A 42,583-nucleotide genomic window follows, 5' to 3' on the forward strand; every position below is an offset into this window, starting at 1 on the left:
CTTGTTGCCTTTTTGGTGCTGCCGGCTTTTGGGCCGTTGGCGTACGTACGTTTAACTATGAAGGGCATGGTAAAGGCAAGAATCTGCAAGTTATCGGCGTAGACTTTAACACAAAAGATCAATCTATAAACCAGGTTTGGCCTGGTATCGTTGCAGGCGAATGGCATAATAACCACCATTTGTACCCCAAGAGTGCACGTAGCGGTTTTAAGCCTTACCAGGTTGACTTAGCATGGTACTATATCAAATTTATGTATATGATTGGCGCAGTTACCAGCTACAAGGATTCAAAGCAGGATTTTTTAAAGCGATACCATACGCCATATTTGCAAAATCAAAAGGTTTAACTTGCTCCGCATAGCATTAATGCGTTGCTTATATACATCTGAGCTCAATTCAACTGAATTTATGGTAGGATTAGAACAGTAAGACTACAGTTGACATTTCAAACAACGTTTGTTAATGTGAATCAGCAAATCTATTCTTAGTATCACATGAATAATTGATTTTTCAATATCGGGGAAGCGATTGCCGATATCGGGGAAGTCAAAAATTTTAAATTTATATATATTTTATCTTTCCAGAATACTTAGGATACGTATAAGTGTTAGGTAATCCAAATTAGGCACGGTTTTTATGTATGGCGTTGACTTTCAAAAACTTATCGTACACTAAACTCCGCTGTTTATGATTTTAAAAATGGACAGGTTGCCCATCGAGCTACCAACACCCAACAATCCATCACCCAATGATGCCGCCGCTCTTCAGGAATTGCTAGGAGGCAAGTTTGGAGAAATGTCTACTTTGATGAACTACACTTTTCAGTCGTTCAATTTCAGGGGAAAGAAACGTTTAAAGCCTTTTTACGACGTTACAGCCAGTATTGCAGGTGAAGAGTATAGCCACATTGAAGTCGTTTCCTATGCAATCAATCTGCTTCTGACGGGAACAACCAAAAGAGGTTTTGACCCTGAGCCTGGCCCATTGAATGAGAGCGTCAATGCGCGCATTTCCCGCCATTTCTTATCCAGCGGACAAGCGTCGCTGCCGATGGACTCTATGGGTGACTGGTGGACCGGACAAAATGTGTTTAGTAGTGGTAACCTTAAGCTAGATTTACTTCACAATTTCTTCCTGGAATGTGGTGCCCGTGCCAACAAAATGCGCGTTTACGAAATGGTCACCGATCCTACGGCACGAGAAATGGTCGGTTTTTTACTGGTTCGTGGCGGGCTACACGTAGTGGCATATGCCAGGGCACTGGAAGTGCTTACGGGTGTAGCAGTAACGAAACTTGTTCCTGTTCCCGATTTAAGCAACAAGGCATTTAAGGAAACCAGGAAATACGAAGAGAATGGTGTACACCGCAAACTATATACGTTTAGCAAAGAAGACTATCAGACTGCTGGCTTAATTTTTAACGGGCCGCATCCGGAAGATGGTCAGCCATTAGAGGTGATTTTTGGTTCCCCCGAAGGATACCTAATGCCAGACCTAGAGGAGGAGCCACAACTTAATTCACCTGGTGAAGACGGCATTGATCCTGAAATGTTTGCCGATATTGCCAAAAAGCTAGGTATAAAAGTCTAAATGGTGCCAGATCCGAGAATAAATAAAAGGGGTCTAGTTATAACGAGGTTGCAAAAAGTAACCTCGTTATTTTTTGAAAAATATACAAAGCTCTTTTACTAATGAATATTTATAAAGAAGTCTAAGTGTACTTTGTTAAAACTTCGGTTTTTAAGACGGCCAAGTCATCAAGACGTGCGCTACCGGTATTGTTGTAAATTGCTTAAGCGGGTTATTTTACAAAAGACTTGCTGGATAGACAAAGCCAAGTTTTTTGGGTATTGCAATCAGAAGTTATTTGGGGCTGCACACCTTTTCCAGTAGTCGATCATCACTTTAATTGTTTCTTTAATTTCACCAAATTTACCGGGCTTAACAAAAAAGCCTTGTGCAGATGTGCTATATGCGTCGATAACTACCTGCTGGTTAATCGCAGTGGTAAAGTAAACGTAGGGAATGCATTTAAGGCTAAGTTCTGCATCGGTCTGCAGCTTTCTTCTAAGCTCCAGTCCATTTAGCTGTGGTAGGTTGATATCTGAAATAATAATGAAAGGTCGCTCTTGGCTTGAATAAAGGTAATCCAATGCGGACTGGCCATCTGAAAAATATATCCTTTGGTTAGGGTACCCGAGCTCATTGAAAACTTCTTCTAATACATACTGGTCATCTGCACCATCTTCTATGATGATAATTGGGCCATTTTTATCCATTTGGTAGTATCAGAAATTAAGGCTTAAAGTAGATGCAAACATATATACGCAGCTTGTCATTTTTAGATCACACTTACAAAAAGTAACATTTAAATAGGCGAGTGGTAAGTCACCGCTTGATTCCTTTAATGTTAAATACTGTGCTACCCTCAATAACTTTCTTTAAATTAAGCAACAATTATTTGGAAATGGGGCACTTACAGCCCGCATCCTGTACCTTACCTAACCTTTTTAATGAATTCAATTGAACCACATCATATTGTTGCCATCGGCGCATCGGCCGGGGGCCTTGATGAGCTGGTTGCCTTTTTTGAAAATACACCCCTGGATGGCGTCGCCTATGTTGTAGTCCAGCATTTATCTGCTGATTATGAAAGCAGGTTGGCAGAAGTCTTGTCCCGGTACAGCAAGCTGGCCATGGTTCAGGCGGTAGAAGGCATGGACTTGCGCTCTAATTTTGTCTATGTGATCCCCGGAGATAAATTTATGACCATTGAAAGGGGGCATTTACATTTAAATGATAAATCCAGTGTGCGTAGCCCGCACATGACCATCAACACCTTCTTATCTTCCCTTGCTTCTGACTTTGGTCCCAAAGCGATTGGCGTTATCCTGTCGGGCCTAGGCTCTGATGGCAGCGATGGCGTGAAAGCCATCAAAAAGGCAGGCGGGATAGTAATCGCCCGAAATCCGGATACCACTGAATTCAACAGCATGCCTTCCAATGCGGTTGCAACGGGAATGGTAGATTTTATTGTCGAGCCCCAAGCCATGCCTGCTACCATTCAAGATTACGTCCAGCGGGAAATTGATTTACTGGCGGCCAATATTTCGGATGAAGAGAACATGGCCAGTTTGATTGAGCTTATTAGCCAGCAGCTTCCACTGGATTTCTCAGATTACAAGCAGTCTACTATTCTGCGCCGGATCAAAAGAAGGGCTGCCTATAATAACTTTGAGCAGCTCGAAAACTACCTGGAATTCGCCAAAGGTTCCCCCAATGAAATAGACGCGCTTGCCAAAGATTTCCTTATCAGCGTGACCGCTTTTTTCAGGGACACCGAAGCATTTGATGCGCTGGAAAAACGCATTCTACCCTCCATCATTAAAAGTCTTTCCACTGGCCAGGAAATCCGAATATGGGTTACGGGCTGTGCTACTGGCGAAGAAGCCTATTCGATGGCAATCCTTTTGCGCGAGCTTTTGGGAGACAAGATCCAGGACCATGAAGTAAAAATCTTCGCTACCGATATTGACAGCGCTGCCCTCACGCATGGTGGTAAAGGCATCTACACTGCTGCCGTGGTTTCCAAGATGCCACAACCTTACCTGGAAAGGTACTTTGTGCAGCAAGGGGAAGATTACAAGGTAAGTGCTGCCTTACGGAAGATGGTCATCTTTTCCAGGCACGATCTGGTAAAAAACCCGCCTTACTGTAATATGCACCTGATCAGCTGCCGCAATTTGCTGATCTATATGACGCCGACGCTGCAACAGAAAATTTATCACATGCTCCTTTTTGGGCTTAAATCCGAAGGCTGTTTGTTTTTAGGGTCCAGTGAGAACCCCTCGCCCATATTGAAAAGCCTTAAAGTCATTGATAAAAATGCAAAGATCTATAAGAAACTGGATGCAGTCCCTTCGGTAAACTTTGAAACGTTTACCGTGCCGGAATATACATACCATAAGCCGGCCAGCTTAGCGGTTTCTCAGCCGGAAACAAATAAAACCCCCGACCGTACCCTGGATGGCGCAATCCATGAAACGGTACTTAATGAAGACCAGCGCCTGCTTATTTGTGTTGATGAAAACAATAAGGTGCTTAAATCTTATGGTCCTACCGATAGGTTCCTTACCCAAAAGATTTTGACCTCGGATCTGACAGAACTTCTGCCGGGCCCATTAAACATTGCCTTCAAGACAGCTCGCAAAAAGGTTAGTGAAACCCATAAAAATCAGTGGTAACAGGGGTGGTGATCCAGCAAGGACAGCAGACAATCCAAGTAAACCTTTCAGTTAGCCCGATGGTCTTCAAAGGTCGGCCAAATGGGTTCTTTATTGTACAGTTCACCGAGGATGAAGTTGCCGGCTTGCCGACAGGTGCCATGCAGTTTGACGAGAAGCTATATCTGGACGATTATACCAGGTTTTTAGAGCAAGAAAACAAAGACCAGAAAGAGCAACTGGCCGCATCCAGCGAAAAGTTGTTTGCACTCAACGAGAATATGCAGTCCTTTAATGAAGAGCTGCTCTCAGCCAACGAGGAGATGCAGAGTACCAACGAGGAGATGCAGTCCATCAATGAAGAGCTGCATACAATCAATGCGGATTACAAGTTAAAAAACCAGGAGCTAATAGAGCTTAACGATGATCTGAACAATTACTTCAAAAGCAATATCAATGGCCAGCTCTTTATCAGCTCGGACCTTCGCCTACTGCGGTTTTCCCCAGGGACGGACAGGCACATTAACTTGCTGGAAAGCGACATAGGGAGGCCTATCAGTAATATTTCCACTAATTTCAGGTTTGAAACCCTCTCTGAGGACATTAATCATGTCCTGGAAAACGGTTATTCCATTACCCGTGAAATCCAGGCCAATGACGGTAAGTGGTATCAGGTCATGACTATGGCCTATATCCAGCAGGTCAGCAATAAAAGGACCGGCGCAATCATTACTTTCAATGATATTACCGGCCTAAAAGAGATACAACACCAGCTGGACAAGAAGAATGAAATCCTGACCCGCATAAACGGCGACCTGGACAATTTTGTACATACTGCATCTCATGACTTACTTGGACCACTGAGTAATATAGGTGTAAGTGTCGGGTTATTAACTGAAATGCGGGCAGATGATCAAGAGCTGAGACCGATTCTAGATATTATTGGCTATTCAGTCAATAAGTTCCAGGGCCTGGTCAAGGACATCGGCAGAGTTGCCAGAATTGAAGACGAAGCCATTTTGACCGAGATGGTAGAGCTGAATGAAATCCTGGACAGTATACTATGGAGCCTGGGGGACAAGATTAGGCAGACCGGAGCGGTAATTACAAGCGATTTTAAAGTAGGTCAAATACTCTTTTCTAAAAAGAATTTGCGAAGCATCTTATTCAACCTGGTGTCAAACGCGATCAAGTACCGATCAGAACATACACCTGTTGTCACCATCCAGACTGCTACGGTAGGCGAATTCACTGCGCTGACAGTCCAGGATAATGGGAGTGGGATGGCCGAAAATGATATTGATAAAATCTTTCATAAGTATCATAGGCTCCAAACTGACCATGAAGGCCAGGGGATCGGGCTTTATCTAGCTAGAAAAATAATCGATGCTTCCGGTGGCAGTGTCCGCGTTGAAAGCACGCCTGGCAAGGGAAGCAAATTTATGATCTATTTTCCGATAGCCGGGCTACAATAATAGATAGCCAATGCGTGCTACTGTTAAGTGGCTTACCCAGATTGTCCACGTTCCATCACCAAATTACTATGGCAAAAAACAAAAAAGCCTTACCTGGAAAGGTTGTCGTCATTGGCACGTCTTCCGGTGGCCTGAATGCACTGAAAACATTGATCAACCAGCTGCAAGAAAACTTTCTAGCGCCTATCCTGGTTGTCCAGCATATTTCAGCTGATGCTACGGGCAGCGTTCTTTTGGACGTGCTTAACAAGCAAACCAATATTCATTGTCAGCATGCAATAAATGGGGATATCCTTAAAAATGGCCATTTATACCTGGCACCTTCTGATCACCATCTAATGATTGGTGATGACCAAAAGATCCTGGTTACCAAGGGCGCGCAGGAAAACCGCTCCCGGCCTGCGATTGATCCATTGTTCCGCTCTGCTGCTGTTGTTTTCGGCAGCAATGTGATTGGAATCTTGCTCACGGGTTACCTGGATGATGGAACGGCCGGGATGATTGCTATCAAGCGGTGCGGCGGAACATGTATAGTTCAAGACCCCTCAGATGCAGAATACCCCGATATGCCTGCCAATGCGATCAAACAAGTTGACGTTGATTTTTGTTTGCCCCTTATGGAAATGGGCGGGTTGCTGTATCAGCTCCTGGCAACAAAACCGGAAACAAGCGGGCCCATCCCAAAGGATATATTGACCGAAGCAAAAATTGCCAAACGCGTACTCAGCGATTTGCCGGCCGTCAATTCGCTGGGGGATCAGGTGCCTTTCAATTGCCCAGGCTGTGGCGGTGTTTTATGGAAAGTGGACAAAGGCCCCCTGACACGCTACCGCTGTCATACCGGTCATGCCTATACCGCGCAGGCCTTGATTGCTGAGCAAACTTTGAAGATTGAAGAGACGATGTGGACAGCCCTTCGGATGTTTGAAGAAAGAAGAAACCTTTTAACAACGTTTGCAAAAGAGCAAACCGGGGCAATCAAAAAATCAGCTCTCGAAAGGGCACAGCTTTCCCAAGTACACATTGACAGGATCAAGGCTATCCTGCTTGCAGATGACAAAGGGACTGCTCAGGATACACCCAATTGATGCTCACTTTTTTTCAGTATCTTATCAAACATAAAAACAGTAATGGTTATGAATAAAAAGGGACCCATAGTAATCATAGAAGACGACATGGACGATCAGGATATCCTGTCTGAAATTTTCAAAGAACTTAATTATGAGAATGAGCTGGTTTTCTTTGCAGATGGCGTGCAAGCTTTGGAGTACTTGACACACATAAATATTGAACCCTTTCTTGTTCTTTCTGACATCAACATGCCAAAATTAAATGGGATGGAGTTGTATGAAAAAATTCATAATAACGAGGATTTAAGACTCAAATCAATCCCATATCTTTTCTTTTCTACAAGTGCCGAACAAAAGCATGTCATCGAGGCGTATTCAAGGTCGATCCAGGGATTTTTTATCAAACCAGGTAATTATGATAGATTAAAAAAAATGATAGTAAAAATTGTAGAGTACTGGCAAGAATGTGAATCACCTAACTATATTAAAAATGCTCAGTAATAATGTGATAAGGTATATAGCACGTCAAGATCCTGCCCTGGCGGTAGCTACGCTAATTGATAGTTTAAGAAACCGGGAGTAGAGAAGTGGGTATTTGAAAAATAAATACCCACTTTAAAGTTCAGTGAAAGGCAACTACTCCCTGGTTGGTCCGGGCATCACTCCTAATTGTTGTAACAATCCAACAGTATCCATAATGATCCGGCTTTCAGAAAACAAGTTATTGCTGACAACATCAATTACTACGCCCCAAACTTCAACTTGCTTATTGGTTGAGGGGATGCCCATAAAGTCCCCTTGATGCGTTCCTGTCCAGGTAAACCTGGTTACAACCTTTTCGCCTTCTGCGATTTGTTCATTTACGCTCCAATGCATATCCGGGAATCCGGTAAACATCGAATTGAGTGCGAACTTTAATCCTTCTCTGCCTGGTCCTTGCCCTGGAAACGGAAGATGTTCGATAAAATCTTCAAATACAAGATCATTGGTGGAATCCAGATTTTTGTTATTTATGACTTCCTCTATGAAGCCAGTCATAAATTTTTTGTTTTCTTCCAAGCTCATGGGTTGCTGTTTGGTTACGTAAAAGGGTTCAGTATATGCTTGCAAAAATTACGAATATGATTTAGCAGTAAAGAAACGAAATAGTGATAGCCGCATCACTTGATTCAAATCAATAAATACTCAACAATGAATATTTCTTTTTCTGATCCGGCTCAGCGTTTCAGGGGCAATTCCCAGATATATAGCAATATGAAAGAGTGGGACTCTTTGCAACAGGGCCGGAATTTCCCTAACTAACTTTTTGTACTTTTCATCAGGTGTTTCTTTACCGGCACTTGCGATTTTATGTTTCAGATCAAAAATAAACCGGGCATGCAACTTCAACTGATGTAAGGCCAATGCCGGGATCGTCGTAAAGGCAAGTTCCCATCTTTGCCGGTCTAAAGCAAATATGACTGAATCTTCCAGGGCCTGAAAGTGAAATTCGGATGGGGTTTGATAAAGGAAACTCATGACTTCTCCCGCAAAATTACCCTCTTGGACAAAGTAAACAGTCCTCTCTTTGTTTTCTGGTGTAATGAAGTACTGGCGTAGGATACCTTTTTGGACAAAAAAAGTACTGTCGACTACATCGCCTGCCTGAAATATCAGTTCATTTTTTTTACAATTCTTTCTTCAAAGTAAGGCACTAATTTTTGTAGGTCTGATTCTGGAAAATTCTGAATTTCGAGAAATTTGCTGACTAGCAGTGAGGTATCCATTAAAAACTATAAGCGTGATTTGAATTCAAAAGTAATGCATGCTTACGGTAAGACGATTTATTCGGATACTAGATTTAATGGTAAATGAAAAAGACAGAAGCATGATGAAATGCAATTCAGTCAAGTACCGTTTCGGTGGGTAACTAGTGTTTCGCCGGTCGTGCGGGGTTGAGAGCGACAAGATTGTGTGGGTTAAATTCGAGGCGCTGTAAAACAATCATCAAATGATCAATCGCGTAAGATAGATTTCATCTATATCCAACCTTCGTGCAATTATCCGGTGGTTTTTCTGTACTCTCAACACCATTTGATTTTCTTACTATTTTGTGAATTTTAGAATTGTTTTGCGCTGTTTTAACAAAGATATTTTGCACATCCGGGTTCATTCAAACAGTCGTTAAAAGGGAGGATATATCTGAGAGTAATTGCCTCCCATATATGGCACAGGCACAAAAAGCTGTCTCATTAACGTCATTCGATAATAATTGATCAAGAAACTTTACTAAAAAGTAATTTCCCAGAAAAATATTTAGATATTTGTCTAAATATCTAAATATGAATGAGCTTTTTAAGGCACTGAATGATGAAACCCGTCGTGAGATTCTAAATAACCTCAAAAGGCAGGACATGTCAGCTGGGGATATTGCAGAACTTTTCAACATATCTAAGCCCAGTATTTCTCACCATTTGGACATTCTTAAAAAGGCAGATTTAGTGAGAAGTGAAAAGAAAGGTCAATTTGTAGTTTACTCCCTTAACACCACTATCATGGATGATCTTTTGCAATGGATTTTAACCTTTAAATGATAAAATATGAAGATCACGATTAAAAGAGAAATCTGGAACGTCCTTATTGTTGCCCTGCCTTTCATTTATCTCATGATGATCTGGGAAAATCTCCCTCAAGTCGTTCCAATGCACTGGAATATAGATGGCAAAGCTGACCGATTCGGAAATAAGGCAGGATTATGGATGATCCCTCTCGCATTACCTTTTTTAACTTATGTCATATTTCTGGTTGCGCCTGTGTTTACGGGCAAAGGGCAGCTAAACAAGATGGGACTAAAATATGACAGATTAAAGTTTTCGATAGTCCTAATGACCTCTGTACTTGCTAGTTACATTTTATTTGTTGTGAAGGAGCAGACCATTTATTTGCCATCTATATTACCTGGTTTAGTAGGGCTATTATTCGCTGTTTTCGGAAATTACTTCCCGGTTCTGAAACGCAACCTTTACATTGGCATTAAAACACCATGGACACTAAAAAGTGATATTGTGTGGGAGAAGACGCATCGTATGGCTGGCAAGTATTGGTTCATTGGAGGAATTGTTGTTGTCATCTGTAGCTTATTCTTTGAGCATGCTGTTGCCATTAAGATACTTCTGGTAGTTGCAGCCGTAATCACAGTGATTCCAGTCGTTTACTCCTACACGTGTTATAAAAGGATCAGTAAAGAGATTGTGTAACTGGTGAAGACTGCCCTTCTGAACTAAGCTACTTTCCTATATCTTTTAACACTATTTTTTTTAATCCAGTTGGATAAAGTTGCTTCTGTTACTCGGTAACGGTCTGCAATGTACTTCTGACTCGAACCACTGAGAAGCAAGGCTTCGATCTCTGGTCTGAATTCATCAAGTTTACTTTTACCAGGGCCAGTCGGCCTACCTAGCTTTATCCCAGAAAGTTTCTTGGCGGCTAATGACTCCTTTGTGCGCTTACTGATCAGGTCCCTTTCAATCTCCGATGCCATGGCAAAAACCATGGCCATTACTTTACTCTGGATCGAGTCGTCAAGTTGCCAGGCTCCTTTTACAGTATAGATCCGGATACCTTTCTGCATGGCGATCGATATGATTTCCATTACTTCAAGCATAGATCTTCCAAGTCGAGAAAATTCGCTCAGTAAAATCACATCTCCTTTTTTAAGCTCGTCCAGGATCGGACCGATTTTGCGGTTACGCCAGGAAACTTTTCCGGAGACCTTTTCTTGCACAAACTCTACTTTTCCTAAATTTTTCTCATTGGCCAAGTGCAGTATGTCGGCTTTGTTCTTTTCGAGGTCTTGATCCAGGGTTGAGACACGTAAATAGGCAATATTTCGAGGCATTTTTGAGTGATTAGATGAAAACCTGATTATCAGATTTATTTTATAATAATAGCAATGTAATATTAAAGCCCTTTCGCTAAATTATCCTTACCATTTATATGAACATTTATTTTATAATAATTTTCCAATTTTATGCATCGATCAGAAGCAATTCTTATTAAGTAAATTCGGGCATTTTAACCGGCTAGATTTTACGGAGCGCTGTGAGAAAGCTTTTGACCGAACGTTTGGCTATGAACGTCAGCTGGCTGAAACGTTCCAATACCGGAAGGTGATGCTTAACGGGGACTGCTATGCAGCGGGCCGATATGATTGTGGCTGAGCAAAATCACCAGGCCAAACAAGCCAATGAGCAGAGCCAGGCTTTGCAGCTGAACAAAGGGGAAAAGAAGGAGCTGGCGCAGCTGCCTGAAACTAGATCCAAGCAGGAGCAAGAGAAAAAAAGAGGATTTGGATTTGGGGTGTGAATTATTCAGCTAACAGCGAACACTAAAATCAAAGAAATGGGATTTTTCGATAAAATTTTCAATAAAGGAAGTTCCAATATTAAATGGGAAGAGATTAAAAAGACGAAGGAGGTTTATCCACCGAACTCCATTTCATTATTAATGCTTAGCACGAGAAATACGATGAACGCCCGGCTACCGTTTGTACTTGGCCTTATCATGGACAGCCACCGGTACTGGATACGACTAAGCATTTCTGAGCTTTGCCAAAAGGTAAAGCAGCAAAAACAGTAATTACCGTATCTGCCTAATACTTTTAAAAATTATTGGGTGCAGCGCATCTCATCCAATATTCCATCATGGTCTTGATGATATCTGTCAACTCTTCTATCGAACTAGGTTTGACAAAGAAACCTTGTGCGGACGTGCTATAAGCATCAACAACCCGCTGCTGGTCAATCTGTGTTGCAAAGAACAAGTACGGAATGCATCTTAGACTAAGTGCTTCGTCGGTATGGAGCTTCTTCCTTAATTCCAGTCCATTCAACTTTGGCAGGTTTATATCCGAAATTATCAGGAATGGCCTGCTAGCAGATTTGTGTAAATATTCCAAAGCGTCTTCTCCACTGTCAAAGTAAATCCGCTTGTGTGGGTAATCTAAGGTAGTAAACACATTTTCCAGCAAATGCTGATCATCTGCATCATCCTCTATAATAATGATTTCCCCATTTTTATTCATAACTGCCTGGTAAATGGTGTTAATCGCCTTGCCCTTCAAAAATTAGACCAACATTGAGATTTTTCGGTAATTAATATAGCTGAGTAGGGCAATTCGGCACAACTGATGGAAAAGCGGTCCATTGCTGTTTTCCCACCGGTTGTTGGTTACTACATGTTACAAGCACCGATGAAAATGTTTTTGCTTTTGCTTTCCCCTATTATTTTTGCCGAATAAAACGGCCCGAAATGGGCTATTTCGATGATTAGTATAGTGCAATCATGAAACTTAGAGAAAACGTAAAGTTCATTGCCCCGGAAAAGAGCCAGTTTTTCCCAACCTTAAAGAAAAGAGTGGATGCCTATTTTAAAGAGAACAACCTATCGCGGCATGCCAACCGGGCGATGGTCCTTAAAACGGCAATCCTGCTGGCGACTTATATTCTCCCGTTTGCTTTTTTACTAATCTTTCAGCCTTCGTTTTTGGCCGGTATGCCTTTATGGGTCATCATGGGGCTAGGCATATCAGGTATTGGAATGAGCATCATGCATGATGCCAATCACGGGGCTTATTCAGGGCGTGCTTTGATCAATAAATGGGTAGGATACTCCATTTACCTGGCAGGCGCAGGCGTTTTAAACTGGAAACTGCAGCATAACGTTCTTCACCATACTTACACTAATATTGACCCTCTGGACGAAGATATCCGTGACCGGGGCATTGTCAAACTTTCGCCCCATGCCCGCCCCACAAGGCTCCATCGTTTTCAATGGATGTATGCTTTTTTAGTGTACGGGATATTGACATTGTACTGGGTGCTGCTGAAGGATTTTTTTCAATTGGTTTCCTTCACCCGCAATGGCGTCAATAAGCAAACCAGGCGACAGAATGCATGGATGCTTCTGGACCTGATCCTGGTAAAATCGATCTATCTTGCCGTTTTCCTTATTGTACCTGTGGTGGTTTTCTCGTTCCCATTCCACGAAATCCTGATCGGGTTCTTGCTAATGCACTTTACGTCAGGATTGGTGTTGACCGTTATCTTTCAAATGGCCCACACTGTCGAAGGGACAACCCACCCATCGGTCGATGAAACCGGAATCATCCCTAAGGATTGGGCCATTCACCAACTGGAAACCACGGTTAACTTTTCTTCTGGAAATAAGTGGTTATCATGGTATGTAGGAGGACTTAACTTCCAGATCGAACACCATTTGTTCCCAAAAATCTGTCACGTTCATTATCCCCAAATTGCGCCCATCGTAAAACAAACTGCCGAAGAATTTGGACTGGTCTACCAAGAGCACCCCACATTTTGGATTGCCCTGCAATCGCACGTTTCGGCTTTGAAGCGTTTTGGAAAGATCCCAGATCTGAATGAGGCATTAGGTTGATATAATCGGCAGAGTTCATTTGTCAGGCTTCGGGTCTAAAAATGCCTTACTTTACTAAGGTGTTAAACTGGCGGTGGTATAGTTTTTTTGTCTTTTCGATTAAAAACGAAAGACATCAGGCTCTTAATAGCATGCAGTCATTAACGCTTACAGCAGTTTAGCCAAGAGTTCTTCGTAAAGTCTGAGGAATTTGGCGACATTAAAGACACGGTCAAGCTAATAATTGACTATTGGATAAAGTGTGAAGCCCCCTAATACTTGTTCTGGGGATCTAAAATGATGTTAAGCTTTCAAAGGAATGTTGATCGCTCATAAAACAAAAATCCTCCCAATTTGCGAGGATTTTCAATGCCTGCAAATATAAAAGGTCAGATTACTGATACATTAACTGCATTCAGACCCTTTCTGCCATCTTTAACTCATAAGATACACTGTCATTTTGTTGGATATCATCAACCAGGCCAGATATATGTACAAAAAGATCCGCCCCGCCATACCGGTGAATTGACAGTGACTGAACCTAGATGCGTCTGGTGTTAACAAGCCCCGTTCAGTAACTTTTAGGTAAGCAAAATAGCCCTCATTAAAGGTAATATTTAACGAGGATATGTTGGTTCTAATTGTCAATTTAGAGATTTTGATGCTCGACGTTTCCTACGCCTGTAACTGACAGCTAGTACTATACTCTCTACCAGTGTCGCAACTATTCATTTGGTAGCAGTGAAGGAATATCTCTTGCTTGCTATACCTGCCGCTAGCTATCGAACACCGCTTGTACGTTTTTGGCTAGTAATGGTTTTAACGAAACAGCATATCAATATGTAGCTACGCATTATAATAGAAATCAATCAACTTTGCTACCTTTTTCGTGCCCGGCTGAAAGTTTCCGGGGTCATTCCCAGCAGGGAAGCAATATATTGCAGCGGCACATGGCTGAATTACTCTTGGTTTCGTTGGTAAAAAGCAGTATAGCGCTCTTGCGCAGACATCGATAAATGTTGCAAATATCCTGCCTCCCCTGATTGTGAAGCAATTGATGATAAAATGCTTTTCTATCTCATCCGGATGATCAATTTGTTTTTGAAGATGTCTTCAATGAGCTGGGATACTCCAACGAACGGGTTTATTTTGCTGATGGAGAGTTGGCGCTGGATTATCTTTATTCTAGCGGGGCTGGTTCTTTTATCATTCTATCTGATATCAAACTGTCCAAGCTAACTGGTTTGGAACTTAGAAAAAAACGCCACACGGATGCAGAACTGAGTCTTAAATGTATCCCATATATTTTTTTACGATGGCTCTGAACAAGCTAGCGGTCATTGAAGCCTACAGCAGTTCAGCCCAAGGCATCTTCGTAAAGCCTGCTAAATTTGACGATATTAAGGACAAGATCAAGTTGGAAATTGAATATTGGAAAAAGTGTGCAGCCCCAAATAACTTTTCTAATGATCTAAAATGATATTAAGGTTTCAATTGGATATGATCGGTCATAAAACAAAAAATCCTCCTAAGCTAGGAGGATTTTCAATGCTTGCAAATATAAATGGTCAGATTACTGATACATTAACTGCATTCAGGCCTTTTCTACCATCTTCAACTTCGTAAGATACACTGTCATTTTGTTGAATATCATCAACCAGGCCAGATACATGTACAAAAAGATCCGCCCCACCATGTTCGGGCGCGATAAAACCAAAACCTTTGGTGTCATTGAAAAACTTAACTGTTCCTTTATTCATAACTTCATTTTATAATAAAGTGCAAATATAAATCAATATTCCGATATATACAAGTATTTTATATAAAGTGTAAAATATTATTCTATTTTTTAAGAAATTATTTGCATCTATTATGTTATGGAAAATTTATTTGGAGAGCCTTCCGATCAGCAGTTCTTTGGAATTTTTAAGTATCTCGAGAAGCTCCGGCCCGTGCAATTAGAGCGACTAAATATGCTTGTGCAAACCCGGCCTATTCTACTCAAAGGTGAATTTTATATACGGGCAACTTCTCAAAACGGGATCGATTTTGTATTTCCAGACCCAACTTTGTTCTCTGAACACCAGGTGATTGCGTGGTCGCGGATACTGGATAGTAAAGAGGTCCTTTGTGCTGTGAATTTAGACGAGTATGATCTGGCGGTACGCTATGCAACCATAGACAATACCTTGCATGTAGTAAATTCCAGGATGCACTGTTTGTTTGCCTCAGAGCTGAGTCCCGCCGAACTAAACGTGGAAGAGCGAAATGGGAAGGCGATCCGGTTAACTATTCCTCCCCGCGCTTTGGTAATTTACGGATAAACTTCCGCTTTTATTTTTTGAGTGAACTGTTTTGCAAATAAGGTAAATGATACCGTTTAAAAAATTCATTTTTCGAATCCCATTAGGTGGTCAACGCCGCTCTATATGGTGCAGGCACTTGATATAATACCAGGCAAGATCAAATTGATAGGTCTTAAACCCGCTACGCGCACTTTCTGGATATAAATGGTGGTTGTTATTCCATTCGCCAGCTACATTCCCAGCCCAGATCTGACATTTGAGTTACCCCCGTATTCAAGTCGGTTCCCTTTACCTGGACATTTTTGCCCTTTCCATACACTTCGACGTTAAAGTTGCGTAGACCGACAGCAAAAAAACCTGCTGCACCAAACATACAACAGGCCAATGCATGCACCCCAATCAGATAAGATAACAAATGGACCAGTTTAAGAGTGAAGAACGATGTTTTTTAGAAGATAAGATTAAAGTGATAAAAGCGCGAATGTCGTAAATGGATTTGTTGTTTAAGACGAAATAGATAAAATCTATCAGATAATTCTCTGATTTTAATCGGTGGTTAAATCGAAATCTTTCTAACATTCCATTTCGTGGGTCATGACTTTCAAAATGGATAAAATAGTACATTATAACATTTATGGACGACGTTAAAATGTACTGGGCAAGTTTGGCTACCCTACAATAGGTAGTGACTTTGGCAGAAGTAATTCAGTCAACTTTGATTGGTGCACCTACTTCTGATAGGTCAGCATCGGAGCTTTCCGGAAACTTGCCCGATGCTATCGTTTTAAAGTAGCCTTCCATTTCTTTACTTCCTGGAAGGTGAATAGATACTAGTGTCCCTGGGTTGTTTTCAACTGGATTAACAAACGTATGCTTTGTCCCTCTGGGAATGAAGGCTGCGTCATCGGTATTGGCAGCGTAAATATGGTCGTCAATCTGAATGAGGAATTTTCCAGATACCACAAAAAAGATTTCGTCTTGATCTTTGTGGATATGCAGGGGCGGGCCACCTTTTTCTTGAAGCGCTCCCGGCATAGTAGTGCCGAATAGCAATCCGGTCTGGCTATCGTCGGACGATATTACACATCTGAGCAAGTCATTTTGCATGGACCGTTGCTGCCCGTCAAAACGGGTTTCATTTGCCTTGATAAAAAATCCTGCAACAGAGGGGTTTTTAGCAGTTACTTTCTTTGAAATCAGGGATTTTGCATAGGCCAAGCCAGGCAGTGCCAGAAAGGCCGATAGAATGAAATTGCTTCTTCTCATGATAGAAACGTTAGGTATGTTAATTCATTGGTCAGAACTATGGGCAATTAGCTAAATGTTCTTGCAATTGTTGTCGAGCAAAACTTTATGAGAGGTCCAATCAATCTTGACAGAATATCAATTCTTCAAAGTAAGTACCGATCTTTCATAAAAAGCTTCGGTAACGCTGCCTACTGAGTTGTAAGGGCTCGTGGTGCGGGGAAATTTTAATGTAGTAACATCATTGTCTATGAAAAAGGACGTGGAAGGGAATTGTACATTTGGAACAATTTCTGACCCTGCCATTCCAAGGCGGTATGGAAAACCCATTTCATACTCAACGTCCATAGTTTCGTCAATGGCCATGTTTAATGCGACGGGCGGTCCCATTTTGTCTCTTTCACCATACGTGCCGCCGTCAATGCTGGTGTGCAGGATTCTTGCACCCGAAGTGTTATGTGTAATCCCGATTAGGTAACCTTCGTTCACGGGAAAGGAAGGTGATGCTATTCTTTTCAGAGTGATTCTCACACCAAACGTTGCTGTACCTATTTTTCCTTCCTCATTTCCAGTATAATTGTCCGTCTTAGCCAGCGATCGCGGCAAAGCAAGCGTCTGATTTGAGCCGGTTACTGTCCCGACCACTGCGCCGCCTGCGCCCAGAAATGTAATTTTTTCAATGGAGAATTCGCAGGGGTACATCCGGTCGCTGCCGTCCACGTTCTTGCATTTGGATTGTGGCAGATTGCTGACTGGTACGTCGTGATCTGTACAGGATATTGCCAAAGCAAGTATGCCATAGGCAGCCGAAAGAGTCAATGAGGCGATGCTGAGTTTGAACATATTAATGAACGTTAAAAAAGTGATGAATGCAGAAGGAAAGGCAATCCGGAACTAGCGTTGTGAGGACAACGTATCAATTTTGTTATTCTAATTCACCGGTTTTGGTGATGATAATTTTCTGGCTTTTGGAAGAGCCATTATTTTGAAACAATGTGAGCAGATAAACGCCGGAAGGTAAGTGAGTTGTCGAGATTTCCGCTCCGTCGGGGTTGTTGTTTGTTGTGTTATGTGTCAACCTGGTTCGGCCAGCTGCGTCCGTAATGCTCACCGAATGAATCGTGCCGCTGTTGTTTTTAATATAAAGTTTGTCTGAGGCAGGGTTAGGGTAGGCGTAATCCGCTTCGGATCCTATCTTAGATTTTGAGAATTCATCAAGATGCTGCTTTTTAGAAATTGCTACTGCATCATCAGGACTGGTACGACATCCTGGGCAATCCGAACAGTCCTTCCTGTCTCCAAGTATTACCCAACCATTTCGGTAAACGATCAGATTACGAAATGTGGCGCCTTTGCAATACGTGAGCGTTGCTGCACCGAGAACCACGCGTGGCTGCAATGTCTGACGTTCCCAATGTATGAACATCTGATCATAGTTATCCTTTGACATATCGGTGGAATCCAGCATCATGTACATGCTTTTAACATTACCAACCTGCCAGTTTCCCAAAGGTTGATCAAAGGCGGCGGCACTACGAAACATATAGGCCATATCGGTAACAGCAGCTGTATTCCAGTTCTTTACCGGTTGATTAAAGGAGGTGGCATCATCAAACATATGTGCCATATCTGTGACACGGGATGTATTCCAATTTTCCAGAGGTTGATTAAAGGAAGCTGCACCATAAAACATATAGGTCATATTTGTAACAGCAGCGGTATTCCAGTTTCCCAACGGTTGATTAAAAATCTTGATTCCGTTAAACATCGAGCGCATATTTGTTACTTTCTCAGTATCCCATCCTCCAATGGGTTGATTGAATGCAGATGCCATGGAAAACATCAGGTGCATATCTGTAACATTTTGGGTATTCCAGTTTCCAATGGGTTGATTGAAGACTTGATTATAGCAAAACATGGCTGTCATGTTGGTTACATTACCCGTGTCCCAATTGGCCAGGTGTTGATTAAAGGCCATGGCAAAATAAAACAGGGAACTCATGTCTGTTACCTTTGAGGTATTCCAGCTGTTAATCGGCTGGTTGAACAGCTTTGTATAAGAAAACATATTATTGATATTCAGCACATTTGCTGTATTCCAGTTTCCAATAGGCTGGTTGAATGCCTGCGCACTTTCAAACATATGTGACATATTAGCAACATTTGCTGTATTCCAGTTTCCAATAGGCTGGTTAAAAGCACTAGTGTAAGCAAACATGTAGGACATATTGATAACTTTTTCGGTGTTCCAGTTTCCTACGGGCTGATTAAATATCCAGGCAAAATGAAACATATTGCTCATATCGGTAACATTGCCCGTATTCCAATTCGAAATAGACTGGTTAAAGTGATGTGCACCATCAAACAAGTTCTTCATTATTCTCACATTGGAGGTGTTCCAGTCGTTAAAACGCGCATTGCCGGTTAGGACGAGACAGGCTTCGAACATGCTACTCATATCAATCACCTGCGACAGATCCGGAATGTCGGTTGCCACCACATCCATATTGTAACAGTTTTTGAAAGCCGAGCCCATAGAAGACCAGACCACACTTCCCCACTGGTCTACTCGCAGGAGTTTAGTCTTTTCACTCTCGTGCATCATGAATCGATAGAAGGTGCCGCTGCCTGGACCCACCCTCACCTGATAAGTGCCAGGTGCAGGAAAGTCTATTCTGGTTGCACCATTTCCAGTTAATTGACCATACATCGTTCGTCCGCCGACACGGCCGGTCCAGAATATCGTATAGTTACGGCCCCAGCCTGGAAAAATAATGTGTTTGGCTGTCGGGTTTTCCCGGGTCGTTGTTTGCCAGGTAGTAATAAAAGCCGAAGCTGCCGGGGCTTGTTTTTGCGCTGTGACCGTAGCTGGCTTAAAGAGTAATAGTAAGGCGATGATTATAAAAGCGCTATAATGCAGTCTTGCAATCCAAAAAGCAGTTTTCCTGAACATCGATATACGTAATGTATTTTTCATGATTTCGTGTATTTGGGTGACATTGAGACTTTAAACTCTAATTTCCAGGATGGCAATGGCGTTAGCGACACCCTCATGGATGATTATTGATTCAAACATAAAGTGCTTTTATGTCGATTTTCAGGGCACTGATTGAAGTGGGTGATTTACTTAGCAGAAAGGGTCGTGCAATGAGGGAAGTAATCTGTCAGCATCTGCCTGGCAGCACATGCAAGTCTAGCTGTTTACTTAAAACAGCATCGATAACAGTGCTTCTTTTCTTTGTGGGGAAACTTCTATTTCTGCTCCGTCAGATAATTCCAGGGTGCCTCCATCGCCTTTCCGGTATTTTACTACGAAGTCCAGATTAACGATCACCGATCGGTTGACCCGCATGAAAAATGATTCCTGCAAAGCAACTTCATAATCTTTCAAGGTTTTGGAAACGACAATTTTCTTGGCATCAGAAAGCAGAAAAACACTGTAATTGCTCATGGCTTCTATTCTGATAATGTTTGCCCTTTCTACGATGTAAACTCCCTCAGCCGTGGGCAACGCTAACCGGTTGTTTGGTTTCTTTTCTACCTTGATATGCTTATAGGCCACCTTTTCAGCAATACGTTTCTGCAAGCGGGCAATGGCAGTCTGCAACTCTTCTTCCTCAACAGGTTTTAGCAAGTAATCCACGGCGCTGAGCCGCAGTGCTTCCAGGGTGTAACTGTCGTAGGCAGTCGTGAAAATGACCTCGAAATTGAAACTGCCCAGCTTTTCAAGGAACTGGAAGCCATTCATGCCAGGCATCTGAACATCTAAAAAAAGAACGTCTACATCAAGGTCTGTAATGGCATTGACAGCCAAGCCTGGTTCGTTGAAAATCCCAACAACTTGCAGCTCGCTTTCAAAGACAGCTAATTTTTGGGCAAGTAACCTGCTCCCCCTGATTTCGTCATCTAGAATGGCTGCTTTTAACATAGCTGGGCGTATTTAATCATTGCACACGAATTCTGATAGCGTAGCACGCATTTGATCACGGATGCACTGCAATCACGTAAGAAAGATAATGCATCCGTTGTCCTGATTTTAGATTAATCAGTATAATAAAAGCCCTGGGGTATTTGAATAAGCACTCGGGGGCCATTGGTGCCATTTACATTCCAGCTTGGGACCGCAACGCCAAATGTTCCACCGTCAAGTGTTTTGAATCCAAAATTACCCAGCCGATATATTGGATATTTAATAGGGTTGTTTTCCCATTTAATTGCTTCGCCAGTGCCATCCACCTCAATTTTAAAATCAAAGATGGATGTATTGAAATTGCGGTCAACAAAGGGGAAAGCATCACTCATTTTTACCAGAACTGCCTGACTTAGCTGATTTGGTTTATTTTGATAAGACAAGTCATAGCTTTTCAGTTTTAAATTTCCCTCGCTATCTTTTTCCAGGGCAAATGTATAGACTTCATTGCCATTAGATTCATAATCAAGCGTTAACGTCGAGTTTCCCAAAACCATTTTCGGGCGTCTTAGCTGACCATTTTTATGAACGTCAACGGTAATTTCATCTCCATCTTTTATAAAGTAAGCAACAACCAATTGACTACTGGTTTTACCTTCTGCTACCAGGTAGTAGTTGACTAAATCGTCTGCCGTAACATTAAGGTCTGTGGGCGTGGGGTCTTTTTCCTTACAGCTGGTCAGGCCAGTAAATCCCCAAATTAGTATGGAAAGGATTTTGCCAAAGTAAATTAGATTTTTCATAGTCTTGTTTTTGTTCAAGTTGATTTAAATATCAGTCTGCACACGGCTAAGATGCTGGAAATCATATGTTCCTGCCGATGATTCAAACTTAGCCCGCTTCTAATTGAATTTGAAAGACAATGCGTGCAAAGGGTGCCTAAATGAGCAGATAATGCTATTTAATGAGCGAAGGCAACCGGCAGCTTAAACTAAAAATAGGATCCGGTTCGACTGCGTATTTTCCATGTATTTATTTGGCTTCTAATCTACATGTATGATCGCCCCATGTAAGTGCGTGCAATGGCAGTCTGGATTAGGGAAGGTTTGCTAGACTTATTAATTTATCCGTAGCTTTAATGCTGGCATAATCAGGCAAATAGCTATCCAATTAATTGATGTCAGCTTTAAAAAACTCTTCGGTAATTATCCAATTGGTTGCGGCGTTAATAATCCTGCTGTCTACCCTAAGAACTCACGGGCAGCAAACCAAAACCGACTCCCTTATACGGCTGGTAACGAATCACCCCCGGCAAGACGACCAGCGGGCAGTCATGCTTCTGAAACTTATCGAAATAAAGTTGAGACAGGACCCCAAAGATGCGTTGAGTTACACGGACGAAATCCTGGTTTTTCAAAATAAAATAGCAGATAAGAAGTACGTTTCTGCTACATACCGGTTTCGTGGGACCATTTTTATCCACCTGGCAGAATATAGCCAGGCAGTGGATGCATTCAATAAAGGCATGGAAGTAGACAATTCCATTCAAAACGAACTCGGCGTTGCAGCAGCCCTGGCCAATATCGGGGTCGTCTATGTTACCCAGCTAAAATTGCCAGAGGCGTTGAAGTATTTCTTGTTGGCACAGAAAAAGCACGCATCGCTAAAAAATGAGTTGAATGCTGCAAACATATCGGCAAACATTGGCATTGTATACACCGAAATGCGCGATTACAAGGCTGCAATGCAAAGTTACGAGAAGGCGTTGCTCGCATATAGGAAATACAAGCACTTCGGCGGTGTAGCAAATGTGTTAGGCAACATTGCAACACTTCATTCGAAAAACAATAATCTGGCTGATGCCGTTAAGTTCAGCAAATCGGCACTGCAAATCGCGGATTCGATTGGCGATTTGCGAGCAAGCTCTCAGCAAACAGGTAATCTGGCCGCTTACTACTGCAAATTGCATGACCCGGATATGGCTTTGACGTACGGCAACAGCGCTGTTGAAAAAAATAGAAAACTTAGTTATAAAAAGGGTCTTGGGTTCAATTTTCAAAATCTGTCAGACGCATACTTTCAAAAGCAAAACTATGATCAGGCTAAATTATATGCATTTAATGCACTCAATATTGCCAAAGAACTGGACCTGGCTGATTTGAAAAGGGATGCGAGCCTGGGTTTAAGTGAAGCATATGGCGCCCTTAATAGGCCAGACAGTGCTTTCATTTACTACAAACAGTATAAAGAAGCTGCTGATAGCATTAGTAATGATCAGAAAAAAGAGGAAATAACCCGGATGGGCATTCAGTATGAATTTGATAAAACAGAGGCGGTTTACAAACAAAAGCAAATCCTTGCTGATGGACAGCTCAAACAACAGCAATTACAGATTGCATTGAACAATGCAGAATTGCAGAAAGGAATCCAGCAAAGGGATTTGCAAAGATTGCTTCTGGACAACGAAAAGCTGATCAGCGAAGAAAAGCAAAAGCAGCTTCAAATATCTAAAAACAATGAAAAATTACAACTTAGCAAAGTAAGTGCATTGTCCCAGCAACAAGCATTAAGCCGGTTGCAGATCCAGCAGCTATGGCTGTATGGTATATTGGCTATCGTTAGTCTGGCATCAATATTGATTTATTTGTTAAACCTGAATAGGATCAGAAAGCTTAAATATGCCAACGTTCTTCAACTTCAACAGGCCGAGCAAAATACGCTGAAACTTCAATACCAATACCAACTTTCGGAAAGCGAATTAAAGGCAATCCGGTCTCAAATGAACCCGCACTTTATATTTAATGTCCTGAACTCAATAGAGTCCTATGTGATGGACAGCGATAAGCGGACAGCATCAAGGCTGATCCAGAAATTCGCCTCCCTAAGCAGGTTGATCCTGGAAAACTCTACGAAAAGTCTGGTTGCAGCAGATAAGGAATGGAAGGCGCTGCAACTTTATACGGAATTGGAGGCCATGCGCTACAACAATTCTTTTACATACAGCTTTGATGTAGATGCCGGCATTGATTTAAAAACAATATTATTGCCCCCAATGCTGATCCAGCCGCTGATAGAAAATGCCATCATACATGGAATAGTTGGCTCAGGCATTTCTGATGCCCATATAGCTGTCGCAATGAACCGGTCAGATCAAATCTTAGTAATACAAGTTTCCGATAATGGAATAGGTCTGCATAGCAAGACAAACAATACAATTGTAAATGTTAATAAAGAAGAATCAATAGGGTTGAAGTCCATTAGCGAGAGAATAAAGCTGATCAATGCCCAGCATCACAGCGTTGGCAGTTTTGTTATTGAGGAAGGACCTAATCACAGAGGGACTCAAGCCGTTCTGAAAATACCGTTGTTTAGCATCGATTGATAACCTTTGCTTCTGCACGCAACAAGCATAGCATTAAGCCAGAAGACTCAACGACGCACCTGCTAAGTAGTTTTATTTCTGTTAGTAAAATTGAATGCAAAAATAAGGAAGGCCATTGTTGAAAAACCTAGTAGAACGTATCTGAACGAACTATCTATGAACACGGCTGCTAATAAGGACATTAAAGCCGATATTACAATTATGCGATTATTTTTCATACGCTTTTTCCAATAGAAAGGTTAGGATCATTAGTTGCTACTGAACCGTCATTAGGTATTTTCTGATCGATTGTTGTAATGGATGTGCGGATGAATTATTAAGCAAGAGCAGCGATTGAAAATACTAAAAAGAAAGTAATCCTGCAAATGATTGACTTAGTTTTACCATTTGGCTTAATTGAAATGCTTTCAGTATTTACAATAGCCAAGCTACAACTCCCTTTGCAAATCCCTGCCAGAGGGCAGAACCCGGGACCCAGGGAAAGGCATAGTGGAAGAAACAGCAGATCAACAATGAAACCAGGTAGGAATAGTAGTTCTTCCCTTTCGTGTATTCATATAGCAACAAGCCTACCAGAAGCACATCGCAAAAGGCGAAGGCAACCATCACGGCGGTGTTAAAATCCGTAAAGCCCAGGTTAATCCGTCCCACAGCAGGGCCAAGCAATGCAACGGCCGAGGCGATCATATATCGCATGTGCCTGGCAGGTTGCTTCTTGTAAACAATCGCTAATACATATAAACTAACAAATGGTATCAATGCAGAAGTTGGAAGATATAAAGATGCTACGTTTGGCATTTCTGGCATGCTTGGGGCATTTTTCAAGTACTGTGTTTTCATTACTGCCAGCAGCGATAATACAATGATGGGAACAAGGATATAGGAAAATTTGCCAACGAGCCGGTGCAAATCAATCCTCTTTTGATATATAAGTATCGGTTGCACGATCAGCATTGCAAACCAGAGCAGCAGCAGTACAGTATGAGTGTGATGTACATAAGTGACCCTATAAACGTTGGGAACTGACTGAAATAACTCTTGTAAAAACCGGCCACGACAACGGCGAGGGTGGCCACAAAGAAATAGCTGTAGCGGGAAGGTCGGGCATCCGCCAGTAGCGCTTTCGAAATTGGTTCATCGAGCCGGTTTGCATCAACTGGTATGCCAAGCATTTGTTGCAGATAACCGGCCCTTTGCCGGAACGTGTGCCCGGTTAATTGAATCCGGCGGTCAAGTGCCGCTCGCCTGTTTTTGGCAATGGTCGTCATAATCCCCGGAATGTATTTAATCTCGTCAGGATCACGCCCGTAACGTTTAGCAGCCTCCCGGAACGCATTCCGCTGAGCGCGTGCATCTTCAATAGTAAAAGCTGCGCCAATAACCGCATTTGCAAAACGCCCTGCTAATTCATGACCATTAGGACTGCCGCCGGCGTGAAAAATAATGGGCTGGCCTTGCTCGGATGGCGGAATGTAAAGCGGTCCGCGTGAGCCGGCGTACTTGCCCTGTAAGTTTATAGGAAGGATCTGCTCCTTCTTAGCAAACTGACCTGACTGCTGGTTATGCACCCATGCATCCTTTCCCCAACTGCCCCAAAGTGCCTGTATAAGTTGGACTGCCTCGTGTGCTCGGCCATAACGATCTTCACTGGATGGAATTTTTCTGCCGTAGTTGGCAGCAACATCATCGCCGCTGGAAGTAATAGCATTCCAGCCCGCTCTGCCGTGGCTCATCACATCCAGCGCTTTGAATTGCCTTGCCAGATTGAAAGGTTCATTGAATTGAACAATGTTTGCGGTGAATTTAAAGCCTCTCGCACTGTCCTGCCAGAAGTGTCAAATTGTTGTCAATTTTGCTGGTTTGACAGATAGGCCCAAAGCTGGCTGGAGTAAAATATTAACAAATTGTGGCCTTACTTTCCATTGATTGGAATCGTATTCAATAAGTTGAATATTTATTCGAACTATAAAGAATCCGGATAATGAGCAGTATGTCAAGTTATGGTTTCGAAGTCCGAATTAACGGCGAACACTTCTGCAAAGCAGGTATCAATACTGATGCTCATGTCGTTACGTGCATACTTACTTCATTGCGCCGCTTAAACGAGCCCGATGAATTGGATCTAACAGTTTCCGGGCTTAACTCGGTTGCTGGCGAACATCCCGAGTGGATAGACATGGCATTGAAAAATGGGGACACGATCACTATCAAAGTCATTAGTGCAGATTTTGAACCCGCTCGCAGCATTCGGCCCAAACGTTCAAAAGAGAAGATGCTTGATGATAAGTTGCGGTATTATCACAAATTGAGAGAGGAATTGAAAGAGCATCTGTAGTGAAAACCAAGATCTATAATTATAGCTACTGTTATGCGGTGTTTTTGCGTGCTAGATGCCTCAAACTTGCTTCTAATTTCGAAGTACTGCAACGTAAGGTGTAAGTCATGTGTCTAGGAGTAAAAAATAAATGAATACTTATGAAGCTTTTAGTACTGCCAGGTTTCTTATCTTCTTGTTTTGTATTACTAGCAACTTGCTTTATAACTGGTTGTGACAATAACGTGGACTGCATGGCTCCACCCAACGAAATTAGTATGCAAATAATGGATGGAACCCTTACTTATCCGGCTGATCTGGATACTGCTGCACATGTAAAAGTATTCTATCAAGAGAGCAGCCAGAAAAAATATGTTTCCGATCTTGATAGGGCGGGTGATGTATTGGTTTCAAACATCCTAATTGAAGAATCCCGTAGTGCTAATGATCCGGAACTTTCATTCGAACTAAACGGCCGGGTGTTAACCAAGATGCGGATGGAAACTTATATTAATAACGCAAAATGTAATGGTTGGGCAACTATTTCACAAGTTTATCAAAATGGAGAGCTTGTCTCAAGGTCGGTGAACGGGGCCTATCTGATTAAATAGCTATTGTATCATAGAAAGTTCGGTAATCCCTAATAAGGGTAGGGCAAAGCAGGTTAATACGTTGCTATTTACTGGAACTTCGACCGCCTGGATTTTTTTTTAAATGATATTTCTGATATGAAGCTCGTTCATCGATTTGTGCTAATGCTCATTTTGATAAGTCAAGGCTGCCGGCAAGAACCAGATTTGTTAGAGGATGGGTGCATAGGTGCAAGCTTCTTTTACCTTGACAATCAAAGCAGTGAAAGTCTGCTGGTTGACTTTGATGGCCCCATGCTGAATGACCAGATTGATACAGCAGCGCTTGTAGATCCTGGAAAACGGACCTTAATTGGCCAAGGCGCTAGTTTTGGGTCAATTCCCACGCCAATGCAAACGTTCATTGGTTTTGAATTATACAAGCTCTCAGATGGCAAGAAGACACTTGTTTACAAACAGGATCCGCTCGAAGATACGCTTTGGATTAAACGCAAACATAACCCAGATGATCCAGACTTTGGTTGCCAGCAAGCCGACTACATTCTGAAGGTGACTCAGGACATGTTGAAGTAAATCCGAGTTGTGGATTAGGTAAGCGAAATATTACCATTTCTTAACTTTGCAGCAGGTCTGCCTGCTTGCTTTACTTTTGGCGCTGCAATCTCATTCAGCCCATTGCAGGGTCCGGTCTTCCGGATGCGGAGCCTTTCCGTAGCAATAATAATTGCTGTTACCTATCAACAAGAGCTGATTGCAAAGCAATGGCAGGCTAGCTTGCCCAAAATTGGTTTTTTATTTAACCACCTGGAAGTACCCGCCGAAAAATGCGCCCACTTCCTTGTTGCAGATTGTGCGGCGGACTGTAATAGTCCGCCTTTTTGATCTATAACCCGGCACTAATATTGTAACCTGCATTAAATAATAACCTCGGAAAGTAATTACGCAACGTTTATGGCAAGGATATTCATTACTGGCTCAGTGGATGGGCTAGGGCAGTTGGCTGCAAATGCGCTCGTGCGTCAGGGGCATCATGTGGTCCTTCACGCGCGCAACCCGGAGCGGGCAGAGTACGGTTTGGCAAAAGTACCAGGGGCAGAAGGCGTTCTGGTAGCGGATTTGTCTAGTATAGAAGAAACCACAGACCTTGCATCACAGGTTAATAATCTGGGCGTTTTTGATTCAATCATACATAATGCAGGCCTCTATCAGGTTCGCGAAAAGCAACTAACACGCGATGGATTGCCACTGCTATTGGCTGTCAACAGCCTTGCGCCCTACATCCTGACCTGCTTGATCAGTAAGCCTAAGAGGCTCGTTTACCTTAGCTCTGGCATGCATAAGCAGGCAGATGCTAGCCTTGCCGGCTTGGACATAAATAGCCCGCGGGTTAATTATTCCGACTCTAAATTTCACAATTTACTTCTGGCTATGGCAGTTGCACGGCAGTGGCCAAATGTCTGCGCAAATGCCGTGGACCCCGGGTGGGTACCAACAAAGATGGGCGGGCCGGGAGCGCCCGATAATCTGGAAAAGGGTTTTCAGACCCAGGCATGGTTGGCTGTCGGCAAAGACGAACATGCGCAGGTAAGCGGGCAGTATTTTCACCATAAAGCCCAAAGCCGGTATTTAAGACAGGCAGACGATATCCGCGTCCAGCAAAAGTTTATAGCTTTCTGTGCAGCACTAACTGGCATTCGATTTACGGAAAGAAATTAATGTCACGAGTCTGGGTATTAGAAAATAAAAGCCCTGATACCGCTTAATCCTGAATCCGCTTGAAATCTCTTACCATGCTGCGCAGCTGCTTTTCTGTTAAGCCACTGTAGCGGATTTGCATTTGCTTTGACTTTTCGGCATTCATGCTTTTGAGCTTCCAGTATTTGGGATGGCTCAGGCCAATAGGAGGGCGGTAATGTGTGTCAGAGGGGTCTTTGATCAAAATATCAATATCAATTTCCCCGCCCTTGATTGGGTTGCCCACGTGGGTGATTAATTTTACGCACCTTCCTGTCGGCAGGGTCAAAGTCTTCTCTTGTGTCATTTCTATGCTGAAATCTTCGAGCAGTAAAATTAATTCCAAAAAGCCGGCAAAAAGGCTATTAACAATAAGATAATGTGTTGACCACGTTGGACACATCCCGTTTGCGACAACTGGCCAATATAATTTTAATGTTATGGTTCAAAGCGGTTTGTTAACTTTGTGCTCATTCTGACACCATCCAATATTTCTTTTCAGCCGATTCTAGAAGATCCCAGTCAATAATCTGTGTCTTTTCTGATTAACTATGGCAAACAATTTACATCCGGTCACTACCAGCGAAGCTGACGCTGTTGACACCAAAATAAACAGCACCTATTATGCTGTCTATGACTGCTGCATTGCCAATCATATCCCTAGCCAGGATGTTGCCTTCATCGAGCAGCGGCTTGGCGATGCCAGTGTGCTTGAAGCAGTTGCCAATAATGAAAAACACTTCCCTTCATTGAGGGAGGCCAAAACCTATGTTAACGGCCATTTCAAATCAGGTGCGGAATATTTTTCATTGAACCAATCCGCCGATCCTGATAACATCCTTTATACAATCATCGATAAGATCACCTACCTGGTTGCTTGATTTGGTCGCTGGCGCGCTGTCCAAATTATCATATTGTTAAGTGGTGGTTCGCCAGAAAGCTTCTGTGTAAATTTACACTTGCCACCACACACTTATTGATATGGTCTATGAGAAAATTTTCACAATGGAGACCGGGAAACAAGTTAAAATGGTTGTAAGAGGGTATTATGCGCCCCGTCAAGCGCCATAGAGCCCTTTGTCGAAATTTGGATAAAGCAGCAAAAACAGGACCACTATTTTAGCCCATTGGCGCTTGGTTTGCCCACATATGTGTTTGCAGCATATGGCCCAAAAATCATCAAAGACCAGCTTATGCAGGCTAGTGGCATATCTGAACAGCAGTTTGAGCAGGTCATGGCCGAATTCATGCAAATCACAACTTCGTCAGTTTTGTTGTGAATATACAAACCAAAATAACCATCATGGACGATCAGATACCACAGCCAGAGCAAGACTGCGAGCAGGAAAGTCCAGGATACTTTACAAAGATGGACCGCCCTGACCAAATGCGGGATTCACTGGCAGCTGTTTATAGTCAACTTCTGATTGTTGAAAAAAGAAATTTCTTTCAGATCCAGCCACAATGGCCATATGCACAGTCAGGGGTAACCATGTTTTGATACGTTAGTGTATCAGCAATAAGTGGAAGTAGATTTCATTTAGTAAGACCTGTCCTTGTTGCGGGTCCAGGGATGTTTAAGACTGCGCCACCCACTGTTTGCACGGAGGGCTTTTTCCATACTAGAATCCCCCTCAATGTTGCAAAACCGCGGTAGTAACAGGCGCATTTTAGTCAAGGACAATATTTTTGCCTTGATATTCGACAAACGGCAAAATTTATCCCAATAAAAACAATTACGTATATACTGTAAGGTTCATAAAACTTAATATTGCTGGGTAGGGTTTAGACCGTATTTTTGTAACCAATCGTTTTTCAACAAACTAACATCCTATGAAACGTGAAAAAAAGCGACTTGCAGCAGATCTAACCGCATCGCTTGAAGACAAACTTAAAGACACGCAAACCGATGCTAAAAAGCTAGCAAAAGCCATTAAGAAGACAGTTAAAAAGCTTGCTGCTAAGGTGATTAAGGTGTCGGTCAAGCAGAAAAAAAAGCTTGAAAAACAAAAGGCAGGGCCAGGTGTAACACAAGGGGTAGAGAACATAGAAAATGACAACTCTGAAATTCAGATGAGACTAAAAGCTGTTACGGAGACAGAAAGAGAGACACTTTCAGGCAACGATCCTACCTATTAGCAATTGAAGTATGAAAAGGGGAGGACTAAGATTTGGAAAGAAGCATCAACCATTGATGCTGATTGTTCTGCTTTGCGCATTAATGCCATTATACAGTTGTGAGAGGGATAATGCATATCCCAAAGTCCGATTGCTCTGTGCTTGGCCAGAAGATTACTTCTCAGGGGAATCTGTAAAAAATCAGGTTGGTGAAATCGTTTTATCCGAAACAGCATTGACACAAATTGATAGTGTTTATGTTATTCGAATAAATGAAAAAATAGGAAAACTGGGTGCTGGTCCACTAGCACCTTGCAATATGCCAAGTAAAGCCCAAAAGAATGGATTAAAGATTAAGGTTAGTGGCCACATTGTAAGATTCGATGGCTTTGATTCAGCCTTATTCACATATGGTTACCCTTTTGAAATTACAGCTATCGAATATTTGGATTAGACTTGAATGGAATCGATTTTCTGTTTTTATGGTTCGTGGTGGACAGAATCGTGTGAGAAGCATAAGCGTTGATAAAATTAATTTAACCCATTGGAATATATGAGCGCACACGGAAACTGTTGCTTACCCGTCCTTCAATTGAAGGTCGTTCCAGGGTTTAGAACTGTTTCTCTGGTAGCTTAGTAGCCATATTAAATTATTATAAAATTTAATTTTGATCGCCGGACTGGCCTAATTTTTACGAAGTGTAATTGTCTGTCAGCAGTCAAATTACATTTCATCAATAATAAAAAAGTATGGTCAGCAAAACCGAAATCTCAATCGATAACGCAATACTGGCTGATTTGAAAAGCCGATTGGTAAATACCAGGTGGCCCCATGAGGTTGACAATGATAAATGGGAAGTGGGTACAAACAAGTCTTACTTGCAAGCACTTTGTCGGTATTGGGAAACAGAGTTTGACTGGAAAAAACGGGAGGAAGAGCTTAACCGGTTTTCCCATTTCAAAACGGTTATTGATAAAAGCGAGCTGCACTTTATACACGAGAAAGGGAAGGGGCTAAATGCCACACCGCTGCTTTTAATTCATGGCTATCCTGACAGCTTTGTCCGTTTTTTAAAGATTATACCATTACTGACGGCCCCTGACGAAAATGGGAATTCGTTCGATGTGATCGTCCCTTCCATTCCGGGGTATGGTTTTTCTGGAAAGCCAGACAAGCCAGGCATGGACTCCAAAGCAATTGCGGCCTTATTTGCTGAGCTTGTTACAAAAGAGCTGGGATACGACAAATTCATAGCGCATGGTGGCGATTGGGGCGGCAGCATTAGCGAGCAGCTTGCCTTATATCACCCCAAGCATTTGATCGGTGTCCACTTAACTGATCTACCTTTCGGACACACGCTGGAAGAGCCCGAAGAGCCAAGTGCTGATGAAAAGAAATTTTTCCAGGAAATCCAGCAGTGGCAGCAGACTGAAGGTGCATATTCGATGATCCAGAGCACAAAGCCGCAAAGTTTGGCATATGGACTAAATGATTCACCGGCAGGGCTTGCAGGTTGGCTCATCGAAAAGTTTTACGCCTGGAGTGACAACTCAGGTAATTTGGATAGTGTGTTTTCAAAGGATGAATTACTGACTAATCTGACCATCTACTGGGGCACCCAAACGATCGATTCAGCAATCCGCATCTACCAGGAAGAGATCCAGGCAATCATGGCAGCCAAATACAACCCGCTAATAAAACTGAATCCATTCGATAAAACAGGTAAAAAAGCGTCCGTTCCTGCTGGGTTTTCTTTCTTTCCAAAAGACATTAGCCACGCCCCCAAGGAGCTTGTAGAGCGATTTTTTAATGTTATTTACTGGAACAAACTTTCAAAAGGCGGCCACTTCACCGCTATGGAACAACCCCAGCTACTTAACGAAGAGCTCCGTGAATTTGCGGGCCTATTGAATTGGCGCAGGTGAGCTAGAAGAAGAAGCAATAATTGATATTAAAAATGGTCAGTGCCGGTTCTGGATCAAGTATTGGGTTCAGAACCGCTGCATATACCCACTAGCTGCATGTGAAATTCCTACTCCGTGATCATGGAAGAAGCTTCCTGAGGTTATGTTGCATCATAACTTGTATCCATATTCACCTGCCATGACTTAAATCACGTTTTTAGAACCGGTATCCCAAGTGAACAGTAGGAAAAACAGACCATTACGATTGTTTGTATTGGTGGCCACCGCTGGTAACCATCGAGGGATTAAATGAATGTATTAAAGCTACCCATGGAACCAGATATATGCCTTGCGGGGTTGTCGGAAATACTACATGTAAGGCGGGTGTACTAAGGTAGCACTTATTTAGAGTCCGGTCCTACAAACAGAAAACACTTCGGTCTTCAAGGTACATGTTCATTAGATCTTGCATGGCCGGCAGTGAGCTAGGGTCCGCGGTTCTAATTCCCATTTGTCATTTTATCGACGTACGCAGAAATGGGTGGTTTTTCCGTAGTCTTCGACCCTTGAACCGTCCTGAATAATGGTACCTATTTGGGGAAATTTAATTCTGAATTTTTTGTGCACAAGAGTACTGAGGTTTACGTCGGAGATCTGATTCCCAGCCCATCAGGTATGTATTAAAACGAACGAATTTTTACACAAGATAAGATCAACTCAATCTCTTATGCACAGCCGGGTTCATTCAAACCGTCACTTAGATGATTACGTGAATCCTGGCTTTCAAGTGAATAAACCATAATATTCAGTTCGCAAAATAAAGTGGATGCACCTTAATTTGGGGTTAAATTTTAAAATCGCCGCATATCCGTATCATCAAATGTCTTTACAACTTGTTCCCTGCTTCAAATTAAGCGTGAAACAGATATTTGAATCACGTAGGCCTGGCTGTAAATAGGAAGAACATGAAGCCTGAAAACTTAGAATTAGTCATTCCCGTAATTTATCAGATGCTGAACCGTTACTATCAGCGATTTGAACGTGTCAAGAAATACCAGGGCAACTCTGTCAACTGATTTCCGTAGCATAGCTACCAACTTTTCTGAAGCTACTGTGGTTCTTGCGAGGTACCTACCTTCATTTTCTGTGTAATTCCGTGCTGGCCCACCAGAACGTAAACCAGCATCAAAAATATTACGTCTTATTCTGTACCTTGTCCCTTAGGGATTGGGATTTCGTGGCTTCTTTGACTGCTGTGATAGCAGGGATATTAGTGCAAAAAATTACTGTTTTACCACTTTCCTGGTTTCAGAAAAACTTCCATTGTCAAATTTCAAAAGGTTCAAGCCAGGCAATAGCGTGTCAATCGTAATGATGTTGAACCCGGCCTGTAGAATCTTACTTTTATGCGATAGTACTCTCCCTGTTGCACCATAATGGGTGATATTCCACATGCTTTTTGTCAGGGAATTAATCTCAATATAAACTTTGCCAATACTGGGGTTAGGATAGAAATTGCCGACCATGGATTTCTTGGTATCGCTTCCCAGTGCTATGATCTTTGAATAGGCATATTTGGTATCCAGATCTATCATTTTTAGGCGATAATATATTTTTCCATCGGCTGCATTTGGATCAAGGAACGTATAAATCCGTTGTGCATCCGATGCCAGCTCACCTATCGTCTCAAAGGTTTTTGCATTGGCGCTCCTTTGAATTTCGAAATGGCTGAAATTTACTTCCGAACTGGTCTTCCATGTAAGCTCATTGCTTTTCTCTAAGGGTTTGCCTGTGAAAGAAATCAATGTAACGGGTAAAGGTTGTTCCGTTGATTTCGCTATAAAGCCGCTGAATCCTGATACAGGGAATGTGACTTCCCAGATAAAATTGATAGAATTCCATACAAAAGTATAATCTCCTACATTCCATGAATTTACCCCGGTTGGGATAGAGGAAGGCGGCCCGGGATAGTTTAAGCCTGTCGGACTGGTGCCGGAAAATTTAATAATCTGGAAGTTAGCGATCCCTGAGACGTCATCCGGGCCAGTCGGTAAAAAGCCAGCAGTAATCGTAGCGTTATACGCATTGAAATCGGCCTGTGAGAAGTATAAGGTCACTGTGCCGGTTGCTGTGTTCGCGTTGGTGCTTGGTGTAATCTCATAATGCCGCGGAACATATTTAAAAGGCGGGGTTGTTTCAAGCCAGCTTTTAATTGTAGCATCCGTAAAACCGCTGGTAGGCACTACTTTGGCTATGTATTCACAACCATTAGCTACGAGAGACGTAGCGGCTACATTTTGAGTATTTGTTGTTGCAGCTGTTGGCAGAGAGACATTACCGCTGCAATCGGGAGCAACGATGTTCACAAAGTAATCTTCCGTTTCACCAGAGATATACGATCCGCAAGCAGAATCTAATACATCCCCGTAGCCGGATATGACTCTCATGCGCGTTAAACCTGGCAGGGCAGTTTCCGGAATAGCAATAGAACCCGTCAAAGTATAGTCTAAGCCAATGTTATTTGGTGAGAAATACACCCTTTCTTCTGGCGCATCGAAACTTCCATTGTGGTTGAAATCAACCCAAACAGATGCTGCGCTGAGACCAAAAGCGTCACAAAGGGCCACTCGAATAGAAATTGGAATAGTGTTTGATATTACAAGGTTGGGAGCAGCTACCAAGGTACTGTAATCAGAATATCTATTTTGTATAGAGCCCAGGCCGCCTGTTTGATTACAATCGGAGGAATTATTTAAATCAGCAATCGTTACATTGAATATTTCCCATCCATACGCATCATCCGCAGCAGACGTGCATGGGCAATAAAGGTAAGTTTCGTTGACAGCAACGGGTGTAGATCTGGTTGTGTTTTCGCCGCTCGGACAAGTCACATCGCAATAAAAATTGTCAGCGCCTGTGATTGTTGCAGTGTAGGTTTCATTGGTGGCACCTACAATCGGACCGGCATTATTATACCATTGATAGGTGTTATTAGAGGTATTTATTGCAGGACTGAGCGAAAAGGTAAAACTAACCTCGGGGCAAACAGGGTTTTGAGTAGCTATTGTGGTGGTTTGTACCGGACTGCCGGTACATGCAGGAGGTGGTAGGATATTGACCAGATAATCTTCTGTTTCCCCATTTTCGTAATTTTTGCAAGCGGAATTTAGTGGAGCTTCGCCAGTGTTCATAACGATCCGCATTCTGGTAAACCCTGTCAGTGCGGTGATTGGGATTGTAAAAGAAGCACTAAAAGTTGCATTTTGAAAACCTCCCTGCTGAGTTATAAATTCATCCGGGCTTTCAAAGGTGCCATTTTGGTTATAGTCTATCCAGATAGCGGTATGGAAATAAGAGTCGGTTGCGCCAGAGGTTATTGAAAATGGAATCTGGGCTAAATGATTAAACACAGGCGCATTCACCACGGTTGTAAAGTCGCCATAACTACCTGCTACAGATCCGGGTCCGCCTGTTTGAAAATAGCTGGTTGAATTGTTTAGTGTCCCAACTGTCACATTAGAGATATCTGCTGCTTCCGGTTTTTCGGCCGCAGAACTGCAATATTGTGCATGAATAATGGGACTGCGAGCCAGACACAAAAGAAACAAAAGTAAAGTAAAGTAGAATTTTTTGGTTTTCATCCGAATGAAGTTAAGGTCTTGTGTGGAAATTGTCCCATCAGGCAGGGTCTTAGAATAGTCAGTTTCCGTTTGTTTCCAATTGGTATTGTTAGACTAAATGCAGTTATTTAACATGCAAAAGACACTAAACTATACACATTGCGCAATAGCAAATACTTGCTATTTGGTTGTTAGGCAAGTTGCTAAATACCGCTCAAATACCGCGGTTTTCCCTACTCTGAGACCCCTGACCCGTCCTGAATATTTGCCGCTATATCAAGTGTATTTAATTCTGAATGTTTCGTGCAAAAGAGTCCTGGAGTTAATATCGGAGATCTGACTCTGGGCGCCTGTCAGGTATGTAACAAAACGAACGGATTTTTACACAATCTACAATCATCCCAATCTCTTTATGCACAGCCGGGTTCATTCAAACCGGCGTTTAAATGAAATTTTGAGTTTCCGTAAAAAAGCCTGCCGTAAGTCCCTGTGAGGCATTTTATTGTTCATTCTAACTGAGGCGGGACACCTTAAATTGTAATTTATTTCTGCTCCAAGCGTCCATATCCAAACGGTCATAAGTATGTGAACAAACACAATTTTTGTGAGGTGACAGATTTGTCTGAATAACAGATTTATGTTTACTAACGTAACATAGAACAAAGCCTGCCAGCATTTTAGGACGTACAATGAGAGCATGCTATTCCAATTGTGGTTTGGAGAAGCTGATGCGCCAGATAAGTTGGCATTGAAGTGACTTATATCCCCCCAATTTAATAAACAAAAAATTTAACGCTAATTCTGCCTATTAGCGGGAAGGCAAAGCCTTTCTGTTTCCTAATAGCACCAAAGTTGCTGCGAATATGGAAAACACAATAAGCAACATTAACGAATTAAGGGCAATCTGGCCAATACCATACTTGTTTAAATCAAAGAAGGGATATGGGTACCAGGAAACAAAGTAGCCTCGAAACAAAGTGATTATTGTATATGCTGCCGGGAGTAATAGCCATGTCGGGATATCACGTAAAGAAACGAGCTTTGCATTGATGTAACGCCATCAAAGTATTAACATGAGCAGCGGGCTGGCTGTGTGAAGCAGATCATGAAGAACTGCTTGCAGCCCGGTGGACTCCCATAAGTTTCGTAGGATAATGTTGTAAAGTAAGCCTACGACGACTATGTGTAGCGTAAATTCCTGTTTCGACAGATGGCTTAAAAAAGAAATTTGATACACCTCTATTTTTGCCAAACAACTGAGCAGATGCATATGAGCAAACAATCAGATTTGTCAAAATAGTAAAATATCCAAAGTATCGCATGACAGCTTCCAAAGGGTTTACCGTTGAACTCTGCATGTGTAAGATAAATTGAGCAGGCAATGCAAGCCATTCCGTAACGGCAATCAATATGAGAAGAACCTTTTTTCCATTCATAACAATCTGGTCAAGCTTTGTCTAAATTCCATGTCCTATGGCACAAGACGACGATTTACATGCAATTCAACAGTTAAAAGTTATTCGGAGCCGCGCACCTTTTCCAATAGTCAATCATCACTTTAATTGTTGCCTTAATTTCATCGTATTCGCCTGGTTTAACAAAAAAGCCTTGTGCAGATGTGCTATATGCGTCAATAACGACCTGCTGATTGATCGCTGTGGTAAAGTAAACGTAGGGAATGCACTTAAGGCTTAGTTCTGCATCAGTTTGGACCTTTCTTCTAAGCTCCAATCCATTTAACTGTGGCAGGTTAATATCTGAAATAATAATGAAAGGCAGGTCTTTGCTGGTATAAAGATAATCCAATGCCGACTGGCCATCCGCGAAATACATCCTTTGATTAGAATACCCTAATTCACCGAAAACTTCCTCCAATACGAATTTGTCGTCAGGGTCATCTTCTATAATGATAATTGGGCCATTTTTATCCATTTGATAATAAGTTTAGTGTAGGTTAAATACATAGTTACGCAGCTTGCCAATTTAAGTTAATTAAACATAAAATTACATTCAAACAGGCAGGTAATTAGTTAACGCCTGGTTGCATAACGGGAAAACATTGTGCCACCTCCAATAACTTTGTGTACCTTAAAGCAATAATTATTTGATGATGTGGCACTTATCGCGAGCATCCTGCACCTAACCTTAACATCTGAATGAGTTCAATCGAACCAAATCACATCGTTGCCATAGGCGCGTCAGCCGGAGGCCTTGATGAGCTGATTTCTTTTTTTGAGAATACACCCCTAGATGGTGTTGCCTACATTGTAGTCCAGCATTTATCCGCTGATTATGAAAGCAGGCTGGCAGAAGTTTTGTCTCGGTACAGCAAGTTGACGATGGTGCAGGCGGTAGAAGGGACGGGCATTGCGTCTAACTTTGTTTACGTAATCCCCGGGGATAAATTTATGACCATTAAAAGGGGACATTTACATTTAAGTGATAAAACCAACGTGCGTGGCCCGCATATGACCATTAATACTTTCTTATCTTCCCTTGCTGCCGAGTGCGGCCCCAAAGCGATTGGCGTCATCCTGTCTGGCCTGGGCTCTGATGGCACCGATGGCGTGAAAGCAATTAAAAAAGCAGGCGGGATGATAATTGCCCGAAACCCGGAAACCACAGAATTTAACAGCATGCCCTCCAATGCCATAGCCACTGGAATGGTGGATTTCATTGTGGAGCCCGAGGCGATGCCTGGCGCAATCGAGGAATATGTCAAGCGGGAAATTGATTTACTGGCCACTAGCATCTCTGATGGGGAGAATATGGCGGGTTTGATCGAGCTCATCAGCCAGCAGCTGCCACTGGATTTCTCAGAATACAAGCAGTCTACGATTTTGCGCCGGATCAAACGAAGGGCGGCTTATAACAACTTTGAAAACCTGGAAAATTACCTCGAATTTGCCAAAGCCTCCCCTGATGAAATAGAAGCGCTTGCCAAAGATTTCCTGATCAGCGTAACTGCTTTTTTCAGGGACGCCGAAGCATTTGATTCGCTGAAAAAACGGGTGCTGTCTTCTATAATTAAAGGTCTTTCCACTCGACAGGAGATCAGGGTATGGGTAGCTGGTTGCGCGACAGGCGAAGAAGCATACTCGATGGCTATCCTGGTGCGGGAGCTTTTGGGCGAAAAGGTCCAAGACCATGATGTAAAAATCTTTGCTACCGATATTGACAATGCTGCCCTGGCCCATGCTGGCAAAGGCGTTTACACTGCTGCCGTAGTATCCAAAATGCCCCAATCTTACCTGGACAAGTACTTTGTACAGGAAGGTGAAGATTACAAGGTAACTGTTGCTTTACGTAAAATGGTTATTTTTTCCAGGCATGATTTGGTGAAAAACCCGCCCTACTGCAATATGCATCTGATCAGCTGCCGCAACCTGCTGATTTACATGACCCCGATCTTGCAACAAAAAATCTATCATATGCTCCTCTTTGGGCTAAAACCCGAGGGATACTTGTTTTTGGGGTCAAGTGAGAACCCCTCGCCGATATTGAAGAGCGTGAAAGTCATTGATAAAAATGCAAAGATCTATAAGAAACTGGATGCTATCCCATCCGTGAACTTTGAGACGTTTACCCTGCCCGAATATACATACCACAAACCGCCCAGCATAGGGGCTTCTCAGCCGGAAACAATTAAAATCCCCGACCGCACCCTGGATGGGGCAATCCATGAAACGGTCCTGAATGAAGAGCAGCGCCTGCTTATTTGTGTTGATGAAAACAACAAGGTGCTTAAATCTTATGGCCCTACCGATAGGTTCCTCACCCAAAAGATTTTGATATCGGACCTGACCGAGCTTCTACCTGGCCCCTTAAATATTGCCTACAAGACAGCCTGTAAAAAGGTTAGCGAAACCCAAAAAAGAGCAGTGGTCGCAGGAGTAATAGTCCAGCAAGGCCAGCAGACAATAAAAGTAAACCTGTCGGTCAGCCCAATGGCCTACAAAGGTCGGCTTAACGGATTTTTAGTGGTCCAGTTAAGCGAGGATGAAAATCCTGACCATCTATTAGGCGCAATGCAGTTTGACGAGAAGCTTTATCTGGACGATTATACCAGGTTTTTAGAGCAAGAAAGCAAAGACCAGAAGGAGCAACTGGCCGCCGCTAACGAAAAACTGTTTGCACTTAATGAGAATATGCAGTCCTTTAATGAGGAGCTGCTCTCAGCCAATGAGGAGATGCAAAGCACCAATGAGGAAATGCAGTCCATTAACGAAGAGCTACATACGATCAATGCAGATTACCAGTTAAAGATTCGGGAGCTATTGGAGCTGAATGATGATCTGAACAATTACTTCAAAAGCAATATCAATGGGCAGCTCTTTATCAGCTCGGAGCTTCGCTTACTGCGGTTTTCCCCAGGGACGGTCAGGCACATCAACTTGCTGGAAAGCGACATAGGGCGGCCTATCGGTAATATTTCGACGAATTTCAGGTTTGAAACACTTTCTGATGATATCAACCATGTCCTGGACAACGGATATTCCATTACCCGGGAAATCCAGGCCAATGACGGCAAGTGGTACCAGGTCATGACGATGGCCTATATCCAGCAGGTTAGCAATAAAAGGACCGGCGCGATTATTACTTTCAATGACATTACCGGCCTGAAAGAGATACAACACCAACTGGACAAAAAGAATGAGATCCTGACCCGCATCAACGGCGACCTGGACAATTTTGTACATACGGCATCTCATGACTTGCTAGGACCGCTCAGTAATATAGGTGTAAGTATTGGGGTATTGAATGAAATGCGGGCAGACGACGAAGAGCTAAAACCAATTTTAGACATTATTGGCAATTCAGTCAAAAAGTTCGGGGCCTTGGTCAGGGACATCGGCATAATAGCCAGGATTGAAGACGAAGCCATTTTGACTGAGATGGTAGAGCTGAACGAAATCTTGGAGAACATCCTGTGGAGCCTGGGCGACAAGATCAAGCAGACCGGAGCGGTAATCACAAGCGATTTGAAAGTAGGTCAAATACTCTTTTCTAAAAAGAATTTGCGAAGCATCTTGTTCAACCTGGTATCAAATGCGATCAAGTACCGATCAGAACATACACCTGTTATCACCATCCAAACTGCTACGGTAGGCGAATTCACTGTGCTGACTATCCAGGATAATGGGAGTGGGATGGCCGAAAATGACATTGACAAGATCTTTCATAAGTACCATAGGCTTCAAACGGATCATGAAGGGCAGGGGATTGGGCTTTATTTGGCAAAGAAGATGATCGACGCTGCTGGCGGTAGTATCCGGGTTGAAAGCAAGCCCGGTATGGGAAGCAAATTCGTGATCTATTTTCCGGTCGCCGGACTGCAATGACAGATAGTTAGTAACCGCTGCCTGTCAAATGATTCACCCCGATCGTCCACGCTCATAATCCAATTCCTAATGTCAAAAAACAAATACTCTCCATCCGGAAAAGTTGTAGTCATCGGCACGTCGGCCGGTGGCCTCAATGCACTGAAAACATTGATAAACCAGTTGCAAGAAAATTTTCCAGCGCCCATACTGGTTGTACAGCATATTTCAGCTGATGCGACGGGTAGCGTTCTTTTGGACGTGCTTAACAAGCAAACTAATATTCTCTGTGAGCATGCTGTAAATGGCGATAGCCTAAAAGACGGGCATTTATACCTGGCTCCTTCTGATCACCATTTGATGATCGGTGATGACCAAAAGATCCTTGTTACTAAGGGAGCGCAGGAAAACCGCTCCCGGCCGGCGATTGATCCATTGTTCCGCTCAGCGGCTGTTGTTTTTGGCAGCAGCGTGATTGGGATCCTATTGACGGGTTATTTGGATGATGGAACAGCCGGAATGATTGCTATCAAGCGGTGCGGCGGGACCTGCATAGTTCAAGACCCGACAGATGCAGAATACCCAGATATGCCTGCCAATGCTTTAAAGCAGGCAGAAGTTGATTTTTGTTTGCCCCTCTTGGAAATGGGAGATTTGCTGTATCAGCTCCTGGCAGCAAAACTGGAAAAAAGCCGGCCAGTCCCCAAAGACATTTTGACCGAAGCAAAAATTGCCAAACGCGTACTTAGCGATTTGCCAGCCGTCAATTCACTAGGCGACCAGGTGCCTTTCAATTGCCCGGGCTGTGGTGGCGTGCTATGGAAAGTGGACAAAGGCCCCTTGACACGCTACCGCTGTCACACAGGTCATGCCTATACTGCGCAAGCCTTGATCGCCGAGCAGACCTTAAAGATCGAAGAGACGATGTGGACAGCCCTTCGGATGTTTGAAGAAAG

40 protein-coding genes and 3 pseudogenes (1 of these 43 running past the window's edge) are annotated in these 42,583 nt (G+C 42.7%); 24 read left to right on the plus strand and 19 right to left on the minus strand.

Going from position 1 to position 42,583, the window contains the following annotated elements; translation table 11 throughout:
• On the plus strand, positions 1-347 hold the end of the coding sequence (locus L0659_RS07635; protein ID WP_235125172.1) for a fatty acid desaturase. The gene continues 688 nt to the left of window position 1, outside the view; only the last 347 of its 1,035 coding nucleotides appear in the window; its start codon lies beyond the left edge, outside the window; it ends in the stop codon at positions 345-347.
• Positions 348-687: 340 nt separating this feature from the next.
• The gene (locus L0659_RS07640) at positions 688-1,590 is read left to right on the plus strand and encodes a manganese catalase family protein (protein WP_235125173.1); all 903 of its coding nucleotides are present in this window, start codon (positions 688-690) and stop codon (positions 1,588-1,590) included.
• 266 nt (positions 1,591-1,856) lie between these two features.
• Here the strand turns inward: L0659_RS07640 and L0659_RS07645 are convergent, their stop codons facing one another.
• Positions 1,857-2,279: a response regulator gene (locus L0659_RS07645; protein ID WP_235125175.1), complete on the minus strand. Its 423-nt coding sequence runs from the start codon at positions 2,277-2,279 to the stop codon at positions 1,857-1,859.
• A 234-nt stretch (positions 2,280-2,513) separates the two neighbouring features.
• On the opposite strand from L0659_RS07645, the gene L0659_RS07650 reads away from it, so the two are divergent.
• The 4 genes from L0659_RS07650 (at position 2,514) to L0659_RS07665 (ending at position 7,269) form a co-directional block, all read left to right on the plus strand.
• Positions 2,514-4,244 (plus strand): chemotaxis protein CheB, encoded by a 1,731-nt coding sequence (locus L0659_RS07650; RefSeq protein WP_235125177.1) that lies wholly within the window; start codon positions 2,514-2,516, stop codon positions 4,242-4,244.
• A complete protein-coding gene (locus L0659_RS07655; RefSeq protein WP_235125179.1) occupies positions 4,238-5,698 on the plus strand; it encodes an ATP-binding protein in 1,461 nt (486 codons plus the stop codon). The genes L0659_RS07650 and L0659_RS07655 overlap by 7 nt, the downstream gene beginning before the upstream one ends.
• A 68-nt stretch (positions 5,699-5,766) precedes the next feature.
• Positions 5,767-6,786, plus strand: coding sequence for a chemotaxis protein CheB (locus L0659_RS07660; protein WP_235125180.1), 1,020 nt, complete (start codon positions 5,767-5,769; stop codon positions 6,784-6,786).
• Positions 6,787-6,834: 48 nt separating this feature from the next.
• Complete coding sequence (locus tag L0659_RS07665; protein WP_235125181.1) at positions 6,835-7,269, plus strand: response regulator; 435 nt, start codon at positions 6,835-6,837, stop codon at positions 7,267-7,269.
• Positions 7,270-7,404: 135 nt separating this feature from the next.
• Here L0659_RS07665 and L0659_RS07670 read toward each other — a convergent pair whose 3' ends face one another.
• Both L0659_RS07670 and L0659_RS07675 read right to left on the minus strand, forming a co-directional pair.
• On the minus strand, positions 7,405-7,833 hold the full coding sequence (locus L0659_RS07670) for an ester cyclase (RefSeq protein WP_235125182.1): 429 nt from the start codon (positions 7,831-7,833) through the stop codon (positions 7,405-7,407).
• Positions 7,834-7,953: 120 nt separating this feature from the next.
• Positions 7,954-8,433: pseudogene (locus tag L0659_RS07675) on the minus strand (Crp/Fnr family transcriptional regulator); the annotation flags it as partial.
• A gap of 656 nt (positions 8,434-9,089) precedes the next feature.
• On the opposite strand from L0659_RS07675, the gene L0659_RS07680 reads away from it, so the two are divergent.
• Positions 9,090-9,341, plus strand: coding sequence for an autorepressor SdpR family transcription factor (locus L0659_RS07680; protein ID WP_235125183.1), 252 nt, complete (start codon positions 9,090-9,092; stop codon positions 9,339-9,341).
• 6 nt (positions 9,342-9,347) lie between these two features.
• Entirely contained in the window at positions 9,348-10,004 is a 657-nt protein-coding gene (locus tag L0659_RS07685; protein WP_235125184.1) for an SdpI family protein, read from the plus strand.
• Positions 10,005-10,027: 23 nt separating this feature from the next.
• Here L0659_RS07685 and L0659_RS07690 read toward each other — a convergent pair whose 3' ends face one another.
• A complete protein-coding gene (locus L0659_RS07690; protein ID WP_235125185.1) occupies positions 10,028-10,645 on the minus strand; it encodes a recombinase family protein in 618 nt (205 codons plus the stop codon).
• Positions 10,646-10,781: 136 nt separating this feature from the next.
• Between L0659_RS07690 and L0659_RS26495 the strand changes: the two genes are divergently transcribed.
• Together L0659_RS26495 and L0659_RS07695 are read left to right on the plus strand one after the other, a co-directional pair.
• Positions 10,782-10,967 carry a DUF5712 family protein gene (locus L0659_RS26495; protein WP_409018829.1) on the plus strand — a complete coding sequence of 62 codons (186 nt, stop codon included), beginning with the start codon at positions 10,782-10,784 and terminating at the stop codon, positions 10,965-10,967.
• Positions 10,939-11,112: a hypothetical protein gene (locus tag L0659_RS07695; RefSeq protein WP_235125187.1), complete on the plus strand. Its 174-nt coding sequence runs from the start codon at positions 10,939-10,941 to the stop codon at positions 11,110-11,112. The genes L0659_RS26495 and L0659_RS07695 overlap by 29 nt, the downstream gene beginning before the upstream one ends.
• A gap of 295 nt (positions 11,113-11,407) precedes the next feature.
• Here L0659_RS07695 and L0659_RS07700 read toward each other — a convergent pair whose 3' ends face one another.
• Together L0659_RS07700 and L0659_RS26500 are read right to left on the minus strand one after the other, a co-directional pair.
• Positions 11,408-11,830, minus strand: coding sequence for a response regulator (locus L0659_RS07700; protein WP_235125189.1), 423 nt, complete (start codon positions 11,828-11,830; stop codon positions 11,408-11,410).
• 244 nt (positions 11,831-12,074) lie between these two features.
• Positions 12,075-12,134, minus strand: a pseudogene (locus tag L0659_RS26500) (hypothetical protein); the annotation flags it as partial.
• Between L0659_RS26500 and L0659_RS07705 the strand changes: the two are divergent.
• Complete coding sequence (locus tag L0659_RS07705) at positions 12,118-13,203, plus strand: fatty acid desaturase family protein (RefSeq protein ID WP_409018831.1); 1,086 nt, start codon at positions 12,118-12,120, stop codon at positions 13,201-13,203. The pseudogene L0659_RS26500 and the gene L0659_RS07705 overlap by 17 nt on opposite strands.
• A 368-nt stretch (positions 13,204-13,571) precedes the next feature.
• On the opposite strand, the pseudogene L0659_RS07710 reads toward L0659_RS07705, so the two are convergent.
• Positions 13,572-13,696 (minus strand): annotated as a pseudogene (locus L0659_RS07710) (cold-shock protein); the annotation flags it as partial.
• A 1,054-nt stretch (positions 13,697-14,750) separates the two neighbouring features.
• Positions 14,751-14,942 carry a cold-shock protein gene (locus L0659_RS07715; RefSeq protein ID WP_235125192.1) on the minus strand — a complete coding sequence of 64 codons (192 nt, stop codon included), beginning with the start codon at positions 14,940-14,942 and terminating at the stop codon, positions 14,751-14,753.
• 213 nt (positions 14,943-15,155) lie between these two features.
• Here L0659_RS07715 and L0659_RS07720 point away from each other — a divergent pair, with 213 nt between their 5' ends.
• Entirely contained in the window at positions 15,156-15,506 is a 351-nt protein-coding gene (locus tag L0659_RS07720) for a hypothetical protein (protein WP_235125194.1), read from the plus strand.
• A 687-nt stretch (positions 15,507-16,193) separates the two neighbouring features.
• On the opposite strand, the gene L0659_RS07725 is transcribed toward L0659_RS07720, so the two are convergent.
• The 5 genes from L0659_RS07725 to L0659_RS07745 form a co-directional block, all read right to left on the minus strand.
• Entirely contained in the window at positions 16,194-16,754 is a 561-nt protein-coding gene (locus tag L0659_RS07725; protein WP_235125195.1) for a cupin domain-containing protein, read from the minus strand.
• Positions 16,755-16,871: 117 nt separating this feature from the next.
• The gene (locus tag L0659_RS07730; RefSeq protein WP_235125196.1) at positions 16,872-17,576 is read right to left on the minus strand and encodes a hypothetical protein; all 705 of its coding nucleotides are present in this window, start codon (positions 17,574-17,576) and stop codon (positions 16,872-16,874) included.
• Positions 17,577-17,658: 82 nt separating this feature from the next.
• Positions 17,659-19,710: a BspA family leucine-rich repeat surface protein gene (locus L0659_RS07735; protein WP_235125197.1), complete on the minus strand. Its 2,052-nt coding sequence runs from the start codon at positions 19,708-19,710 to the stop codon at positions 17,659-17,661.
• Positions 19,711-19,938: 228 nt separating this feature from the next.
• Positions 19,939-20,661, minus strand: a complete 723-nt coding sequence (locus tag L0659_RS07740) for a LytTR family DNA-binding domain-containing protein (RefSeq protein WP_235125198.1) — start codon at positions 20,659-20,661, stop codon at positions 19,939-19,941.
• 113 nt (positions 20,662-20,774) lie between these two features.
• A complete protein-coding gene (locus L0659_RS07745; protein ID WP_235125199.1) occupies positions 20,775-21,446 on the minus strand; it encodes a hypothetical protein in 672 nt (223 codons plus the stop codon).
• Positions 21,447-21,820: 374 nt separating this feature from the next.
• Here L0659_RS07745 and L0659_RS07750 point away from each other — a divergent pair, with 374 nt between their 5' ends.
• Complete coding sequence (locus L0659_RS07750; RefSeq protein ID WP_235125200.1) at positions 21,821-24,025, plus strand: tetratricopeptide repeat protein; 2,205 nt, start codon at positions 21,821-21,823, stop codon at positions 24,023-24,025.
• A 414-nt stretch (positions 24,026-24,439) separates the two neighbouring features.
• Here the strand turns inward: L0659_RS07750 and L0659_RS07755 are convergent, their stop codons facing one another.
• Both L0659_RS07755 and L0659_RS07760 read right to left on the minus strand, forming a co-directional pair.
• Complete coding sequence (locus tag L0659_RS07755; RefSeq protein ID WP_235125201.1) at positions 24,440-24,823, minus strand: hypothetical protein; 384 nt, start codon at positions 24,821-24,823, stop codon at positions 24,440-24,442.
• Positions 24,824-24,972: 149 nt separating this feature from the next.
• Positions 24,973-25,815: an LLM class flavin-dependent oxidoreductase gene (locus L0659_RS07760; RefSeq protein WP_310590687.1), complete on the minus strand. Its 843-nt coding sequence runs from the start codon at positions 25,813-25,815 to the stop codon at positions 24,973-24,975.
• A gap of 191 nt (positions 25,816-26,006) precedes the next feature.
• On the opposite strand from L0659_RS07760, the gene L0659_RS07765 reads away from it, so the two are divergent.
• The 4 genes from L0659_RS07765 (at position 26,007) to L0659_RS07780 (ending at position 28,645) form a co-directional block, all read left to right on the plus strand.
• Positions 26,007-26,360 (plus strand): hypothetical protein, encoded by a 354-nt coding sequence (locus L0659_RS07765; RefSeq protein ID WP_235125204.1) that lies wholly within the window; start codon positions 26,007-26,009, stop codon positions 26,358-26,360.
• 140 nt (positions 26,361-26,500) lie between these two features.
• Positions 26,501-26,950 carry a hypothetical protein gene (locus L0659_RS07770; protein WP_235125205.1) on the plus strand — a complete coding sequence of 150 codons (450 nt, stop codon included), beginning with the start codon at positions 26,501-26,503 and terminating at the stop codon, positions 26,948-26,950.
• Between the two features lie 117 nt (positions 26,951-27,067).
• A complete protein-coding gene (locus L0659_RS07775; RefSeq protein WP_235125206.1) occupies positions 27,068-27,502 on the plus strand; it encodes a hypothetical protein in 435 nt (144 codons plus the stop codon).
• 378 nt (positions 27,503-27,880) lie between these two features.
• Positions 27,881-28,645, plus strand: coding sequence for an SDR family NAD(P)-dependent oxidoreductase (locus L0659_RS07780; protein WP_235125207.1), 765 nt, complete (start codon positions 27,881-27,883; stop codon positions 28,643-28,645).
• Between the two features lie 43 nt (positions 28,646-28,688).
• Here L0659_RS07780 and L0659_RS07785 read toward each other — a convergent pair whose 3' ends face one another.
• The gene (locus L0659_RS07785) at positions 28,689-29,009 is read right to left on the minus strand and encodes a hypothetical protein (protein ID WP_235125208.1); all 321 of its coding nucleotides are present in this window, start codon (positions 29,007-29,009) and stop codon (positions 28,689-28,691) included.
• A gap of 205 nt (positions 29,010-29,214) precedes the next feature.
• Between L0659_RS07785 and L0659_RS07790 the strand changes: the two genes are divergently transcribed.
• The 5 genes from L0659_RS07790 (at position 29,215) to L0659_RS07810 (ending at position 32,707) form a co-directional block, all read left to right on the plus strand.
• The gene (locus tag L0659_RS07790; RefSeq protein ID WP_235125209.1) at positions 29,215-29,544 is read left to right on the plus strand and encodes a hypothetical protein; all 330 of its coding nucleotides are present in this window, start codon (positions 29,215-29,217) and stop codon (positions 29,542-29,544) included.
• Positions 29,545-29,966: 422 nt separating this feature from the next.
• Positions 29,967-30,164, plus strand: a complete 198-nt coding sequence (locus L0659_RS07795) for a hypothetical protein (RefSeq protein WP_235125210.1) — start codon at positions 29,967-29,969, stop codon at positions 30,162-30,164.
• A 332-nt stretch (positions 30,165-30,496) separates the two neighbouring features.
• A complete protein-coding gene (locus tag L0659_RS07800; protein WP_235125211.1) occupies positions 30,497-30,802 on the plus strand; it encodes a hypothetical protein in 306 nt (101 codons plus the stop codon).
• 10 nt (positions 30,803-30,812) lie between these two features.
• The gene (locus L0659_RS07805) at positions 30,813-31,235 is read left to right on the plus strand and encodes a hypothetical protein (protein WP_235125213.1); all 423 of its coding nucleotides are present in this window, start codon (positions 30,813-30,815) and stop codon (positions 31,233-31,235) included.
• Between the two features lie 296 nt (positions 31,236-31,531).
• Entirely contained in the window at positions 31,532-32,707 is a 1,176-nt protein-coding gene (locus L0659_RS07810) for an epoxide hydrolase family protein (protein WP_235125215.1), read from the plus strand.
• 1,262 nt (positions 32,708-33,969) lie between these two features.
• On the opposite strand, the gene L0659_RS07815 is transcribed toward L0659_RS07810, so the two are convergent.
• The 3 genes from L0659_RS07815 to L0659_RS07820 all read right to left on the minus strand — a co-directional run bounded on the left by L0659_RS07815 (position 33,970) and on the right by L0659_RS07820 (position 38,238).
• The gene (locus tag L0659_RS07815) at positions 33,970-36,327 is read right to left on the minus strand and encodes a GEVED domain-containing protein (RefSeq protein ID WP_235125218.1); all 2,358 of its coding nucleotides are present in this window, start codon (positions 36,325-36,327) and stop codon (positions 33,970-33,972) included.
• 787 nt (positions 36,328-37,114) lie between these two features.
• Complete coding sequence (locus tag L0659_RS26505; protein ID WP_409018833.1) at positions 37,115-37,357, minus strand: Pr6Pr family membrane protein; 243 nt, start codon at positions 37,355-37,357, stop codon at positions 37,115-37,117.
• Positions 37,358-37,815: 458 nt separating this feature from the next.
• Positions 37,816-38,238 carry a response regulator gene (locus L0659_RS07820; protein ID WP_235125220.1) on the minus strand — a complete coding sequence of 141 codons (423 nt, stop codon included), beginning with the start codon at positions 38,236-38,238 and terminating at the stop codon, positions 37,816-37,818.
• A 224-nt stretch (positions 38,239-38,462) separates the two neighbouring features.
• Here L0659_RS07820 and L0659_RS07825 point away from each other — a divergent pair, with 224 nt between their 5' ends.
• Together L0659_RS07825 and L0659_RS07830 are read left to right on the plus strand one after the other, a co-directional pair.
• A complete protein-coding gene (locus L0659_RS07825) occupies positions 38,463-41,648 on the plus strand; it encodes a CheR family methyltransferase (protein ID WP_235125221.1) in 3,186 nt (1,061 codons plus the stop codon).
• A 69-nt stretch (positions 41,649-41,717) separates the two neighbouring features.
• Positions 41,718-42,583 (plus strand): chemotaxis protein CheB (locus L0659_RS07830; RefSeq protein WP_235125222.1); only part of this gene is annotated, 866 nt, incomplete at its 3' end.

Origin of the sequence: Dyadobacter sp. CY347 (genome assembly GCF_021502655.1) — a bacterium.
Classification (GTDB): domain Bacteria; phylum Bacteroidota; class Bacteroidia; order Cytophagales; family Spirosomataceae; genus Dyadobacter.

What these genes read in the sequence shown, in the direction of transcription:
- L0659_RS07640 (WP_235125173.1), top strand. Translation starts at nt 688, where the DNA reads ATGATTTTAAAAATGGACAGGTTGCCCATCGAGCTACCAACACCCAAC.
- L0659_RS07645 (WP_235125175.1), bottom strand. Translation starts at nt 2,279, where the DNA reads ATGGATAAAAATGGCCCAATTATCATCATAGAAGATGGTGCAGATGAC.
- L0659_RS07650 (WP_235125177.1), top strand. Translation starts at nt 2,514, where the DNA reads ATGAATTCAATTGAACCACATCATATTGTTGCCATCGGCGCATCGGCC.
- L0659_RS07660 (WP_235125180.1), top strand. Translation starts at nt 5,767, where the DNA reads ATGGCAAAAAACAAAAAAGCCTTACCTGGAAAGGTTGTCGTCATTGGC.
- L0659_RS07665 (WP_235125181.1), top strand. Translation starts at nt 6,835, where the DNA reads ATGAATAAAAAGGGACCCATAGTAATCATAGAAGACGACATGGACGAT.
- L0659_RS07670 (WP_235125182.1), bottom strand. Translation starts at nt 7,833, where the DNA reads ATGAGCTTGGAAGAAAACAAAAAATTTATGACTGGCTTCATAGAGGAA.
- L0659_RS07680 (WP_235125183.1), top strand. Translation starts at nt 9,090, where the DNA reads ATGAATGAGCTTTTTAAGGCACTGAATGATGAAACCCGTCGTGAGATT.
- L0659_RS07685 (WP_235125184.1), top strand. Translation starts at nt 9,348, where the DNA reads ATGAAGATCACGATTAAAAGAGAAATCTGGAACGTCCTTATTGTTGCC.
- L0659_RS07690 (WP_235125185.1), bottom strand. Translation starts at nt 10,645, where the DNA reads ATGCCTCGAAATATTGCCTATTTACGTGTCTCAACCCTGGATCAAGAC.
- L0659_RS07695 (WP_235125187.1), top strand. Translation starts at nt 10,939, where the DNA reads ATGCAGCGGGCCGATATGATTGTGGCTGAGCAAAATCACCAGGCCAAA.
- L0659_RS07700 (WP_235125189.1), bottom strand. Translation starts at nt 11,830, where the DNA reads ATGAATAAAAATGGGGAAATCATTATTATAGAGGATGATGCAGATGAT.
- L0659_RS07715 (WP_235125192.1), bottom strand. Translation starts at nt 14,942, where the DNA reads ATGAATAAAGGAACAGTTAAGTTTTTCAATGACACCAAAGGTTTTGGT.
- L0659_RS07720 (WP_235125194.1), top strand. Translation starts at nt 15,156, where the DNA reads ATGCTTGTGCAAACCCGGCCTATTCTACTCAAAGGTGAATTTTATATA.
- L0659_RS07725 (WP_235125195.1), bottom strand. Translation starts at nt 16,754, where the DNA reads ATGAGAAGAAGCAATTTCATTCTATCGGCCTTTCTGGCACTGCCTGGC.
- L0659_RS07730 (WP_235125196.1), bottom strand. Translation starts at nt 17,576, where the DNA reads ATGTTCAAACTCAGCATCGCCTCATTGACTCTTTCGGCTGCCTATGGC.
- L0659_RS07735 (WP_235125197.1), bottom strand. Translation starts at nt 19,710, where the DNA reads ATGAAAAATACATTACGTATATCGATGTTCAGGAAAACTGCTTTTTGG.
- L0659_RS07740 (WP_235125198.1), bottom strand. Translation starts at nt 20,661, where the DNA reads ATGTTAAAAGCAGCCATTCTAGATGACGAAATCAGGGGGAGCAGGTTA.
- L0659_RS07745 (WP_235125199.1), bottom strand. Translation starts at nt 21,446, where the DNA reads ATGAAAAATCTAATTTACTTTGGCAAAATCCTTTCCATACTAATTTGG.
- L0659_RS07750 (WP_235125200.1), top strand. Translation starts at nt 21,821, where the DNA reads ATGTCAGCTTTAAAAAACTCTTCGGTAATTATCCAATTGGTTGCGGCG.
- L0659_RS07755 (WP_235125201.1), bottom strand. Translation starts at nt 24,823, where the DNA reads ATGCCAAACGTAGCATCTTTATATCTTCCAACTTCTGCATTGATACCA.
- L0659_RS07765 (WP_235125204.1), top strand. Translation starts at nt 26,007, where the DNA reads ATGAGCAGTATGTCAAGTTATGGTTTCGAAGTCCGAATTAACGGCGAA.
- L0659_RS07770 (WP_235125205.1), top strand. Translation starts at nt 26,501, where the DNA reads ATGAAGCTTTTAGTACTGCCAGGTTTCTTATCTTCTTGTTTTGTATTA.
- L0659_RS07775 (WP_235125206.1), top strand. Translation starts at nt 27,068, where the DNA reads ATGAAGCTCGTTCATCGATTTGTGCTAATGCTCATTTTGATAAGTCAA.
- L0659_RS07780 (WP_235125207.1), top strand. Translation starts at nt 27,881, where the DNA reads ATGGCAAGGATATTCATTACTGGCTCAGTGGATGGGCTAGGGCAGTTG.
- L0659_RS07790 (WP_235125209.1), top strand. Translation starts at nt 29,215, where the DNA reads ATGGCAAACAATTTACATCCGGTCACTACCAGCGAAGCTGACGCTGTT.
- L0659_RS07795 (WP_235125210.1), top strand. Translation starts at nt 29,967, where the DNA reads ATGGACGATCAGATACCACAGCCAGAGCAAGACTGCGAGCAGGAAAGT.
- L0659_RS07800 (WP_235125211.1), top strand. Translation starts at nt 30,497, where the DNA reads ATGAAACGTGAAAAAAAGCGACTTGCAGCAGATCTAACCGCATCGCTT.
- L0659_RS07805 (WP_235125213.1), top strand. Translation starts at nt 30,813, where the DNA reads ATGAAAAGGGGAGGACTAAGATTTGGAAAGAAGCATCAACCATTGATG.
- L0659_RS07810 (WP_235125215.1), top strand. Translation starts at nt 31,532, where the DNA reads ATGGTCAGCAAAACCGAAATCTCAATCGATAACGCAATACTGGCTGAT.
- L0659_RS07815 (WP_235125218.1), bottom strand. Translation starts at nt 36,327, where the DNA reads ATGAAAACCAAAAAATTCTACTTTACTTTACTTTTGTTTCTTTTGTGT.
- L0659_RS07820 (WP_235125220.1), bottom strand. Translation starts at nt 38,238, where the DNA reads ATGGATAAAAATGGCCCAATTATCATTATAGAAGATGACCCTGACGAC.
- L0659_RS07825 (WP_235125221.1), top strand. Translation starts at nt 38,463, where the DNA reads ATGAGTTCAATCGAACCAAATCACATCGTTGCCATAGGCGCGTCAGCC.